Source organism: Methylophilus sp., from assembly GCF_052437885.1.
Lineage (GTDB): Bacteria > Pseudomonadota > Gammaproteobacteria > Burkholderiales > Methylophilaceae > Methylophilus.
This window is the reverse complement of the sequence record NZ_JBQVPB010000010.1, coordinates 57672-115342: the sequence shown is the minus strand read 5'-3', so window position 1 is coordinate 115342 and position 57671 is coordinate 57672. Positions and strand designations below refer to the sequence as shown.

The 57671-nt window shown below is 52.2% G+C and carries 48 protein-coding genes, 1 tRNA gene and 1 pseudogene (2 of these 50 cut by a window edge); 33 read left to right on the top strand and 17 right to left on the bottom strand.

Annotated features, from left to right (window positions below):
- Positions 1–180, top strand: partial view of a type II toxin-antitoxin system VapB family antitoxin gene (locus ACT6RZ_RS11345; protein WP_444702212.1) — the 3' portion only. The gene continues 15 nt to the left of window position 1, outside the view; 180 of the gene's 195 nt are visible here — the last part of the coding sequence; its start codon lies off the left edge, out of view; it ends in the stop codon at positions 178–180.
- Between the two features lie 112 nt (positions 181–292).
- On the opposite strand, the gene ACT6RZ_RS11340 is transcribed toward ACT6RZ_RS11345, so the two are convergent.
- The 5 genes from ACT6RZ_RS11340 to ACT6RZ_RS11320 all read right to left on the bottom strand — a co-directional run bounded on the left by ACT6RZ_RS11340 (position 293) and on the right by ACT6RZ_RS11320 (position 6642).
- Positions 293–1006, bottom strand: coding sequence for an SAM-dependent methyltransferase (locus ACT6RZ_RS11340; RefSeq protein WP_444702211.1), 714 nt, complete (start codon positions 1004–1006; stop codon positions 293–295).
- 117 nt (positions 1007–1123) lie between these two features.
- Positions 1124–2548 (bottom strand): DUF4139 domain-containing protein, encoded by a 1425-nt coding sequence (locus ACT6RZ_RS11335; protein WP_444702210.1) that lies wholly within the window; start codon positions 2546–2548, stop codon positions 1124–1126.
- 101 nt (positions 2549–2649) lie between these two features.
- The gene (locus ACT6RZ_RS11330) at positions 2650–3267 is read right to left on the bottom strand and encodes a Maf family nucleotide pyrophosphatase (RefSeq protein ID WP_444702209.1); all 618 of its coding nucleotides are present in this window, start codon (positions 3265–3267) and stop codon (positions 2650–2652) included.
- Between the two features lie 66 nt (positions 3268–3333).
- Complete coding sequence (oadA, locus tag ACT6RZ_RS11325; RefSeq protein ID WP_444702208.1) at positions 3334–5184, bottom strand: sodium-extruding oxaloacetate decarboxylase subunit alpha; 1851 nt, start codon at positions 5182–5184, stop codon at positions 3334–3336.
- Positions 5185–5223: 39 nt separating this feature from the next.
- On the bottom strand, positions 5224–6642 hold the full coding sequence (locus tag ACT6RZ_RS11320; RefSeq protein ID WP_444702207.1) for an acetyl-CoA carboxylase biotin carboxylase subunit: 1419 nt from the start codon (positions 6640–6642) through the stop codon (positions 5224–5226).
- A gap of 327 nt (positions 6643–6969) precedes the next feature.
- Between ACT6RZ_RS11320 and ACT6RZ_RS11315 the strand changes: the two genes are divergently transcribed.
- The 8 genes from ACT6RZ_RS11315 (at position 6970) to fabF (ending at position 13420) form a co-directional block, all read left to right on the top strand.
- A complete protein-coding gene (locus tag ACT6RZ_RS11315) occupies positions 6970–7482 on the top strand; it encodes a YceD family protein (RefSeq protein WP_444702206.1) in 513 nt (170 codons plus the stop codon).
- Between the two features lie 176 nt (positions 7483–7658).
- Positions 7659–7838, top strand: a complete 180-nt coding sequence (gene rpmF / locus ACT6RZ_RS11310) for a 50S ribosomal protein L32 (protein WP_018985326.1) — start codon at positions 7659–7661, stop codon at positions 7836–7838.
- Positions 7839–7966: 128 nt separating this feature from the next.
- A complete protein-coding gene (plsX, locus tag ACT6RZ_RS11305; RefSeq protein ID WP_444702205.1) occupies positions 7967–9019 on the top strand; it encodes a phosphate acyltransferase PlsX in 1053 nt (350 codons plus the stop codon).
- A 59-nt stretch (positions 9020–9078) separates the two neighbouring features.
- Positions 9079–10020, top strand: a complete 942-nt coding sequence (locus tag ACT6RZ_RS11300) for a beta-ketoacyl-ACP synthase III (protein WP_444702204.1) — start codon at positions 9079–9081, stop codon at positions 10018–10020.
- 63 nt (positions 10021–10083) lie between these two features.
- Positions 10084–11007, top strand: a complete 924-nt coding sequence (fabD, locus tag ACT6RZ_RS11295) for an ACP S-malonyltransferase (RefSeq protein ID WP_444702203.1) — start codon at positions 10084–10086, stop codon at positions 11005–11007.
- Positions 11008–11039: 32 nt separating this feature from the next.
- Positions 11040–11780 (top strand): 3-oxoacyl-ACP reductase FabG, encoded by a 741-nt coding sequence (fabG, locus tag ACT6RZ_RS11290; protein ID WP_444702202.1) that lies wholly within the window; start codon positions 11040–11042, stop codon positions 11778–11780.
- A 119-nt stretch (positions 11781–11899) separates the two neighbouring features.
- Positions 11900–12136, top strand: a complete 237-nt coding sequence (gene acpP / locus ACT6RZ_RS11285; protein ID WP_055825178.1) for an acyl carrier protein — start codon at positions 11900–11902, stop codon at positions 12134–12136.
- 51 nt (positions 12137–12187) lie between these two features.
- On the top strand, positions 12188–13420 hold the full coding sequence (gene fabF, locus ACT6RZ_RS11280; protein ID WP_444702201.1) for a beta-ketoacyl-ACP synthase II: 1233 nt from the start codon (positions 12188–12190) through the stop codon (positions 13418–13420).
- A gap of 103 nt (positions 13421–13523) precedes the next feature.
- On the opposite strand, the gene tpx (ACT6RZ_RS11275) is transcribed toward fabF, so the two are convergent.
- Entirely contained in the window at positions 13524–14024 is a 501-nt protein-coding gene (tpx, locus tag ACT6RZ_RS11275; RefSeq protein ID WP_444702200.1) for a thiol peroxidase, read from the bottom strand.
- 105 nt (positions 14025–14129) lie between these two features.
- Entirely contained in the window at positions 14130–14645 is a 516-nt protein-coding gene (gene tpx / locus ACT6RZ_RS11270) for a thiol peroxidase (protein WP_444702199.1), read from the bottom strand.
- A gap of 180 nt (positions 14646–14825) precedes the next feature.
- Here tpx (ACT6RZ_RS11270) and dnaE point away from each other — a divergent pair, with 180 nt between their 5' ends.
- The 7 genes from dnaE (at position 14826) to ACT6RZ_RS11235 (ending at position 26732) form a co-directional block, all read left to right on the top strand.
- Complete coding sequence (gene dnaE, locus ACT6RZ_RS11265) at positions 14826–18305, top strand: DNA polymerase III subunit alpha (protein ID WP_444702198.1); 3480 nt, start codon at positions 14826–14828, stop codon at positions 18303–18305.
- 23 nt (positions 18306–18328) lie between these two features.
- Positions 18329–19324: an acetyl-CoA carboxylase carboxyltransferase subunit alpha gene (locus ACT6RZ_RS11260; RefSeq protein ID WP_444702197.1), complete on the top strand. Its 996-nt coding sequence runs from the start codon at positions 18329–18331 to the stop codon at positions 19322–19324.
- Positions 19314–20783 (top strand): tRNA lysidine(34) synthetase TilS, encoded by a 1470-nt coding sequence (tilS, locus tag ACT6RZ_RS11255; RefSeq protein WP_444702196.1) that lies wholly within the window; start codon positions 19314–19316, stop codon positions 20781–20783. The genes ACT6RZ_RS11260 and tilS overlap by 11 nt, the downstream gene beginning before the upstream one ends.
- A gap of 197 nt (positions 20784–20980) precedes the next feature.
- Positions 20981–23443, top strand: coding sequence for a TonB-dependent receptor (locus ACT6RZ_RS11250; RefSeq protein ID WP_444702195.1), 2463 nt, complete (start codon positions 20981–20983; stop codon positions 23441–23443).
- 23 nt (positions 23444–23466) lie between these two features.
- Complete coding sequence (locus tag ACT6RZ_RS11245; protein ID WP_444702194.1) at positions 23467–24885, top strand: sigma-54-dependent transcriptional regulator; 1419 nt, start codon at positions 23467–23469, stop codon at positions 24883–24885.
- A gap of 213 nt (positions 24886–25098) precedes the next feature.
- Positions 25099–26295, top strand: coding sequence for a formate-dependent phosphoribosylglycinamide formyltransferase (purT, locus tag ACT6RZ_RS11240; protein ID WP_444702193.1), 1197 nt, complete (start codon positions 25099–25101; stop codon positions 26293–26295).
- Positions 26296–26303: 8 nt separating this feature from the next.
- Entirely contained in the window at positions 26304–26732 is a 429-nt protein-coding gene (locus ACT6RZ_RS11235; RefSeq protein WP_444702192.1) for a group II truncated hemoglobin, read from the top strand.
- Between the two features lie 68 nt (positions 26733–26800).
- Here ACT6RZ_RS11235 and ACT6RZ_RS11230 read toward each other — a convergent pair whose 3' ends face one another.
- Both ACT6RZ_RS11230 and ACT6RZ_RS11225 read right to left on the bottom strand, forming a co-directional pair.
- Positions 26801–28306 (bottom strand): DEAD/DEAH box helicase, encoded by a 1506-nt coding sequence (locus ACT6RZ_RS11230; protein ID WP_444702191.1) that lies wholly within the window; start codon positions 28304–28306, stop codon positions 26801–26803.
- Between the two features lie 9 nt (positions 28307–28315).
- Positions 28316–29962, bottom strand: coding sequence for a DEAD/DEAH box helicase (locus ACT6RZ_RS11225; protein ID WP_444702190.1), 1647 nt, complete (start codon positions 29960–29962; stop codon positions 28316–28318).
- Between the two features lie 402 nt (positions 29963–30364).
- On the opposite strand from ACT6RZ_RS11225, the gene typA reads away from it, so the two are divergent.
- From typA to ACT6RZ_RS11205, 4 genes are all read left to right on the top strand, one after another.
- Positions 30365–32170, top strand: a complete 1806-nt coding sequence (typA, locus tag ACT6RZ_RS11220; protein ID WP_444702189.1) for a translational GTPase TypA — start codon at positions 30365–30367, stop codon at positions 32168–32170.
- Positions 32171–32305: 135 nt separating this feature from the next.
- Positions 32306–33124: a polyphosphate kinase 2 family protein gene (locus tag ACT6RZ_RS11215; RefSeq protein ID WP_444702188.1), complete on the top strand. Its 819-nt coding sequence runs from the start codon at positions 32306–32308 to the stop codon at positions 33122–33124.
- 121 nt (positions 33125–33245) lie between these two features.
- Positions 33246–34547, top strand: coding sequence for a HAMP domain-containing sensor histidine kinase (locus ACT6RZ_RS11210; RefSeq protein WP_444702219.1), 1302 nt, complete (start codon positions 33246–33248; stop codon positions 34545–34547).
- A 33-nt stretch (positions 34548–34580) separates the two neighbouring features.
- Positions 34581–35213 carry a response regulator gene (locus tag ACT6RZ_RS11205; protein WP_442922428.1) on the top strand — a complete coding sequence of 211 codons (633 nt, stop codon included), beginning with the start codon at positions 34581–34583 and terminating at the stop codon, positions 35211–35213.
- Here ACT6RZ_RS11205 and ACT6RZ_RS11200 read toward each other — a convergent pair.
- Both ACT6RZ_RS11200 and ACT6RZ_RS11195 read right to left on the bottom strand, forming a co-directional pair.
- Positions 35210–36127 carry a DMT family transporter gene (locus ACT6RZ_RS11200; protein ID WP_444702187.1) on the bottom strand — a complete coding sequence of 306 codons (918 nt, stop codon included), beginning with the start codon at positions 36125–36127 and terminating at the stop codon, positions 35210–35212. The two genes, ACT6RZ_RS11205 and ACT6RZ_RS11200, sit on opposite strands and share 4 nt — an antisense overlap.
- Positions 36128–36146: 19 nt before the next feature.
- A complete protein-coding gene (locus ACT6RZ_RS11195) occupies positions 36147–37298 on the bottom strand; it encodes an aromatic ring-hydroxylating oxygenase subunit alpha (protein WP_444702186.1) in 1152 nt (383 codons plus the stop codon).
- 261 nt (positions 37299–37559) lie between these two features.
- On the opposite strand from ACT6RZ_RS11195, the gene tal reads away from it, so the two are divergent.
- The 3 genes from tal (at position 37560) to hxlB (ending at position 39964) form a co-directional block, all read left to right on the top strand.
- Positions 37560–38513 (top strand): transaldolase, encoded by a 954-nt coding sequence (tal, locus tag ACT6RZ_RS11190; protein ID WP_444702185.1) that lies wholly within the window; start codon positions 37560–37562, stop codon positions 38511–38513.
- A gap of 178 nt (positions 38514–38691) precedes the next feature.
- Positions 38692–39324, top strand: coding sequence for a 3-hexulose-6-phosphate synthase (hxlA, locus tag ACT6RZ_RS11185; RefSeq protein ID WP_444702184.1), 633 nt, complete (start codon positions 38692–38694; stop codon positions 39322–39324).
- 103 nt (positions 39325–39427) lie between these two features.
- Positions 39428–39964, top strand: coding sequence for a 6-phospho-3-hexuloisomerase (hxlB, locus tag ACT6RZ_RS11180; RefSeq protein ID WP_442586525.1), 537 nt, complete (start codon positions 39428–39430; stop codon positions 39962–39964).
- A 40-nt stretch (positions 39965–40004) separates the two neighbouring features.
- Here the strand turns inward: hxlB and ACT6RZ_RS11175 are convergent, their stop codons facing one another.
- Entirely contained in the window at positions 40005–40709 is a 705-nt protein-coding gene (locus ACT6RZ_RS11175) for a HisA/HisF-related TIM barrel protein (RefSeq protein ID WP_444702183.1), read from the bottom strand.
- Between ACT6RZ_RS11175 and ACT6RZ_RS11170 the strand changes: the two genes are divergently transcribed.
- Genes ACT6RZ_RS11170 through ACT6RZ_RS11155 form a run of 4 tightly spaced genes read left to right on the top strand, consistent with a single transcriptional unit; the run spans position 40704 to position 44960 of the window.
- Positions 40704–41771 (top strand): ATP-grasp domain-containing protein, encoded by a 1068-nt coding sequence (locus tag ACT6RZ_RS11170; RefSeq protein WP_444702182.1) that lies wholly within the window; start codon positions 40704–40706, stop codon positions 41769–41771. The genes ACT6RZ_RS11175 and ACT6RZ_RS11170 overlap by 6 nt on opposite strands.
- On the top strand, positions 41768–42862 hold the full coding sequence (locus ACT6RZ_RS11165) for a hydantoinase/oxoprolinase family protein (protein ID WP_444702181.1): 1095 nt from the start codon (positions 41768–41770) through the stop codon (positions 42860–42862). The genes ACT6RZ_RS11170 and ACT6RZ_RS11165 overlap by 4 nt, the downstream gene beginning before the upstream one ends.
- Positions 42853–44280 (top strand): aminodeoxychorismate synthase component I, encoded by a 1428-nt coding sequence (pabB, locus tag ACT6RZ_RS11160; protein ID WP_444702180.1) that lies wholly within the window; start codon positions 42853–42855, stop codon positions 44278–44280. Before ACT6RZ_RS11165 ends, pabB begins: the two co-directional genes overlap by 10 nt.
- A complete protein-coding gene (locus ACT6RZ_RS11155; RefSeq protein ID WP_444702179.1) occupies positions 44280–44960 on the top strand; it encodes an amino acid kinase family protein in 681 nt (226 codons plus the stop codon). The genes pabB and ACT6RZ_RS11155 overlap by 1 nt, the downstream gene beginning before the upstream one ends.
- Here the strand turns inward: ACT6RZ_RS11155 and ACT6RZ_RS11150 are convergent.
- The 4 genes from ACT6RZ_RS11150 to ACT6RZ_RS11135 all read right to left on the bottom strand — a co-directional run bounded on the left by ACT6RZ_RS11150 (position 44926) and on the right by ACT6RZ_RS11135 (position 50907).
- Positions 44926–48081 carry an efflux RND transporter permease subunit gene (locus ACT6RZ_RS11150; protein WP_444702178.1) on the bottom strand — a complete coding sequence of 1052 codons (3156 nt, stop codon included), beginning with the start codon at positions 48079–48081 and terminating at the stop codon, positions 44926–44928. The two genes, ACT6RZ_RS11155 and ACT6RZ_RS11150, sit on opposite strands and share 35 nt — an antisense overlap.
- A 36-nt stretch (positions 48082–48117) precedes the next feature.
- Positions 48118–49182, bottom strand: a complete 1065-nt coding sequence (locus ACT6RZ_RS11145; RefSeq protein ID WP_444702177.1) for an efflux RND transporter periplasmic adaptor subunit — start codon at positions 49180–49182, stop codon at positions 48118–48120.
- Positions 49179–50597 carry a TolC family protein gene (locus tag ACT6RZ_RS11140; RefSeq protein WP_444702176.1) on the bottom strand — a complete coding sequence of 473 codons (1419 nt, stop codon included), beginning with the start codon at positions 50595–50597 and terminating at the stop codon, positions 49179–49181. Before ACT6RZ_RS11140 ends, ACT6RZ_RS11145 begins: the two co-directional genes overlap by 4 nt.
- Before the next feature lie 73 nt (positions 50598–50670).
- Entirely contained in the window at positions 50671–50907 is a 237-nt protein-coding gene (locus tag ACT6RZ_RS11135; protein WP_379055874.1) for a hypothetical protein, read from the bottom strand.
- Positions 50908–51062: 155 nt separating this feature from the next.
- Between ACT6RZ_RS11135 and ACT6RZ_RS11130 the strand changes: the two genes are divergently transcribed.
- Together ACT6RZ_RS11130 and ACT6RZ_RS11125 are read left to right on the top strand one after the other, a co-directional pair.
- Positions 51063–51147: transfer RNA gene (locus ACT6RZ_RS11130), tRNA-Leu, on the top strand.
- A 192-nt stretch (positions 51148–51339) separates the two neighbouring features.
- On the top strand, positions 51340–51720 hold the full coding sequence (locus ACT6RZ_RS11125) for a RidA family protein (protein WP_444702175.1): 381 nt from the start codon (positions 51340–51342) through the stop codon (positions 51718–51720).
- A gap of 5 nt (positions 51721–51725) precedes the next feature.
- On the opposite strand, the gene ACT6RZ_RS11120 is transcribed toward ACT6RZ_RS11125, so the two are convergent.
- Entirely contained in the window at positions 51726–51887 is a 162-nt protein-coding gene (locus tag ACT6RZ_RS11120) for a hypothetical protein (RefSeq protein WP_444702174.1), read from the bottom strand.
- 125 nt (positions 51888–52012) lie between these two features.
- Here ACT6RZ_RS11120 and tig point away from each other — a divergent pair, with 125 nt between their 5' ends.
- The 4 genes and pseudogenes from tig to lon form a co-directional block, all read left to right on the top strand.
- Positions 52013–53320, top strand: a complete 1308-nt coding sequence (gene tig / locus ACT6RZ_RS11115) for a trigger factor (protein ID WP_444702173.1) — start codon at positions 52013–52015, stop codon at positions 53318–53320.
- 3 nt (positions 53321–53323) lie between these two features.
- Positions 53324–53968 (top strand): ATP-dependent Clp endopeptidase proteolytic subunit ClpP, encoded by a 645-nt coding sequence (gene clpP, locus ACT6RZ_RS11110; RefSeq protein WP_444702172.1) that lies wholly within the window; start codon positions 53324–53326, stop codon positions 53966–53968.
- Between the two features lie 32 nt (positions 53969–54000).
- Positions 54001–55290 carry an ATP-dependent Clp protease ATP-binding subunit ClpX gene (gene clpX / locus ACT6RZ_RS11105; protein WP_444702171.1) on the top strand — a complete coding sequence of 430 codons (1290 nt, stop codon included), beginning with the start codon at positions 54001–54003 and terminating at the stop codon, positions 55288–55290.
- 135 nt (positions 55291–55425) lie between these two features.
- A pseudogene (lon, locus tag ACT6RZ_RS11100) lies at positions 55426–57671 on the top strand (endopeptidase La); it runs 185 nt beyond the window's last position.

Genomic DNA, 57671 nt, shown 5'->3' with positions numbered 1-57671 from the left:
ACGATAGAAAATTCTCTGTATGAACAAGCACTTAAAGTCGCTGATCCTGCGATGGATAAGGCAGATTTATTCAGAGAAGCGATTAAAGTTTTTGTACAGGTTCAGGCAGCAAAGCGGTTGTCTGCATTAGGCGGTAGTGCACCCGAAATGATTGAGATACCGCGCCCGGCTGCAGATTAATCATCATGGATATCAGGGGCTACTGCGGTACGCCACCCTCAGATAACAGATTATCTGCGCTTTGGTGTGTGTTATGTGCCGACTCACACCAGCTAGCAAAGCGCTTTTCTGCTTAAGCCAGCAACAAGAATACAGTTGGTTTTTTATGCACATCTGGCAGCGGCGATTTTTTCCATTCGGCCACCGTCCTGGTCACAATCAATTCATCCTGTGCCGTGATATTACAGGCCACACATAGCCGTGTCTGTGCTTGCAGGTTGGCTACCAGGTCTTCCAGCATATGCTGGTTACGATAAGGTGTTTCTATAAACAACTGCGTTGCCTGCTGTTTTTTAGAATCAAACTCAATGCCTTTGATCGCTTTGATGCGTTCAGCCTTGTCGCTGGGCAAATAGCCCAGAAAAGTAAACCTCTGGCCATTCAGGCCGCTCGCCATTAAAGCCAGCAGCAAGCTGCTGGGGCCTATCAATGGCGCCACGCGTATGTTTTTCTGATGCGCCACCGCAGCCAGCGCGGCGCCGGGGTCGGCAATGCCCGGGCAGCCGGCTTCGCTCATCAGGCCTACATCCATGCCTTTTTGTAATGGTTGCAGCAATGCTGGTAAGTCTTTTGGCGCTGTGTCTTTAGTCAGCAGGGCGAATGTCAGTTCGCGTATCGCTACCGGGTGTCCGCTGGCGGCTAAAAACTGGCGGGCGGTTTTTTCGTTCTCGACAATAAAGTGGCGCAGGCTATGCATGCGTTGTACGACTTCGCCCGGCAGCACTTGTTGTGGTGTGGTGCCTTCTGCAAGAGGGACAGGAATAAAATATAAAGTGCCGGTAGCCATAGGGGTGTCTAGAGGATGCAAAAAACCGAATTATCCCATGCCAGGCATAAAAAAAGCATTCCGTTCAGGGAATGCTTTTTTAAACACCTCTATCGTCTAGTGATAGCTGATCAATGCCTAGTATTTCACCTGGACTCTGTATTTAAGGGTGACGTCACTCTCGGCCGGTATATTGATCTTCCATGTCGCCTCATGCGCTGAAGTTTTCTCGTGCGCTTGTGAGGCATTGAGAATCTTCCAGTCGCCGTTAATAGGCTCTTTCACGGTGACTGTGACCGCCTCTTTTTTGGCGTTATGCAGGGTGATGGCATAAGCGCTTTCATACAGCGCAGTCTGCTTCTCTTTGGTCAGGTTTTTAAAATCAGTTTGCACGCGGTCTGCGGTCACATCGAACGCATTGCCCAGTTTGAGGCGCACGCTATCGTTTTTAGCGGTGTGGTCTATCTGGTCTTCCCCGACAAACTGTGCGGTGCCATCGTTATCTTTTTTGTAAACGCGCATGGTGCCTTTGGGTAAAGGAATGCCAAGCTTGCTGCTTTCCTTGTTTTCAAACTCTACATAAACCTGAACCTTCTGCTTTTTTTCTGCGTCGCGGTACTGGCCCTGGTAGTAGTAATCAGCACCTGTTAACACCAGCTCTTTACGCGCCGGGATATGTTGCGCCGTCAGCAGGGCCACTTGTTTGGTCTGGTTCTCGGCGATGGTCGTTGCTCTGGGCAACGTATAGAGATGATATTCCAGCAAGCCTTGCTCGCTGGGCATAGGCGCATCGGCGAGCATGGCTTCTGAGCGCATCATCATGGTTTTGGGGCGTATCGCTTCGCGCACGCGATTGACATCACCTGCCACCAGTTGCACCCTGGCGTTAGGGTAAGAGGTGCCGCTGGTATTGTTGAGGGTGACCCAGCCGGAGAGGTCTATGCTGTCTTCTTTGCTGCTGAGTTCGGCCACATAATCGGCTTTCCAGTTCAGGCCGCCGGTCAGGTAGCTGAGCTCCAGGCTGGATTGTTCAACCCCTTTGTATTGCACTTGTGTGGTCAGGGTAGGACGGTCACGCAGTTGGCCGGGCACGTTAGGGTAGGCGATACGGCCAGGAAAGCCGGTTTCGATACGGTTGCCTATCTTAAGCACTATGCCGTTTTGTGCCGAGAGTACAGTCGCGCTTTCTTCAGTCTCGGCGCCGGTGGTCGGGTTGGTTTTGATTACGCTGACTTGCTGGCCGACAAATTTTTCTAACAGGGTTTGCGGGCTGAGCAGGTCAAAATCAAAGTTCTGTTCCAGTACCTGCAGGCTGGTATTCGGCAACAGGCTGCGCAGCAGCGCGGTTTCCGGCTTGATCTGGGCGCTGACATCACGGAATGACAAGGCGGATAAGCCACTGTTTAATTTGAGCTTACGGCTATCTTTCACCAGGGCCAGGTCTTCGTTGTAAATGGTGACGGCGACACCGGTTTGATCTGATTGCGGGCTGATGATGGCGGTTTCCGCGTGAGCGAGTGAAACACTGCCCAATGATAAAAGTAACAGGGAGCTGAGTCGCATGAATATCCTCTCGTTGTTGTGTGTGCTTGTATGCTTGAGACTGTGTTAACGCGACAGCCGTTCAAAAGTTAACAGACGCTTGCAGGCAAGCCTAGCATAGACTATCCGCGTGGCAGAGATAAGACATCGATACCAGCTTGCTGCAGCATATTGACCAGTGCGATCAGCGGTAAGCCTATCAATGCATTGGGGTCGTCACCACGCATATAATCCAGCAGGGCTATGCCCATGCCTTCAGATTTGGCACTGCCAGCGCAATCGTAAGGTTGTTCAAGCCGTAAATAGGTTTCTATCTGCAGCGGCGTGAGTATCTTGAATTTAACGTAATAAGGCACGATAGTCGATTGCATGTGCTGGCTGGCGCTGTCATACAGGCATAGCGCGCTATGAAAGACCACTTCTTTCCCGCTGAGCATGACTAGTTGTTTGACGGCGTTGGCGTGATTTCCCGGTTTGCCTATCTGCAGGCCATCTAGTGTGGCTACCTGGTCGCAGCCTATGATCAAAGCATTCGGCTCAGTCTCGGCCACTTTGCGCGCTTTGCTTTCAGCCAGCCGTAAAGCAGTCTGCGCCGGGCTTTCATTGACCAATGCCGTTTCGTCGATATCAGGCGAGATGCATGTAAATGGCAGGTGCAGTTTTTCCAGCACTTCCCGCCGGTAACGTGAGGATGACGCAAGAATGAGGGTTTGCGTAAGGTCGGACATCAGTGCAGACATAGGATAAAAAAATCCCCGGATAACGATCCAGGGATTTTAGCATTGCTGTTTACTGCTGAAGCAAGATTAATCCGGCTGAATCTCTATCAGTGTCTCGTCCGGCGTCACACTGTCACCTTTGGCGACGTGAATCGCGACCACAGTGCCGGCTTTGCTGGACTGTATCTCGTTTTCCATCTTCATCGCTTCTATCACCAGCACGCCATCACCGGCGTTGACTTTATCGCCAACGTTGACTTTGACCGTCACTATGGTGCCTGGCATGGCGGTAGTCACACAACCCGGGTGGGTAGGGCGCGGGCGACCGCTGGAAGCCACGGCTGCTGCTTTTTTCTTGCCACCGTTGGAGCTGCCGCCATCACTGATCTCCATTTCACTCAGTGTTTCAACAAACACTTCTTCAGAGATGCCATCCACCTTCACATAGTAAGGACGGCGCTCTTCGCCCGCATGGCCGCTACCAGTCAGTTTGATATGGTAGGTTTCACCGTGCAGCGTGATATTGAATTCATTCGGTGCGTAGCGCGCAGCCGCTGTTTGCTGGGTAACGGCTTCTTTGCTCAGCAATTGCTCTGGTTGCAGTGAGCCGGCATTGCGCTCTTGCAGGAAGGTCTGGCCGATATCCGGGAACATGGCATAGGTCAGCACATCTTTTTCGTTGTTGGCAAAGCGTTCGGCTTCACCTTGCAACTTGGTCATTTCAGGTTGCAAGAGGTCCGCAGGGCGGCAGGTGATCACTTCGGCGTCACCCACGGCTTTTTTACGCACTTCTGCATTGACTGCGGCGGGTGATTTGCCATATTGGCCCAGCAGGTAGTTTTTCACTTCATTGGTGATGGATTTGTAGCGGCCACCAGTGAGTACATTCAAGACTGCCTGTGTACCAACGATCTGCGAGGTCGGTGTCACCAATGGAGGGAAACCCAGGTCTTCACGCACACGCGGGATCTCAGCCAGCACTTCATCCATGCGGTTGAGCGCGCCTTGTTCTTTCAACTGGTTGGACAGGTTGGAGATCATGCCACCCGGAACCTGGTTCACCAGTACGCGGGTATCCACTCCGGTGAATTCGCTCTCGAACTGCCAGTATTTTTTGCGTACATCTTTAAAGTAGGCAGTGATTTCCTGCAGTTTGCCCAGATCGAGGCCGGTGTCGTACTCGGTGCCTTGCAAGGCAGCCACCAGGCTCTCTGTGGTCGGGTGGCTGGCACCTTCCGAGAAAGAGGAGTTACAGGTGTCTATGATATCGACACCGTTTTCAACGCTCTTCAGCATCACCATGCTGGCTAAACCAGAAGTGGCATGGCTATGCATATGAATAGGCAGGCTCACTGCGGCTTTCAGCTCCCTGACCAGTTCGCCAGCCAGAGTGGGGGTCAGTAAACCCGCCATGTCTTTCACGCCTATGCTGTCGCAGCCCAGCGCTTCCAGCTCTTTGGCCATGTTGACGAAGTAAGCCACGTCATGCACCGGGCTGGTGGTGAACGATAAAGTGCCGATCGCGTGTTTTTTCACCGATTTAACAGCTTCGATCGCTGTTTTCAGGTTGCGGATGTCATTCATCGCATCAAAAATGCGGAACACATCGACCCCGGTATCTGCCGCCTGTTTTACAAACGCGTGTACCACATCATCTGAATAGTGACGGTAGCCGAGCAGGTTCTGGCCGCGCAGCAACATATTGATAGGCGTGTTGGGCAAGGCCTTGCGCAGTTTGCTCAGGCGCTCCCATGGGTCTTCTTTCAGAAAGCGCACGCAGGCGTCAAAAGTGGCCCCGCCCCAGGCTTCAAGAGACCAGAAACCAATATCATCCAGCTTGCCGGCGATAGGCAGCATGTCATCGGTACGCATGCGCGTAGCAATCAGGGATTGGTGGCCATCTCTTAAAACGAGTTCGGTGACGTGTATTTTGCTCATAATCTTGTCGATCTAATTAATATACTGCGATACGGTTAATCAAATGCCTTCGTGGGCTGCAATTGCGGCTGCAATCGCTGCGGCCATCAGTTCTTTCGGTAATCCGACGTCATATTCAGTCAGCTCCGGGTGTTGTTCCACAAAGCTGGTGTTGAAGTTAGCCGAACGGAAATCCGGGTGTAACATGATCTGCTGGTAGTAAGGGATAGTGGTTTTGACGCCATATACCACCATGTCGTTCAGCGCACGGCGACCACGTTCGATCACGCCTTCCCAGTCCAGCGCCCATACGGTAAGTTTGGCGCACATGGAGTCGTAGTAGGGCGGGATCACATAACCGCTGTAGATCGCCGCATCCATACGCACGCCAGGCCCGCCTGGAGCGTAGTAACGGGTGATCTTGCCAAAGCTGGGCAGGAAGTCTTTTTGCGGATCTTCCGCATTGATACGGTATTCCATGGCAAAGCCACGGAAAGCGATCTCGCTTTGCTTGTATTGCAATGGCAGACCGGCGGCGACGCGGATCTGCTGCTGTACGATATCGACACCGGTGATGGTTTCAGTCACGGTATGTTCCACCTGCAAGCGGGTGTTCATTTCCATGAAGTAAAAATTATTGTCTGAATCAAGCAGGAACTCGACAGTACCGGCATTTTCATAGCCGACGGCTTTGGCTGCTTTCACACCCAGGCTGCCGATGTAATCGCGTTGTGCCTGCGACAACTGTGGTGAAGGCGCGATCTCGATCAGCTTCTGGTTACGGCGCTGGATAGAGCAATCGCGCTCGAACAGGTGGATCACATTGCCTTGCGAGTCAGCCAGAATCTGTACTTCAATATGGCGCGGATGCACCACACACTTTTCCAGGAACACTTCCGGCTTGCCGAAAGCCTTGCTGGCTTCGGAGATCACACGGTCATAATTGCTCAGCAAGTCTTTCTCGCTATCGCAACGGCGAATACCACGGCCACCGCCACCGTTAGTGGCTTTCAGCATGATAGGGTAGCCTATCTTCTTGGCCAGTGCGATCGCGGCATCCAGTGATTCCAGGTTGCCATCGCTACCTGGAACGCAGGGAATGCCCGCATCTATCATGGCGTTACGCGCTTGAATCTTGTCACCCATCTGGCGGATCACATGCGCTTCAGGGCCGATGAACTTGATACCGCGGCGGGCACAGACCTCTGCCAGTTGTGGGTTCTCAGAAAGAAAGCCATAACCAGGGTGCAGGGCGTCACAGCCAGCAGCGACGGCGATATTCACAATATTATGTGCATTCAGGTAACCTGCCACCGGGTCAGAACCGATGTTATAGGCCTCGTCAGCTTTTTTGACATGCAAGGCATGGCGATCGGCGTCGGAATAGATGGCGACAGATTTAATGCCCATTTCCGAACATGCGCGCACAATGCGTACCGCAATTTCACCGCGATTCGCGACTAAAATTTTCTTAAACACACATTACCCTTAAAGCAAGAAAAAAAGGACAGAGTTTTTATTAAGCACATTGTTTTATAAGACTTTTAAATGCCTGTATGCACAATGTTTTGGCTAGTTTGGTGGTGGTTGAATACTATCTTGACCGCCTGATAGGCTGGTCGATAATACAAACCGCACCATGGTTGTACCCTCGAAAAGAGCACTGCGTGAAGCGACGTTATTATAACAAAAAACTGCGGCTTATACAGTATGACGTAATCAGGGGCTATGGGTATGTATATAAGGATTCGTCAATGGCTGCATAGTTTGCTATATTAAATAGCAAGTGAACAGAAGGAGAGTTTTTTGTCGAATGCGCGTTATCTGGAATTAGCCAGGCAGCAAAAAAAGACGGAAGGGATGCTGGAGATCGCGGCATTGCCGCGTCTGCAGGAGGCTTTGTGCGAGCTGGGCGTCAGTGACACCCAGGCCTTGGCCGGGGTGTCGGTGGCTTATCAGTTGCAGGGTCTGCCTGCACGTTATTTTGGCGACACACAGCTGCCCATGCTGGGGTTGGCGGTGCAAACCGATCTGCCGCTGGTTTGTCAGCGATGTTTTGCCGCCATGCCGCAGGCCATCGATGTGCAATTTGAATTCGCCATCTGTGATGAACCGCCGGAAGCCTTGCTTGAAGACGAGGATGTGGATTGGCTGGAGTCTGACGCGGAATCGACGTTTGAATCGCTGGTGGAAGATGAGTTGCTGATGGCGTTGCCTATCGCGGTGATGCATGAACAAGCGTGTGCGCCTTTGCAGAAAACGGCGGGCGAGAAGCCCAACCCTTTTGCTGCGCTTAAAAACCTCAAGCTGGATAAATAAAGCCCTGCATGGCATTTCCCGGCCTGCATTTGCATAAAAAGCCAATGAAAAGCGACAGTTGCAGGATTTGTTTGCAGTTGTCTCTGGAATATTTTATAATGCTGGATTAGGTAGCAATTCTAGTTTTTAAACTGCCCATTGATAAATTGCGGCGGTTAATTTTGGAGTAATTTAAAATGGCAGTTCAGCAAAACAAAAAGACACCGTCCAAACGTGGTATGCACCGTTCCCACGATTTTTTGACAAACCCACCTTTGGCGATCGAGCCTACAACAGGTGAAGTGCACCTGCGTCATCACGTGAGCCCAAACGGTTTTTATCGTGGCCGTAAAGTGATGCCTGCAAAAGGCGAGTAATCGCTGGCACAAAGCTATAATGTTTCAAACTGCGCCGCGCACAAAATGCGCGGCGTTTGTGTATCTGGCGTATGCCTGCGCTTTTAGCGCAGTGCAGCACATGTGTTTAAGTGAACATGGGAAATAACATGACTACTGGTCAACACGGGCAATCTCAGGAAGTTGTCATTGCGATAGATGCCATGGGCGGAGATCACGGTCCACATGTGACTGTGCCTGCGGCTGTGCGTATTCTGAACGAAAATCCTTATCTCAATATTATTCTGGTCGGCTTGCAGGATGCCATCGAGGCCGAGCTGAAAGTGCTGCATGTGACGCCTAACCCGCGCCTGCGCGTGCACCATGCCAGCGAAGTGGTGCTGATGAACGAATCGCCGCAAAGCGCGATGAAGAATAAAAAAGATTCTTCTATGCGGGTGGCGATCAATATGGTGAAAACCGGTGAAGCGCAAGCCTGTGTCAGTGCAGGTAATACTGGCGCCCTGATGGCGACAGCACGATTTGTGCTCAAAACCTTGCCGGGGATAGATAGACCGGCGATCGCTTCTACCTTGCCTTCCGAGAACGGCAGTACTTTTATGCTGGACCTGGGCGCCAACGCCGATTGCACCGCCGAGCATCTGTATCAGTTCGCGATCATGGGCGCCATGGTGGTGAGTTGTGTCAACAATAAAGCTAATCCGACCATAGGCTTGCTCAATATCGGTTCCGAAGATATCAAGGGCAATGAAGTGGCAAAACAGGCCGCTGAACTATTGCGCGGCAGCCACCTTAATTTTTACGGCAACGTGGAAGGCGATGATATTTTCAAGGGCACCACTGATGTGGTGGTCTGCGACGGCTTTGTCGGCAATGTCTCGCTTAAAACCACTGAAGGTCTGGCGCACATGATGGGCAAGTTTCTGACCCAGGAATTCAAGCGTAACTGGCTGACCAAGTTGATGGCGCTGGGCGCTTTCCCGGTATTGAAAGCATTTAAAAAACGGGTAGACCCGCGCCTTTATAATGGCGCCAGCTTTCTCGGCTTGCGTGGTATCGTGGTGAAAAGCCATGGTGGTGCAGATAGCGTAGGTTTTTACCATGCGATACATGTTGCCATGGAAGAAGCGCAAAGCGGCGTTCTGAAGCGTATCCAGACCCAGCTCGAAATCGAGCATCTCGCCACGGCAGAAGACTCCTGATACGCTCGCAGCCATTGTTCTGTTAGGCGTTTTTTTCCATTTAAGGCATAATCGCACCCATGATTCACACACGTATTGCAGGGACGGGCAGCTATCTGCCGCCCACTATATTGACCAACGTTGATTTGGAAAAACTGGTCGATACCACTGACGAGTGGATATTTTCCCGCACCGGTATCAAGCAGCGCCATCGGGTCACCGATGAACTGACCAGTGACCTGGCGACCAAGGCAGCCCTCAATGCGATAGCAGCGGCAGGCATTCAGGCCGAGGACATCGATCTGATCATCGTGGCTACCACCACACCAGATAAAATCTTTCCCAGCGTCGCTACCATGGTGCAGCGCAAACTGGGCATCGCCGGCTGTCCGGCATTTGATGTACAGGCCGTCTGTAGCGGCTTTATCTATGCCTTGGCCACCGCCAACCACTTTATGCGCTCAGGACAGCATAAAAATGTGTTGGTGATCGGTGCCGATACTTTTACCCGCATCTGTGACTACACCGACCGCAGCAACTGTATCTTGTGGGGCGATGGCGCCGGCGCTGTCATTCTGCAAACCAGCGATCAGCCCGGTGTGCTGTCTACCCATATACATGCCGACGGCAATTACGAGAACCATTTGCACGTACCACGTAATCCGAATGGCCAGGATACTGTGGTGATGGAAGGCAATACGGTATTCAAGATCGCCGTCAATACGCTGGACCAGATCGTCGACGAAACCCTGCAGGCCAATGGTATGCAGAAATCCGATATCGACTGGCTGGTGCCGCACCAGGCCAATATCCGTATCCTGCAAGCGACCGCCAAAAAACTGGAGATGTCCATGGATAAAGTGATCGTCACCGTAGATACGCACGGCAACACCTCAGCTGCTTCAATCCCTTTGGCACTGGATACCGCCGTCAGGGATGGCCGCATCCAGCGCGGGCACATATTGCTGATGGAAGCATTTGGCGGCGGATTCACCTGGGGCTCTGCGCTCGTTAGGTTCTAAACAGGCACTTAAGCAGTGTCTGCACAAACTCAATACTTGATTAATTACTGATTTAAAACGCCTATGTCTACATTTGCTTTTTTCTTTCCTGGCCAGGGTTCACAGTCTGTGGGCATGATGCAGGGCCTTGAGTCCCACGCCATTGTCAAACAAACATTTGAAGAAGCTTCCAGCGTGCTGGGTGCGGATTTCTGGAAGATGGCCACTGAACCGAATGATGCGATCAACCTGACGCAGAATACCCAGCCTATCATGCTCACTGCCGGTATCGCTACCTGGCGCGTCTATCAAAGCCTGGGTGGCAAGCAGCCGTCAGCGATGGCAGGCCATAGCCTGGGTGAGTACACCGCACTGGTCGCTGCTGGCGCGCTGAGTTTTGCCGACGCATTGCCATTGGTTAAATTCCGTGCCGAAGTCATGCAACAGGCCGTGCCGGAAGGGCAAGGGGCGATGGCTGCTATCCTGGGCCTGGATGACGACACTGTACGTGCAGTCTGCAGCGAAGCGGCACAAGGCCAGGTGGTGCAGGCGGTCAACTTCAACTCTCCGGGCCAGGTGGTGATCGCCGGCGAAAAAGCGGCGGTCGAGCGCGGTATGGAACTGGCCAAGGCCAAAGGTGCCAAACGTGCACTGCCACTGCCGGTTAGCGTACCTTCGCATTGCGAGTTAATGAAACCAGCCGCAGAAAAATTACGTGATTATTTGCAGAATGTCACTGTGCAAGCGTCATCAGTGCCGGTGTTGCACAATGCCGATGTCGCCGCTTACAGTGACGCAGCCCAGATCAAGGATGCATTGGTACGCCAGCTTTATAGCCCGGTACGCTGGGTTGAAACAGTGCAGTTACTGGCGACGCAGCAGGTGTTGGTCAGTGCAGAGTGCGGGCCAGGCAAGGTGCTGGCTGGTCTGGCCAAGCGCATCGTGGCAGAAATGAGCTGTGTAGCGCTGATCAATGAAGAAGCCATACAAGCTTTTGTAAACCAATAATAATAAAATACGGTGTGAATAAAGGAGAGATGATGCTAAATCAACAAGTAGTGTTGGTCACTGGTGCCAGTCGCGGCATTGGTGCTGCCATCGCCCAGGAGCTGGGCAAACAGGGCGCTATCGTGATCGGTACCGCGACTTCTGCCAGCGGCGCAGATGCGATCACTACCTCGCTGAAAGCAGCGGGCGTGAATGGCGTGGGTATGGCGCTGGATGTGACCCAGCCCGAGCAGATAGAGCACTTGCTGAAGAAGATCGCAGAACTGTACGGTGATGTGACTGTTCTGGTGAATAATGCCGGTATCACCAAAGATACATTGCTGATGCGCATGAAGGATGAAGATTGGGATGCAGTATTGAGCACCAACCTGAAATCCGTGTTTCGCATGAGCCAGGCCGTGTTACGGCCCATGATGAAAGCCCGCCAGGGCCGCATCATCAATATTTCCAGCGTGGTGGGCCACATGGGCAACGCCGGTCAGACCAATTATGCCGCCGCCAAGGCTGGCATGACCGGCTTTACCAAGTCGCTGGCACAAGAGGTGGGTAGTCGTAACATCACCGTCAACTGTGTCGCACCTGGATTTATAGAAACCGACATGACGGCCGAACTCCCGGAAGACATCAAAACCAAAATGCTGGAACGCATTGCGGTCGGTCGCCTGGGTCAGGTATATGAGATTGCAGCCACGGTGGCTTTCCTGGCATCGCCAGCGGCGGCGTACATCACTGGCGAGACCATACATGTGAATGGTGGCATGTACAGCGCATAAGTTGAGAAGGCAAGTGAATTCGCCTGCTCATTTTAATAATAGTTTTTTGGTATTCTGGGCAAGATTTGCTAGAATATCGGTTTACTGAACACGACACTTATCAATAAGGGGTATTTTAGATGTCCGACATCGAACAACGCGTAAAGAAAATCGTTTGTGAACAATTAGGTGCAAACGAAGCTGACGTAAAAAACACTTCATCCTTCGTGGATGATCTGGGTGCAGATTCTCTGGACACGGTAGAATTGGTAATGGCTTTGGAAGAAGAATTCGATTGCGAAATCCCTGACGAAGAAGCCGAAAAAATTACAACAGTTCAGCAAGCGATTGACTACGTCAGCGCTAATCTCAAGTAATTCATTGACTTATTCTTTTAATCAGCCCTCGCAAGAGGGCTGATTTCTATTATGACCAAACGCAGAGTAGTAGTAACCGGCTTAGGCGTGGTGTCTCCAGTTGGGATTGGCTACCAGAACGCCTGGAACAATCTTATCGCTGGTCAATCAGGCATAACCCGAATCACCAAATTTGATCCCACCCCGTTCGCCTCGCAGATTGCAGGTGAAGTCAAAGGCTTTAACGCCGAAGACTTTATCCCCGCTAAAGATGCGCGGCGTATGGATACGTTTATCCAGTATGGCCTGGCAGCAGGTTTGGAAGCGTTCAGGGATTCCGGCCTCGAAGTGACTGAAGCCAATGCCGAACGCATTGGTGTCACGATAGGGTCAGGGATAGGTGGCCTGGGCTTGATTGAATCCACCAACGACAATTATGACGATGGCGGCCCACGCAAGATCTCGCCATTTTTCATTCCTGGCACCATCATCAATATGATTTCCGGCAACCTGTCTATCATGTTGGGCCTGAAAGGGCCGAATATCGCGATCGTCACCGCGTGTACCACCGGCACCCATAGCATAGGTGAAGCCGCGCGTATGATCGAGTATGGCGATGCCGATGTCATGGTCGCTGGCGGGTCTGAAGCAGCCATCACCGAGTTGAGCGTAGGCGGCTTTGCCTCTGCGCGCGCCTTGTCTGGCCGTAATGATGATCCTGAAACGGCAAGTCGTCCCTGGGATAAAGACCGTGACGGTTTTGTCATTGGCGAAGGCGCTGGCGTGTTAGTGCTGGAAGAGTACGAACATGCCAAGGCACGCGGCGCAAGGATTTATGCTGAAGTCTCAGGCTATGGTTTAAGCGCTGATGCGTACCATATGACGGCACCCAATATGGACGGCCCACGCCGTTCCATGGTCAATGCATTGAAAAATGCAGGGGTCAACCCTGACCAGGTGCAGTTTATGAACGCGCATGGGACTTCGACACCGCTGGGTGATGCGAATGAAACGAATGCCATCAAAGCTACTTTTGGTGACCATGCTTACAATTTGGTAGTCAACTCTACCAAATCGATGACTGGTCACTTGTTGGGTGGTGCAGGTGGTTTGGAGTCGGTGTTTACCGTGTTGTCCATCTATCACCAGGTTTCGCCACCGACCATCAATATATTCAATCAGGACCCGGAATGTGATCTGGATTACTGTGCCAACACCGCACGTGATCTGAACATCGAGTATGCCCTGAAGAATAACTTTGGTTTCGGTGGTACCAACGGTAGCTTGTTGTTCAAACGCGTTTAAGCTGCCGCCAGCAAACATAAAAAAGCCAGCTTACGCTGGCTTTTTTATTATTAGCAATCAGCGTGTTGACGCTGATGCTATCGCCGCTCAGGGCTGTTCGTGCTTACAGAACAGCCAGGGCTGCTTCGTAGTTAGGCTCGTTGGCGATTTCGCTGACCAGTTCGCTGTGCAGGACTTTATTGTTCTCATCCAGCACGACCACTGCGCGTGCAGTTAAACCAGCCAGGCTGCTGTCGGTGATGAATACACCGTAGGCATTGGCAAATTTTGCGGTGTCACGGAAAGTAGATAAGGTCACTACGTTTTCCAGGCCTTCAGCGCCGCAGAAACGGCTTTGCGCAAATGGCAGGTCGGCAGAGATACACAATACGGCGGTGTTGCTGGCCTTGCTGGCTTCTTTATTGAAAGTGCGTACAGAAGTCGCGCAGGTCGGGGTGTCTATGCTTGGGAAAATGTTCAGCACTTTACGTTTGCCAGCGTAGGCATCCAGCCCCACCAGCGTGCGTTTGGCATCCGCCAGTTGAAAGTCAGGCGCTGTATCACCGACTGCCAAGAATTTTCCGCCAACAGCGACCGGGTTACCTTTAAGCGTTACGCTTGCCATAGTGTTCTCCAAAACGGGTTAAGTAATAAAAGTAGCTACTGTAGCGCTTCGCGAGTTGGCAATCAACCTTATAAAAAATAAGTTAATCAGGCCGCCTGTGAGCTTTTAATGGCCTGTGAGTGACCTGAGCGCAGCCGCAAAGTCTGGTTCGCTGGTCAGGTCTTCGACTAGTTCCACATGTAAGACCTTGTCATTCTCGTCAGCCACCATCAGTGCGCGCGCCGGTAAACCGGCCAGTTTGCTGGACATGATCAGCACGCCATAATTTTTAAACATGTCGCGGCCACGCAGGGTGGAGAGGTTGGTGCTATGCAGCAATTGCTCGGTTTCAGAAAAGCGTGACATAGTGAACGGCAGGTCGGGGGATATATTCAGGATGGCGATATTGGGTAAGGTTTCAGCCAGTGCATCCAGCCGGCGTACGCTATCGGCGCTGGTCGGCGTATCAATGCCCGGGAAAAAATGCAGTATCTTGCGCTTGCCGTGAAAAGATTCCAGCGTGATATCTTCCAGCGAGTGATTCACCAGCTGGAAAAAAGGCAGCACTTCGCCCACGCGTGGTAAGTTGTCTTCCACGAGTATGGGTTCATCAAGCAGTGAAATGGCGTGGGACATAATCATGTGCGCTCAATTATCAATGAGCCTGACATCATAGTGCATATTGCCAGCCAGCTTAAGTGCTTTTTGCAACTGTTAAGCGCGCAGTTCGTCGCTTGATCGCACGGTCATTTTATCGCTGTCAACCAGATTATTTGCATGCGCAGGCATCACAAAAAAGAGGATGGCGGGTAAAATAACCCCATGGAAGCACCGCTCACTTCAACCCCATCGCCCGCATTTGTACACCTGCGTTGCCACAGTGAATATTCGATTGTGGATGGCACTGTACGCATAGGCGATTATGTCAAAGCCGCCAAGCAGGACGGCATGCCTGCGCTTGCATTGACTGACCTTGCCAACCTGTTTGGCGCGGTGAAGTTTTATAATTCAGCACGCGGCAAGGGCCTGAAACCTATCCTGGGTTGTGATGTATGGGTGGAGAATACCTTGCAGCGGGATCAGCCGCAGCGCATGTTGCTACTGGTGCAGAACGCGCAGGGTTATCGCCATTTATGCGAGCTACTGAGTCGTGCCTACCTCGAAAACCAGTACCGTGAACGCGCCGAGATCAAAGCTGAATGGTTGCAGGAGAAAAACGCAGGCCTGTTGATGCTGTCCGGCTTTCTGGCTGGCGATATCGGTCAGGCCTTGCAAGCAGGTAACCAGACACAGGCGCTGCAAGCTGCGCGGCAGTGGGCACAGATATTTCAGGGCCGCTATTACCTGGAGGTGCAGCGTGTACACGAGCCCGGCACCCAGGAGTCGCGCGCCCAGGAGCAATGCATACAGCAGACCGTGCTGATCGCACAGCAACTGGACCTGCCACTGGTGGCCACGCATCCGATACAGTTTCAGACGCCAGATGATTTTATGGCGCATGAAGCACGTACCTGTATCGCTGAAGGCTATGTGCTGGCAGACAAGCGCCGGCCTAAACGTTTTCTGGCGTCGCAATATGTGAAGACACAGGCCGAGATGCAGGCCTTGTTTGCTGATATGCCTATCGCCTTGCAGAATGCGGTCGAGATCGCCAGGCGCTGCAACCTGGCACTCACGCTGGGCAAGAACTACCTGCCGGATTTTCCTACGCCCAATGGGGAAAGCCTGGACGCTTTCCTGATCGACCAATCCAAACTAGGCCTGGAAAAGCGGCTCTCTTACCTGTACCCGGATGAGGACAGGCGCGAACAGAAGCGACCCGAATATGAAGCGCGGCTGCAATTCGAGTGCGGCATCATTATCCAGATGGGCTTTCCTGGCTATTTCCTGATCGTGGCCGACTTTATCAACTGGGCCAAGAATAATGGCGTGCCGGTAGGGCCGGGCAGGGGTTCTGGTGCCGGGTCACTGGTCGCTTACAGCCTGGGCATTACTGACCTGGACCCACTCAAGTACAACTTGCTGTTTGAGCGCTTTCTTAATCCTGAGCGGGTATCCATGCCCGACTTCGATATTGACTTCTGCCAGGAAGGCCGTGATCGCGTCATCGATTACGTGAAGAATAAATATGGGCTGGCATCGGTATCACAGATCGCCACCTTCGGTACCATGGCGGCCAAAGCGGTGATCCGCGATGTAGGCCGCGTGCTCGACTTACCCTTCAACTTTGTGGATGGCATCGCCAAGCTGATCCCGTTAGAGCTGGGGATCACGCTGGAGTCAGCGCTGGAAAAAGAACCCCAGTTGCAGGAGCGCCGTGAAAAAGAAGAAGAAGTCTCGGAATTGCTTTCCCTGGCACTGCGGCTGGAAGGCCTGGTGCGTAACATCGGTATGCACGCGGGCGGCGTTCTGATCGCCCCGGGCAAGATCTCGGATTTTTCACCTATCTATTGCCAGCCCAATGGCGACAGCCTGGTCAGCCAGTATGACAAGGATGACGTGGAAGCGGTAGGCCTGGTCAAGTTTGACTTTTTGGGTTTGCGTACGCTGACCATCCTCAATATGGCGCTGGAAAACGCCAATGCGCAACGTGCGCAGGAAGAGTTGCCGCCGCTCAGTTTCGAGACCATACCGCTGGATGACAAACGCAGCTATCACCTGCTGAAAACCGCCAATACCACTGCGGTGTTCCAGCTGGAATCGCGCGGCATGAAGGACATGCTCAAACAGGCCAAGCCAGACCTGTTTGAAGATATTATCGCCCTGGTGGCGCTGTACCGTCCGGGCCCTATGGACCTGATCCCTGACTTTTGCCGACGCAAGCACGGTACGCAGCGCGTGGAATACCCGCATGCGTCTACCGAGTCCATCCTAAAAGAAACCTACGGTATCGCCGTCTACCAGGAGCAGGTGATGCAGATCGCGCAGGTAGTGGCCGGCTTTAGCCTGGGTGGCGCCGACCTGCTGCGCCGCGCCATGGGTAAGAAAAAGCCGGAAGAAATGGTGATCCAGCGTGAAATATTCAACGAAGGTGCGCTGAAGAATGGCCTGACCCTGCAGCAATCGAATGACCTGTTTGACTTGCTGGAAAAATTTGCCGGCTATGGTTTTAACAAATCGCACGCCGCGGCGTATGCCCTGGTGGCATATCACACCGCTTACCTGAAAGCGCATTATCCTGCTGCTTTCCTGGCGGCCACCATGTCGGCCGATATGAACAACACCGATAACGTGCACACGTTTTTTGATGATTGCAGCGGCAACCATGTCGATGTATTGCCACCCGATGTCAACGCCAGTATCTTCCAGTTCAGGCCCATGAGCTCGCAGCAGATCTTATATGGCCTGGGCGCCATTAAAGGCACCGGCGGGGCGGCGATAGACCTGATAGTCGCGGCACGAGAGGCTGAGGGGCCTTTCAAGGATATCTTTGATTTTTGCCAGCGCCTGGATCTACGCAAAGTGAACCGGCGCGTGATGGAATCACTGATACGCGCCGGCGCTTTTGACAAGCTGGAGCAAAACCGTGCCGCCTTGCTGGCCGGCCTGGATGGTGCCATCAGCGCCGCCGAGCAACGGGCTGCGCATGCCGGGCAGGATTGCCTGTTTGGCGGGGTGGTCGAGACGCAGCATCAACTGCCGGCCGTGATCGCCTGGAGCCCTGAACAGGCATTGCAGGAAGAAAAGTCAGCGCTGGGTTTCTACCTTAGCGGCCACCCTTACCTGAGTTACAAAGCGCAGTTGGGGCCGTTCATTAAAGGCAACCTCGGTGAGCTGGCTCCGCAGAATGAACCTAAATTACTGGCAGGTGTGGTCATGGGGGTGCGTGTGCGTATGACCCAGCGCGGCAAGATGGCCATCGTCACCCTTGATGATGCAGTGGGGCGTACCGATGTGGTAGTGGGTTCTGAGTTGCTGATGCAACACGCGCAGTGGATCAAGGAAGACCAGTTGTTGATCGTAGAAGGCCGTATTTCAAATGACGAGTTTTCCGGCGGTATCCGCGTCAGCGCCAGAAAACTCTACGACCTGGCCGCCGTGCGTAACCGCTTTGCGCAGATGTTGACGCTGAGCTGCAACGGGCAATCTGACCTGCAGCGATTGATGACGGTATTAACGCCTTATCGCTACGCCAATGAAGAGCAGAAGCGCTGCCCGATCAAGGTCGATTACCATAATCAGGCGGCGCAGGTCAGCCTGATGCTGGGCGAAGACTGGCAAGTGGTATTGCATGATGACCTGCTGCTGAATTTACAGGGCTGGTTATCAAAAGAAAATGTCAAAATCCTTTATAATGCCTGAACTTTTTAACTAAAGAATTCATAATGAGTGCCAAACGTTTAACGCCTAGTAAACTGACTTATCTTGATTTCGAGCAAGCTATTGCCGGACTTGAAAAGCGTATTGAGGCTCTGCAGTCATCTCATGACGAGCATGATTCACTGGATATCTCCAAAGAGCTGGATCTATTACAAAAGAAGAACAGCAAACTGCTGCAAGACACCTACCAGAGCTTGACTGCCTGGCAAATCTCACAGGTCGCACGTCACCCCCAGCGGCCTTACACCATGGATTACATCAACGCCCTGTTTACGGATTTCCAGGAACTGCATGGCGATCGCGCCTTTGCCGATGACCCGGCTATCGTAGGCGGCATCGCGCGTTTCAAAGGCATCCCGGTCATGGTCATGGGCCATCAGAAAGGCCGCGATATCAAAGAGCGCCAGTACCGTAACTTTGGTATGCCGCGCCCGGAAGGCTACCGCAAGGCCCTGCGTTTGTTCCGTCTGGCAGAAAAATTCAATCTGCCTATCATCACGCTGATCGATACGCCCGGGGCTTACCCAGGCATAGGCGCTGAAGAGCGTGGCCAGTCTGAGGCGATCGCCCGCAACCTGTATGTGATGGCTGAATTAAAGACACCTATCATAGGTATCGTTATCGGTGAGGGTGGTTCAGGCGGTGCGCTGGCATTAGGCGTGGTCGATCACTTGAACATGCTGCAATACTCCACTTATTCCGTCATCTCGCCAGAAGGCTGTGCTTCTATCTTGTGGAAGAGTGCCAGCAAGGCGTCTGACGCAGCAGAAACCCTGGGTATCACGGCAGACCGCCTGAAATCATTGGGCCTGATCGATACCATCATCAGCGAGCCATTGGGTGGCGCGCACCGCAATTACGAAGAAGTCATGGAGCGCATAGGCCAGACCATTGCCCTGCAGCTGAAATCATTGCAATCCAAAAAAATACCGCAACTGCTGGAAACACGCTATCAGCGCCTGATGAGTTACGGTAAATTTAAAGCGACTAGTGACAAATAACACCGTATTTGCTACGCAGTTAGAGAAGGGCATCGCCTCTTTTTTGGCTGCGCAAAAGCCGCAAGCGGTACCTGTACATCTGCTACTGGCCTTAAGTGGTGGTGTCGATTCCATTGTGCTGTTACATGCGTTGTCACAGTTTTCCTCGCGCCTGCCATATACGCTATCCGCCATGCATATCCATCATGGCCTGAGCCCGCATGCTGATGAATGGCTGAGCCTGTGCGAACGGGTGTGCCATGCGCAGGGCATCGCTTTCTATTCCGCTAAAGTCCATGTCAATCTGCAAAGCGGCCAGGGCATAGAAGCCACGGCGCGCGAGGCGCGTTATCAGGCGCTGGAGCATATGCGCCAGCAACTTGGTGCGCAGGCGATCGTCACCGCACACCATATGCAGGATCAAAGCGAGACCTTACTGTTGCAGCTCATGCGCGGCTCCGGGGTGAAAGGGCTCTCTGCCATGGGCGACTGGGATGCCGAGCGCAAGCTGTTCAGGCCGCTGTTGCAGGCAAGCAAAACGGATATCCTGCAGCAGGCAAACAGCTTGCAATACCAGTGGGTAGAAGACGAAAGCAACACCGATATCAGTTACGACCGCAATTTTATGCGGCAGACGGTGATGCCTGTCATGCGCGAGCGCTACCCGCAATTAGATAGCGCCCTGGCACGCAGCGCCAGCCATATGGCTGAAGCACAATCGCTGCTTGATATGCTTGCCGGCCAGGATATCGCCGCCTGCGATGTACGCGAAGAATGGCTGGGGCAATCGGTGGATATCCAGCGTTTGCGCCAGCTGGGTGATGCGCGTGCAAAAAACATGCTGCGCTACTGGTTTCAGCAGCTCGATTTGCGCATGCCCAATACCGAGCAGTTGCAAAACTACTGGCAGCAACTGTCTACAGTAAAACCGCATCGCTACCTGCATCTGCCTTTACAAGGGCAGGCAGTAAAACGCCAGGCTTACCTGCATCATTACCAGCAACGTTTGTATTGTGTAGGCAAGCCGGCCGCGCTGCCAAAAACGCCATTGGTCTGGCAGGGTGGTAAAAGTCAGATCTGGGGCGACTGGCAAGTGCAGTTCAAGGTCAGCAAAGGCCGCGGCATCGCCCTGGCTCGCCTGGGGGTGCACCCTGCAGCCATTACCTTGCACAAGCGTTATGGGCAAAGCGTCAGCTTATCCGAAGGCCTGGAACTCATGTTGTTTGCCAGAGCCGGCGGTGAAAGCCTGCAGCCAGATGCAAAACGCCCGCGTCGCGAGTTAAAAGTCATTTTTCAGATGTTGGCCATCCCACCCTGGCAACGTGCATTTTACCCGGTGGTGAATGTCATCTCCTCACAGCCGTCACACAGCCAGACCCTGGTTTCGCTTGCTGATCTCGCCATAGACGCCGCCTGGCGCCCCGGCCGTAATGCTTACGGTCTGGAAATTTCTTTACAGCCACTCTCCAGTCAAGCATAAATTGGTTGCCAACAACCAATAACAACCATAAAATTGGTTGTAGATAGCCAATTTAATGGTTGTTATACACCAGTCCTTTTTTACGGTATTGATTTTAATAGTCTTTTTCTGCACTGCAATTGCGGAACATTAATTGCATCTGGGAATAAGCTTTTAAAAAAGTTAAAAATCAATATTCTCGGGAAAAGGATACCTTTATGAATAAAACTACTGTCAAGCCGTTATTGCTTGCCATAGTGTCTGCTTATGCAGCACAAACCGCCATAGTAAAGGCAGATGAATCATTGAATATTCAAAAAGTTGAAGTGTTCAGTGCGACGCCACTTAAAGGCATCGGTTTGCCCCTGCACAAGGTGCCGGCCAATGTCCAGATAGCTAACCCTGCGGCCATCAACAACCAGGTCGGCGTGTCTATTGCCGATTACATGAACAATAATATGCAGGGCGTGACGGTGACCGAGTTGGGCGGTAACCCATGGCAGCCAGAAATCAATTTCAGGGGCTATTCTGCTTCATCATTATTAGGCAACCCGCAGGGTTTATCCACCTACGTTGATGGCGTGCGCGTCAACGAGCCATTTGGTGATGTGACCTCATGGGACAAGATCCCGAACTTCGCTATTGGCGACATGCAACTGATTCCCGGTTCCAACCCTTTATACGGTTTGAACACCTTGGGTGGTGCCATTGCAGTGCAAACCAAAAATGGCCGCGATCATCAGGGCGCTGCGCTTGAGTATGAGGCTGGCTCCTGGGGTCGCCAACGTGCACTGGCTGAATACGGCGGTGTATCCAAAGATGGTTCAGTTGATTACCTGATAGGTTTTCAGCACACCACTGAAGACGGTTGGAGAAAATACTCGCCGTCACACGTGAACCAGTTGTTTGCCAAAACCGGCTGGCAAAATGAAACAACCAAGCTGGAATTGACCTATATCGGTGCCGACAACAAGTTGATCGGTAACGGTTTAACACCTGAATTTCTGTTGAGTGGTGACCGTGACCAGATCCATACCCGCCCGGATGCGACCAACAATTACTCGCACTTCCTGGCATTGAATGCCAGCCATTGGTTAAGCAATGACACGATGTTGTCAGGTAACGTTTATTACAAAAAGTCTAACCGCAGGACAAAAAATGGTGATGGCTATGAAGGTGAAATGGAAATTGGGGATACATTGGCAGGTTACCCAGGTATCACCTGTGATCCAGGTTCACCAGACGACTGTGAGTTAATTGGTTCTGTCATGAATCGTACGCATACCAGTCAGAATACTTATGGCGCAACTGGGCAAGCCACATTCAATCAGGATTTTATGGGCAAAGAAAACCAGTTTGTAGTTGGTGCTGGTTATGACTACAGCTTGATTCGTTTCAGACAATCTGAGCAAATCAATGTTGGCGATTTTGAGGGTGATGTGTTGAATGGCGGTGCGCCATTCACTGAGAGCGACCCGGTATTCGACGACACCCGTGCCCCTGTGCTTGAAGGTGATGGAGCATTGGGTCAACGTCAGACTGTAGGCCTGACTGGCAAGCAATACACCGCGCGTTTATTCGCAACTGATACTTTGTCTATAAATGAGTTCTGGCATTTGAACGCCGGTGCCAGCTGGAACTTCACCCGCGTAGACAATACCGATACATTGCGTGGCCCAGCCTCTGCTGCCAACAACTTTAACAGTCTGACGGCCAAAGACAGCTACACAAGGTTGAATCCAACCGTAGGCCTGACTTACACACCGATCAAGGCACTCACTGTCTACACCTCCTACAGCGAATCTAGCCGCGCACCAACCGCCATCGAGCTGGGTTGTTCCAACCCGGCATCCCCTTGCTTGCTGCCAGCGGCACTGGCTGATGACCCACCTTTGAATCAGGTGGTTGCAAAGACTTATGAGTTTGGTGGTCGTGGTCAGGTGACTGATAACGTATTCTGGAATGCAGGTGTTTATCATGCGACCAACCATGATGATATCCAGTTTACTGCAGCTAACACGCAAAGCGGTGCCGGTTACTTCAAGAACATCGGTAGAACCAAGCGCCAGGGCATAGACATGGGCATCAATGGTTTCATTGATAACTTTAAATGGGGCGCTTCTTACAGCTTCGTGCACGCGACCTATGACACCGATGTCGAGTTTGTGAATGGTTCTAACTCTTCTGGCGAGACCAACGGCGGCATCTACACTGCGCGTTCTGGCGACAGGATCCCTGCCATTCCACAGCATCAGCTGAAACTGCGTGCGCAATATGCGGTTACACCAAGCTGGAATGTGGGTACCAATGTGATCGGCTATTCTGACCAGTTCGTCTATGGCAATGAGAATAACAGCCATAGATCCAATGACGCGATTTGCGCCAACGGTGACGATTGCGCAACCGGCAAAGGCAAGCTCGGCGGTTACTTTATTGTGAACCTGGATAGCCAGTATAACTTTGGCAATGGCTGGAAGTTGTTTGCCAAAGCGAACAATATTTTTGACAAGGAATATAACCTTGCCGGTCGTCTGGCTGAGAGTCTGTTTGATGCCGGTGGTAACTTTGGCACAGAAAGCAAAGTCCTGAGCCTGTTGCCGGGTGCACCACGTGCCGGCTGGATAGGCCTGCGTTATGAGTTTAAACCTAAACAATCTTTGGCTAGCTACGACAAAGACTAACAATAATAATTGAAGGAGGACGCGTGCTCTCACAAATTTCATCATCTATAGATAAACCGATTCGTTTAGTCAGCAGAAAGAAAATCTTGCTGGTCGAAGATGAGGTGCTGTTTGCCAGGGCGGTAGTCAAGCGCTTGCAGAAAGCCGGTTTTGAGTGCGAGCACGCTGAATCCCTGCATGATGCCAGGTTGCTGGTCAAACAGTTTGAGCCGGATATGGTGCTGCTTGATATGCGCCTGCCGGATGGCAACGGTATCGATCTGTTGCCTGAATTCGTCGCTAAAAACATCAATATCATCGTCATGACCGCTTATGGGGATGTCACTGATGCGGTGAACGCCATCAAACTGGGCGCCATCGATTACCTGAAAAAACCCATCGATCTCGAAGAGTTATTGCTGATCATTCAAAAGAATGAAAAAACAAGCGATTTACAGACCAGCCTCGATTACTCGCGGCAGCGGGATACGCTAGCCAATGAATCCGTACAGCTGATAGGCGAGAGTGCCGCCATGCAGAGCGTGCGCCAGCAGATCACACGTATCGCACAGCTGAGCGCGCTCAGTGACGCCGTGCAGCCTACTGTTTTGATCACAGGTGAGACTGGTACTGGTAAAGATGTGGTTGCACGTTATCTGCATGCCAGTTGTGTCAATCACGACAAACCGTTCGTGCATGTGGATTGTGCTTCACTGCCGGCAGAGCTGATTGAAAGTGAGCTGTTCGGTAATGAGAAGGGCGCTTTCACCAATGCGGTGAGCTCACGCCCTGGCCTGATAGAGTCTGCCGAAGATGGTACGCTGTTTCTGGATGAGATCGGCGAGTTGCCTTTAGGCCTGCAGGCCAAGCTGCTCAATGTGCTGGAAAGACGCATGGTCCGCCGCCTGGGTTCTACCAAGGAAAGGCCGGTACATGCACGTATCATTGCCGCTACCAACCGTGATTTATACCAGATGTCCAACGAAGGCCGTTTTCGTTCAGACCTGTATTACCGCCTGAATGTCATCACCATGCAGATGCCGCCATTGCGTGACCGTAGCCAGGATGTGATGCTGCTAGCCAATTATTTCCGGCAGATGACGGAAAAACGCTATGCCTTACCGCATCATGAATTCAGCCCTAGCGCGCTGATTGCCATACAGCAATACCGCTGGCCGGGAAACGTCAGGGAGATGCGTCACCAGATCAGCCGTGCGGTACTCATGTGTACCCAGCCTGTCATTTCAGAGCATGATCTGGGCCTGCCACAGGTAGGTCATTTGCCCGCTGGCCCGGCTGCTGCTGCGAACGAGGCGCAATTGACACTGGATGGTGCTGAAAAGGCCATGCTGTTAAGCGCGCTGGAGCAGGCGCGCAATAATGTGTCTAAAGCGGCACGTATCCTGGGCATCACCCGCATGACCATGCGTTACCGTATGGATAAGCACGGCATCGCAGTTTGATCAGGGTGCATGCAATAGCCTATCGCTAGTAAAAGCCTATCACTAGTCGAATGCATCAATGCATGATGTTAAAAAGACCTCGCAACTGCGGGGTCTTTTATTTTTAAGTGATCAGCTTTGTCGGCAGCGTTTGTGCATGATTTAAATCAAGCTTGAGCAGCCGTCATACAAATCGCACATGGTAGAATTGCACTTTTACATCGGAGTGCAGCAATGATAGGGACCCCATTAAGCGCAAACGCGACCAAAGTCATGCTGTTAGGCAGCGGTGAACTCGGTAAAGAGGTGATCATTGCCTTGCAGCGTTTAGGGGTAGAAGTGATTGCTGTCGACCGCTATAAGAACGCGCCCGGCCACCAGGTCGCCCACCATGCGCATGTGATCGATATGACAGATGCTGATGCCTTGAAAGCCTTGGTTGATCAGGTCAGGCCGCATTTCATCGTGCCCGAGATCGAGGCACTGAATACCCAGGCACTGGCTGAGATCGAGGCTGCGGGCGTCACCGTAGTACCTAGCGTGCGCGCGGTACAGCTGACCATGAACCGTGAGGGCATACGTCGCCTGGCGGCTGAAGAATTAGGTCTGCCGACATCGCCTTACGCATTCGCGCGTTCCGAGGCCGAATTGCAGGCCGCTATCGATGCTGGCATCGGCTATCCATGTTTTATCAAACCCACCATGTCTTCTTCCGGCAAAGGGCAATCGCGTATCACCCAGGCCAGCGAAGTGAAAACCGCCTGGGAATATGCCGCCAGCGGCGGCCGTGTCAACCAGGGCGTCGTCATTGTAGAAGGCCAGATTGATTTCGATTATGAGATCACCTTGCTGACAGTGCGTGCTAAAAATGCACAAGGTCAATTAGAAACCTATTTCTGTGCGCCTATCGGCCATGTGCAGCAGCAGGGCGATTATGTAGAGAGCTGGCAGCCACAAGCCATGCAGCCGAAAGCGCTGGAAAACGCGCAGCAAGTCGCCAGAAAAGTGACAGAAGCATTGGGCGGCCAGGGTCTGTTCGGTGTCGAGTTGTTTGTTAAGGGCGAGCAGGTATGGTTCTCCGAAGTCAGCCCGCGCCCGCATGATACCGGCATGGTCACCATGTGTACCCAGCGCCTGAATGAGTTTGAATTGCATGCCCGGGCTATCCTGGGCTTGCCGGTGGATGTCAGTCAGCGCGATGCAGGCGCCAGTGCCGTGATTTATGGCGGTGCCGATGCGGCCAGCCTGGAATACCATGGACTGGAAGCAGCACTGGCAGTGCCAGACAGCGAGATCCGCCTGTTTGGCAAACCAGAATCTTTCACCCGTCGCCGCATGGGTGTCGCCCTGGCGACCGCAGACAGCACTGAGCTGGCGCGTGAACGTGCTAAACAGGCAGCAGCGCTGGTAACACCCAAGATCGCAGGATAAGCTAAGCCATGGCACTGACTGATATTCAAGAGCCAAACGCGGCAAAACAATCATTGTTTGAGTGGCTGGGCGGCGCGGAGAAGGGCACCGAGAGTATCCGCCTGCTGGTAGAGACTTTTTACGACATCATGGACAGCGATCCCAAAGCAACAGGATTGCGTGCCTTGCACCAGCCGGATCTGACCGAAACCCGTGAAAAGCTGTTTATGTTTCTGATGGGCTGGACGGGTGGCCCGCAGCTGTATATCGAACGTTATGGTCACCCGCGTTTACGTGCGCGTCATTTGCCGTTTACCATTGGTGAATCCGAACGTGATCAATGGATGTACTGCATGATCAAGGCCATGCACCAGTGCCAGTTTGAGGAAAGCCTGATACGGCATATGGCTAACCAGTTGTACGGCGTGGCTGATTTTATGCGTAACCGTGAAGGTTAAGCAGAGATAGGGAAAGCAGGCATAGCTTACGTAGCAAATAAAAAGCCCCGTTTTCACGGGGCTTTTTATTATGACTGAGAACTTTCGACTTCAACTTCGGCTACCGCTGCTTGCTCTACACCCTCTTTGTGACGGGTTTTAGCAGGGGATTGCCGTTTATTTTCTGCCGCACGCCCTTTGGCTTTAGGCGTTGCCTTGAAGCCAAAACCACCTAGCAATGCCGCCACCACTTTACGTTTAGCTGCCGATGGTTTAGTCACAGGCGCCACTATCGATTTGGTCGGCTCAACAAAGCCGCTGGACTGATAGGGTTGATAGAACCAGGCGTCATCCGCACTTTTAGATTTAGATGAACGTTGGCCAGGCGCACGTGGACTTGAAGTAGAGCGACTGGCTGTGCCCGAGTGCTGGCTAGGCGCACTGCTGGTCACCGCATTCTCTTTAGGAATCTGCTTTTTAATCAGCTTTTCGATTTCATCAAAGTATTTGGTTTCCTCTTCATCTATCAATGAAATGGCAATGCCTTTGGCGCCAGCGCGGCCGGTACGGCCGATGCGGTGCACATAGTCTTCAGGCGCAGTTGAGATCTCGTAATTGATGACTAAAGGCAGGTCAGTGATATCCAGGCCACGGGCTGCCACATCGGTGGCGACCAGGGCATGAATGCTACCGGCTTTGAAAGCATCCAGCGCTTCAATACGCTCTTTCTGTGATTTGTCACCGTGGATAGCACTACACGGGATGCCATCACGTTCCAGGACGCGTGCCAGTTTACTGGCAGACAGTTTAGTCTTGGTGAATATGATCACTTGCTGGCTGTCATACTGTTTCAGCAATTGCACCAGAAAACGTGGCTTTTTATCTGTATTTACCAGATAGGCTTTTTGTTCCACATTGTCATTGGTGGCATTGCTGCGGGCCACTTCTATCAATGTAGGCTGGTTCAAAAACGCATCGGCCAGCTTTTTGATCTCATCCGAAAAGGTGGCCGAGAACATCAGGTTCTGGCGCTGTTTGGGTAATAAAGCCAAGATGCGCTTGAGGTCAGGCATAAAGCCCATATCCAGCATGCGGTCGGCTTCATCCAGCACCAGGAACTGCACCTGGCTTAAAGAAAGCGTTTTTTGCTCTACATGGTCCAGCAGGCGGCCAGGCGTGGCAACCAAAATTTCAACACCGGTTTTTAAGATCGGTGTCTGCGTCTTGATATCCACACCGCCATACACCACCAGGCTGCGCAGCGAGGTGTGCTTGGCGTAAGTTTTGATGTTGTCATACACCTGGATCGCCAGCTCGCGCGTAGGTGCCAGCACCAGCGCCCGGATCGGGTGTTTCGCCGGAGAGGTGCTGGTACTTGCGTGAGGCAGCAATGTATGCAGAATCGGTAGCGAGAACGCTGCCGTTTTTCCTGTGCCAGTTTGTGCACCTGCCATCAAGTCTTTGCGCTCTAGCGCCAGCGGGATGGCTTTGGCCTGTATGGGCGTTGGTGTCGTATAGCCGGATTCTTCAATGGCTTTTAACAACGGCTCGGCGAGGCCTAATGCACGAAAATCTACAGTAATTTGTTCTGACATAGTGTGGGCTTATGCAAATGAACGAGGGCGTTTGATACCACCGGCTTCACCAAATGGCTTGCCACCAGTGCGTGGTTTATTCGCGCCACGGTTGCCATTGCCACCATTAGGGTTACCAAAACGCTCTTGCGGTTTTGCTGATGGGTTACCAGCTGAAGAACGCGGGCGACGTTGACCAAATTCTTCTGTCAATGCGCGGGCAAACTGAAAGTCGGTGTCTTTAGTGTAGCTTTTGCTGTTGCCGTTGACTTCGCGGTCTGACTTTTGCTCGCTGGCGCCGGTCGCTGCGCGTGGTTCACGCGGCTTTTGCGGCTGGCCTTCGCGCATCACGCGGTCACCAAAAGAACTGTTTTCGCGGTTGCCACGGAACTCGCGGCTGTCACGGCTACCTTCACGGCTGTCGCTACGGCCATCACGGCTGTTACCACGGAAACCACCTTTGTTTTGTGGACGGCCATTGCTGCTGCCATGGCGTTTACCGCCGTTACCGCGCTTGTCACCGCCGTCATCCATGCGCACTGCACGTTTAGGCTCAAAGCCGGCAATCACCGCAGGCTGGAATTTATGACCAGTGTATTGCTCGATCTTGCGCAACAGGTGTCTATCAGTGTTGGAAGCAAAAGAGATCGCAATGCCTGAGTTGTTGGCACGGCCGGTACGACCGATACGGTGTACATAATCTTCAGCGAATTTTGGCAGGTCATAGTTGATCACATGCGTGATGCCATGCACGTCGATACCACGCGCTGCTACGTCAGTTGCAACCAGGACTTTAACATCGCCATGACGCAGCTTGGTCAGGGTGCGGTTACGTGCGCCTTGTGTCATATCACCGTGCAGGGCCGCGGTGCTGTGGCCAGCGGCATACAGATCTTCAGCCAGCAGGTCGGCGTGACGTTTGGTGCTGGTGAAAATAATCGCCTGATTCACGTCCGGGGCGATCAGCAGATGCTCCAGCAGTTTGTTTTTGTGGTTCATGTCGTCGACAAAGTGCAGACGTTGTTCGATATTAGCGTGTTGCTCTTTTTGACCAGCGACCTGAATGGTCAGCGGATTGTTAAGGAAACGCTTACCGATATCCATGATGCCATCTAAGGTGGCAGAGAACAGCAGTGTCTGACGTTCTGCAGGCAGGGCAGCGCAGATCTTCTCGACATCAGGCATAAAGCCCATGTCCAGCATGCGGTCAGCTTCGTCCAGCACCAGCATCTGCAAGCGGCTCAGGTCAATACGACCACGCTCAAGGTGATCGATAAAACGGCCAGGTGTAGCAACCAGGATGTCCAGTGGTTGTGACAGCAGTTTGTTTTGTAATGGGTAAGGCATGCCACCCACAATACTTACGCAACGTGCGCGCAGAAATTTACCGTATTTACGGGCGGCTTCGTTCACCTGGGCTGCCAGTTCGCGGGTCGGGGTCAGCACCAGGATACGTGGGCCACGGCTACGTACTGGATGTTGTGTGGCCAACAAGTTTAATGCTGGTAATGTAAAAGCGGCTGTTTTGCCGGTGCCGGTCTGGGCTGAGGCCATGATGTCACGGCCTTGCAGTGCTTCTGGGATAGACTGCGACTGGATAGGGGTTGGGTTCTCATAGCCTGCATCGGTTAATGCACGCAAAATGGATGGGTCTAGATTTAAATCTGCAAAAGACAAGGATGTCCCTTTCGTATAACAATTAAAAAGGGCGCAAGTAAAGCAAATTAAAGCAAAGCAAAGAAGCAAAGCTGACCAATGACAGCACACACAATCATTCAGTGTGCTAACTCATTAAAGTAAGCCAAAGCAAATATGGAGATGAATCGCTTTTACCGGCGCTAGGCATAGCCACTAACCGATAAAAGAAGAGGTTGTCATAAAAACAACTTCTAAAGATGATAGCCTCAAAAGTTCACGAGCTTATCGATGGGTCAGGGCGATGAATTTAAAACAGTCGGGCATCAATTTCAGCCCAGTGCGTTTTAAGTTGAGCGCAGTATAGCCATTTTATTTTAAAAGTCAAATATTTAACGTGATTTATGCTAAAATCGCGCCCTTTCCAAACAGATGGCAGTTCACATGGCACGCAACCTCAGAAATATCGCAATTATCGCCCACGTTGACCACGGTAAAACCACCATGGTCGATAAGTTACTACAACAGTCAGGTACCTTTGCCACCCACCAGGCGGTCGCTGAGCGTGTGATGGATAGTAATGATATTGAAAAAGAGCGTGGCATTACGATTCTGGCAAAAAACACCGCCTTAACTTATGAAGGCACACACATTAACATCGTCGATACACCGGGCCACGCCGACTTTGGTGGTGAAGTAGAACGTGTATTAGGCATGGTAGATGGCGTATTGTTGCTGGTAGATGCCGTGGACGGCCCTATGCCGCAAACGCGCTTTGTGACCAAGAAAGCCCTGGCGCTTGGCTTGAAGCCTATCGTGGTCATTAACAAGGTCGACCGTCCAAGTGCGCGTCCTGACTGGGTGATCAATCATACCTTTGATTTGTTTGCCAACCTTGGCGCAACGGATGAGCAGCTGGATTTCCCGGTGGTATACGCGTCGGCATTAAATGGCTTTGCCACGCTAGACATGAATGCACCTTCAGATAACATGAAAGCGTTGTTTGATACCATTTTAAGTCATGTTGAACCACCAAAAGGTGACAGTAATGCACCTTTGCAATTACAGATCTCAGCCTTGGATTACTCTACTTATACGGGTCGTCTGGGGGTTGGTCGTGTCACCAATGGCCGTATCAAACCAGGTCAAGTGGTCGCGGTGATGCGCGAGGACGAACAAGTAGCGCAAGGCCGTATCAATCAGGTGCTGGGTTTTAAAGGCCTGGAGCGCGTGCCGGTTGAAGAGGCAGAAGCGGGTGACATTGTCATTATTTCTGGCATTGAAGAAATCGGTATTGGCTTTACCATCTGTGACCGTGAGAAACCAGTTGGTTTGCCGCACCTGGGTGTAGATGAACCGACACTGACCATGGACTTTATGGTGAACACTTCACCATTGGCGGGTACAGAAGGTAAATTCATCACTTCACGCCAGATCCGTGACCGTTTAACTAAAGAGTTGCTGGTAAACGTCGCTTTGCGTGTGGAAGACACTGAAGATACCGATGTATTCCGCGTGTCTGGTCGTGGTGAATTGCACCTGACCATTCTGCTGGAAAACATGCGCCGCGAAGGCTTTGAGATCGCTGTGGGTAAACCGCGCGTGGTTTATAAAGAAGTGAACGGTGAAAAGTGTGAGCCATACGAGATCCTGACTGTGGACCTGGAAGATGAGAACCAGGGCGCGGTGATGGAAGAACTGGGCCGTCGCCGCGGTGAAATGAGCAATATGGAGTCCGACGGTAATGGCCGTACGCGCCTGGAATATCGTATTCCTGCGCGTGGCCTGATCGGTTTCCAGGGCGAATTCCTGACACTGACACGCGGTACTGGCTTGATGGCGCATATTTTTGATGAATACGCACCTGTAAAAGCAGATATGCCTGGCCGTCGTAATGGTGTGCTGATCTCAGCCGAACAAGGCGAGGCGGTTGCTTATGCTTTATGGAAACTGCAAGACCGCGGCAAGATGTTCTCCAGCCCGGGTGACCGTTTGTACGAAGGCATGATCATCGGTATTCATAGCCGCGAAAATGATCTGGTGGTCAACCCTATCAAAGGCAAGCAGTTAACCAACGTGCGCGCTTCTGGTACCGATGAAGCGGTGCGTCTGGTACCACCTATCTCTATCAGCCTGGAAAGCGCTGTGGAGTTTATTGATGATGACGAATTGGTCGAGATCACACCAAAAACCATTCGTCTGCGCAAACGCTTCCTGTTAGAGCACGAGCGTAAGCGGTCTTCCAAGTAATACGTGATTAAAAGCCCTCATACGAGGGCTTTTTTTTCATCCAGCCAGCTAGGCTTTTGCTGGCTGGATGATGCCTGGCTGAATAAACTGCGATACACTGGTTTATATTCTCTAACAGTGAAGTTGGTATAGTGCATGGATAAATTCAGTTTAGGCGATTATCGCGTCAACCCGAAAAAGTTTTCACTCAAGCAGATCAAGCCGGACGATAAATCAGCGCGGTCTGGCGATAAAGCAGAAGATGCTGCCATATTGATGCAACTGACTGAGGCGATCAATGAGCGGCAAGACATCCTGCATGCACAGGCTGAGCATAAAGTGTTATTGATCCTGCAAGGCATGGATACCAGCGGCAAGGACGGTACCGTCAAGCAGGTATTCAGTGCCTGTGACCCTTTGGGTATCCGGCTGGCGAGCTTTAAGGCACCGAGTGAGGATGAGCTGGCACATGATTATTTGTGGCGTGTACACGCACAGGTGCCACGTAAAGGCGAGCTGGTTATTTTTAACCGCAGTCATTACGAAGATGTGCTGATCGTCAAAGTGCATGACTGGATAGACGAAGCCGAGGCCAAGCGCCGTTACCAGCAGATCAATGATTTTGAGCGCATGCTGAGCGAGTCGGGCACCACTATCATCAAGTGTTTTTTGCATATCTCGAAACAAGAGCAGCAAGAGCGCCTGCAGGAGCGCCTGGACGAGCCGGCCAAGCACTGGAAGTTTAACCCCAAGGATCTGGACGAGCGCGCGCTGTGGGACAAATACATGCAGGCATACGAACGTGTTTTGCAGGAGACATCGACCGAGTATGCGCCCTGGCATGTGATTCCGGCAGACTCAAAAACCAATCGTAACCTGTTGATCTCGCGCATTTTATTGCAGGCGCTTGAGCGCTTGCCGCTGGCTTACCCCGAGAAACCCAAGGCCTGGAACAAGCTGGTTATAGAGGATTAAGGCCAGGCATCAATTTAATGATTTTACGCTGTCAAAAAACAAGCTATCACGGTTAAATAGCCCCACTTATGTTTGCGTTCAAGAAATGAGTTTACGCTTTCGATTAAATCTTCTGGTCACCATGCTGTCGCTGGCATTCTTGCTGGCAGCAGGCATAGTGCTGGTCAGGGATACCCGCGATAGCATACGTGAGCGCGTGGAAGCGGCCATGCGCGTCACCGTGCAATTGCTGGATACCGTGATCGTCAGCTCGGCCATGAACCCCAGTCTGGGGCCTACCCATTACGTGTTGCAGGATTTTCTCAAGTCTTTAGGCTATGTGCGCAGCAGTCGCATCGAGCTTTATGATTATTCCAATACGCCTTTATATATTTCGCCGCAGTCGACTTTTAAATCTGAGATAGAACCGCCCAAATGGTTCGTCAAACTGGTTTCACCTAAAGTAGAAACCGTGACGCGCCGGGTGCGTTATGGCATTTTGATCATCAGCTCTAGCGCCGAAGGCTCTGTGCGAGAAGCCTGGTCGGGTTTTTTGCAACTGATAGTGATGGGCACCGGCTTTTTCGTGTTATTGAATCTGCTGGTCTACGGCCTGTTGAGCCATGCCTTGCGGCCGGTACATCAAATCTTGCGCGCCATTAACCAGATAGAGCAGGGCGACCTGGCGACGCGTTTGCCCAAATTCTCATTGCCGGAATTCGACCGCATAGGCGCCAGCCTCAATCAGATGGCCCTGTCACTGGATGCCGAGCGGCAGCTGGAACAGAACCGGCAATTGACCCAGCTGATACAGCAACATATTGAAGACGAGCGCCGCAGCCTGGCGCGCGAGCTGCACGATGAGCTGGGCCAGTATGTGACGGCGATTAAAACCTTTGCCGTGGCTATCGTCAACAAAACCAGGGATAAAACCCCGGATATCGCTGCCAATGCACAAACCATAGTGGCTGCCGCCAACCATATTTACGATGGCATGCACAATATCATCCGCCAGTTACGGCCTGCCGCCATGGATAATATGGGGCTGGTAGAGACCTTGCGTGATATGGTGGCTGGCTACCAGGCACAGCATGCCGACCTGAACATCCAGCTGCAGGTGTCCGGCCAGTTTGAGCCTATGGGCGAGAACGTCAATATCAATCTTTACCGTATCGTGCAGGAAGCGATCAACAACGCCATTAAACATGCCCATGCACTATCCATCAATGTGCATATCGCGTCAGCGCCAGATGGGCTGCAGTTGACGATAGCGGATGACGGCGTCGGCATGCAGCTGGATCTGGTGGATCAGACCCGGCATTTTGGCTTGCTCGGTATGCGCGAGCGTGTGCAAGCCTTGCAAGGGCAGTTTAAAATTGTTTCAGAGCCCGGCGCGGGCCGCGGGACAACGCTGGATATTCGATTACCACTACAGGCGGCTTGACACAACAGCCTTAAAACAAGAGGGAAGCAACGTATGATTAGCGTGATGCTGGTTGATGACCATGCAGTCGTCAGAATGGGGTTTAAAATGCTGCTCGAGTCCGATCAGGATATCAAGGTCATTGCCGAGGCCGAGAGCGGGGAGGCAGCCATTCGTGCCTATGTAGAGCATCATCCGCAAGTGGTGGTGATGGATATCACCATGCCTGGCATAGGCGGCATGGAAGCCATAGAACGTATTCTCGCCAAAGACAATCATGCGCGCATACTGGTGCTGTCAGCGCATGAAGACTCCGTGCATCCCAAACGCGTGCTGAACGCAGGCGCGATGGGCTATGTGACCAAGCGCAGTGCGGCCGAAGAGTTGATCAAGGCGATACGCAGTGTGGCCAATGGTAAAAAATATATTGAAGCCAGCGTGGCGCAGCAAATGGCGATTCAGCAGTTGTCGGGCGAGCAGAACCCGGTCGATGTGTTGAGCGAGCGCGAGTTTGAAGTATTCATGTCGCTGGCGCGCGGAAAATCGACCAATGAGATCGCCGAAACGCTGTTTCTGAGCCCGCGCACGGTAGGCACGCATTTATACAATATCAAGCAGAAATTAAACGCGCAGAACTCGGCAGAAATAGCGCTGATCGCCATGCGCTGTGGCCTGCTGGAACCTTAATCTGATTGTTTTGGACTGCTGGCGCGGGAACTGACCATCCCGCTCAGCATGATCAGCAGCATGCCCAGGTACTCCATCCAGGAAAGATGTTCGCCCCACCAGAATACGCCTATCAAGGTCGCGAATACCACCGTGCTGTAAGCCAGGCTGGCGACTGTCAAAGTGCGGCCTGTGCGATAGGCGCGCGTCATCGCCAGTTGGCTGATGGTGGCTGACACCCCCAGCCCGAGCAAAAACGGTAAGTCTTGCCAGTGCAGCGGCGTAATGTCTGTGTTCAGCATCAGGGCGCCACTGGCGACAGAGCATACCAGCGTGAAATAAAATACCGTGCGCCAATCCGGCTCGCCACTCGCCCCTAACTGTTTCACATGCACATAAGCCAGCGCCGCACCCAGGCCGGAAAGCAGGCCTACGCTGGCAGCGATCCACAAGTCAGGCTCCCATCTTGGCTGTAGCAAAAGCGTCACCCCGATAAATCCGCCGATCACGCATAGATTCAAAGTGCCTTGCTGCCAGCGCGACAACGGTTTCTCGGCCTTCAGTAACCACGGCGACAATAAGGCCAGAAACATGGGCGATGTATAGTTGAGGGTGATAGCGGTTGCCAGCGGTAAATTGGCGATGGCATAAAAAAACAGCAGCAGGGCGATAAAGCCGGTAAAGGCACGGCCCATCTGTTTGCCCAGCATGGGGCTTTTGAGTGGTTTGCCTTGCCAGCAGACCATGGCGGCAATGGTGATAAAGCCGAATATCGATCGGTAAAACACCAGTTCTGTACTGCTGAAGCGTGCGGCGCCGGTTTTGACGAAAGCGCCCATCACGGCAAAGCCCAGGCCGGCGACCAGCATCCACAGGCTGCCGAGTTGCCAATGTCTGGGGTGCGACCAGCGCCTGGGGTGAAATGATCTGAGCAAGATAGAGTGACGTCTGGCGCTAGCGCACAGCGTGCGCCGCGAGGTGCGGTTCCAGTTGTGAACGATACCAGCGGTGGAAATGCTCCAGCCCGGTTTCCATAGGGTGCTGGTAAGGGCCACGTTCATCCTTGCCTGTCAGGTAGAGCGCTTTGCGGCCTTGCTGCATGCGCTGGCAGATCTCGTTATCTTCAATGGCGGTCTCAAAATAGGCGGCCTGTTGCGCTTTAACGTATTCGCGCTCAAACAGGGCGATATCTTCCGGGTAATAAAATTCCACCACGTTCTTGCAGGAGTCCACGCCAGTCGGGATGATATGCGAGACCACCAGTACATTGGGATACCATTCGATCATCAGCAACGGGTAAAGCACGAACCAGATCGCGCCATACTTGGGTTGCTCGCCTTGCTGATAATCAGTGACCGCCTGCTGCCAGGCTTTGTAAGCAGAAGACAGGCTGTATTCGGGCAAAGGTTTGTAGCCTACCGTTTGTACGCTGTAATGCTCGCCGAATTCCCAGTTCAACTCGCCACAATCAACAAACTGGTTCAGGCCCGGGTGGAAAGGGCCCACGTGATAATCTTCCAGATAGACTTCAATAAAGGTCTTCCAGTTGAAATCATAGTGGTCAACGATAGCCTGGTCGAAATGGTAATTGGTGAAATCGAAGTCCTGCTTGCATCCCAACTGTTGCAAGGTGTCGGCGATAGACAATGGAAGTGCTTTGCCTGTGCCGGAAGACGCCTGGAAAAGCAGGCCTTGCCAGTCTATCAGCGCCTGTTTTTCCAGGTGCAGACACGGGTTTTGTTCAAAGTGGGGCGCACCAAGCAGCTGGCCGTTCAAGTCATAGGTCCAGCGATGCAGCGGGCAGACGATATGCTGGGTATTGCCGTGGCCATTGAGCATGGCGGCTTGCCGGTGGCGGCAGATATTGCTGACCAGCTGGTGCTCGCCATGGTTATTCACCAGCGCCATGGCATTGTGCTTCCAGTCCAGCACACGAAAATCGCCTGCATTCGGCGTCATGCGCGCATGCCCTACGTATTGGGGCTGCAGCGAGAACAAGTGCGCCTGCTCTAATGCATAAATTTCCGGATTGAGGTACCAGTCAACAGGTAATTGTGCGAAGCGAGTCTTGTTTTGTTCTTTATTTAAAGAGGTGACAGAACCCATATTTCAAACTGTTTGAACACTTGCAAAAAACAGTAATTGTGCCCGAAAAGGGGCTGGATGAAAAGCCGACACAGCTGCAATAACAGTGTATGCCGCCAGGTATGCCTTGGTTTTGATCAGGCCCATACACTGCTTGCGAGCGGCATGCACAAAGCCAGTAATTGAAACAGCCCTTAACTAACTCAATTAAATTCAGTTATAATATTAGAGGTTTCTATGTATAACTATACGTAACGATAATTGCATTTTAGGAGCAAACGAATGGCAAATTTATTAGATCAGTTGAAAGCAATCACCACTATTGTGGCTGACACGGGTGATGTTGAAGCGATTAAAAGCGTTAAACCGGTAGACGCAACTACCAACCCATCCCTGGTATTGAAGGCGAGTCAGATTCCTGAGTACGCACCTCTGATCGAGACAGCGATTGCCTATGCAAAAGCACAAGGCGGTTCAAAAGAGCAACAGATCGAAAACGCAGCCGACAAACTGGCAGTGCTGATCGGTGCTGAAATCACTAAAGTGGTTCCTGGCCGTATCTCTACAGAAGTTGATGCACGTTTGTCTTTCAACATCGAGGCGATGATCGCCAAAGGTCGCAAACTGATCAAATTGTACGAAGACTCAGGCATCTCCAAAGAGCGCGTACTGATCAAACTGGCTTCAACCTGGGAAGGCATCAAAGCCGGTGAGCAGCTGGAAAAAGAAGGCATCCAGTGTAACCTGACATTGTTATTCGGTTTTGGCCAGGCACGTGCTTGTGCTGAAGCAGGCGTGTTCCTGATCTCTCCATTCGTGGGCCGTATCCTTGACTGGTACAAAGCGAAAAACCCATCTACAGAGTACACACAGGAAACTGACCCAGGTGTGGTTTCTGTACGCGCTATCTACCAGTATTACAAAGAGCACGGTTACAAAACAGTGGTAATGGGTGCTTCTTTCCGTAACACTGGCGAACTGATCGCTCTGGCCGGTTGCGACCGCCTGACTGTTTCTCCTAACCTGCTGCAAGACCTGGCAGCGACAGAAGGTACTTTGGTTCAAGTGCTGAAAGATGGCGGCAAAACTAAAGAAGCGCCAGCTAAACTGACTGAAGAACAGTTCCGTTTTGAATTGAACCAGGACCCGATGGCGACTGAGAAACTGGCTGAAGGTATCCGCGGTTTCGTGGCTGACCAGAACAAACTGGAAACAGCATTAGCCGCAAAACTGTAATATCTGTGTGAGATGATGAGAGAACGGGCAGGGACCTGCCCGTTTTTGATTTTATATTCAGGCATAATTTGGCCTGTTACATTGACTTATTTTGGCTGCCAGCTTACTATTAGCGACCAGCTTGAATTGGTAGTACGCTAGAAATAGCATTTAGAAACTTAAATATTTGGAGAAAAACATGGCATTAACTCAAATGGCATTAGACTCATTGGATTTTGACGCAACTATCGCTTTGGCAGAAAAAGTTGCTCCGCACGTTGACATTCTGGAAATCGGTACACCATGCATCAAGCACAACGGTATCAAATTGCTGGAAACTCTGCGCGCTAAATTCCCAAACAACAAAATCCTGGTTGACTTGAAAACTATGGATGCTGGTGAGTACGAGTCTGAGCCATTCTACAAAGCTGGTGCTGACATCGCTGTTGTATTGGGCGTAGCTGACATCGGTACAATCAAAGGCGTAATCAAAGCTGCAAACAAATACGGCAAAAAAGCTCAAGTTGACCTGATCAGCGTTGAAGACAAAGTTGCTAAAACTAAAGAAGTTGTTGCTGCTGGTGCTCACATCATCGGTATCCACACTGGTTTGGATCAGCAAGCTGCTGGCCAAACTCCTTTCGCTGACTTGGCAGCGATCGCAGGTTTGAACCTGGGTGTTGACATCTCTGTTGCTGGTGGCGTTAAAGCTGCTACAGCTGGTCAAGTACGTGACGCTGGCGCGACTATCATCGTTGCTGGTGCTGCTATCTACGGCGCTGCTGATCCAGCTGCTTCTGCTGCTGAAATCACTGCTATCGCTCACGCTTAATTTTTTAAGTATCAATAAGTAATTATTGATCAGCGATAATAAAACCCGACCCAGTAATGAGTCGGGTTTTTTATTTGATATTTTGAATACACAGGACGAAAACATGGATCATCAACAGTTTATTTTAGACAATTTAAAACGTATTTTAGACGTGACTGACAAGTCAAAAGCGGCTGAATTACTGAAGTTGGTAAGCGAAGCAGGCTCAACATTCATTGGTGGCGCAGGTCGCTCACTGTTGGTCTCGCGCTTCTTTGCAATGCGTTTGGTGCATTCTGGTTACAGCGTGTTCATGATAGGCGAAGTAGTGACTCCTGCCATCAAAAAAGGTGACTTGCTGATCCTGGTTTCAGGTTCCGGCGGTACAGCCACCTTGTTGCCATTTGTGAAAAAAGCCAAAGAAGTGGGCGCAAAATTAGTGGTCATTTCCATGAAGAAAACATCTGCGATGGCAGACGTAGCTGACCTGGTTGTTCAAGTAGGTCAGGACGACAGTTTCCCACTGGTAAAAGGCATGCCTATGGGCGGTCAATTCGAATTGTCTACCCTGGTGTTCCTGGAAGGCGCTATTTCCGAGCTGATTCACGCCAAAGGTCTGACTGAAGAAGGTATGCGCGCATTGCACGCAAACCTGGAATAAGCTTTATTCCACTTAAAAACCGGCTGCATGGCCGGTTTTTTTATGGCTGCAGGCTGTGTAGGTCAGCCGCTGTGATGTTTTTCTGATGCAGGGCGCTGGCAATCAATACGCCGTCAGCACCTGTTTGTGCCAGCGCCTGAATATCCGCCATGTGCCTGACACCACCCGCTGCATATAACGATGCCCCTGTTTTTTGTTTTAAACTTTGCAGCCGGTGCAGGTCTGGGCCCAGATTCGCGCCTACTTTGGGCAAGCTCATGACTATGCTTGGCTGCGACCATAGTGCGTGGTCCGTTTGCAGGCATTCCGGGCCATGAAAGCCATCCTGGAAGTAGTCCAGCGATAACACGCTGTTTGCCGCCATCTCACGCAGTTGTTGATAGGTCTGCAGGTCTGGTAGCGACTCGCTGGCGAGGATAGGCCGGATCGCATCATCCAGCCACGGTGTAAGCGCGGCCGTACTGGTGAGGCCGGCATCTACCCACCAGGTGATGTGCGGGAACGCCAGTATCGCTTCGGCGATATGGGCACGGTGGTTGACTAAAGTGCTGTCGCCGGTGATCGCATTTAAATCGGCGATATACACACAGTCAAATGGATAAACTTGTAAAATAGCAGTCACCACATCGAGCAGGGCATGGCTTTCCGTCAGTTGTGATTGTATCGCACGGTAAGATTGGCGTTGCCCCTGTATGGCCTGCACTACCTGGCCATGCATCAAATCGATGACGGGAATAATATGCAAAATAAATCTCGTTTGAAAATCTGGGTTTGTGAATATGTCAGTGCCGGTGGCCTGGCGTCTGTCGATCTGCCTGCCAGCCTGTTACAGGAGGGCCTGCTGATGCGCGACGCCTTGCTGGCTGACTTGTCTCGATCGGATGTCGATTGTATCACCAGCCATGACGCGCGGGTGACAGCGCCTGCTGCTGCAGTCAGCACAGGCATACAAGCTGGTGACGATGTATACGCCATTTGGCGTGCACAGTTGGCGGCCGCTGACATAGATGCGTGCTGGGTGATCGCGCCGGAAACGGATGGCATACTAGAGCGCATGTGCGAACTGGTTGCTGAAAGCGGCAAGCGCTGGATAGGGTGTAGCCAAACAGCGATCAGGCAAACCAGTTCTAAATCATTGATGGCCGACCTATGTGCCCAGGCCGGCATCTCTACCATTCCTCATTGCTATCTGCATGCTGCCATGCCATTGCCAGCCCTTTCATGGTATGGGCAAGCAGCCTCTGGCTGGGTGGTGAAACCAGATGACGGGGCAGGCTGCGAGTTTACCTATTACTTTAAAAATGATTTTGAACTGATTGAATTTAATAATAAAATAAAATCAGATTCTGCTATCCCTTATGACAAGTTATTACTGCAGCCTTATCTGCCAGGTCAGCCTTTGAGTATGTCTGTGATCGCGAGTAGCCAGCAGGTGACAGTCGTTGCCGGGCATCAGCAATGGCTGAAGCTGGAGGCTGGCCAGTTTAGTTTTCACGGCGCAGGGGTGAATCAGGCCGCGCGGCATTTACCGCTGATGCAGGCCATGGCAGAAAACATACAGCGTGCGATTCCCGGACTGACGGGTTATTGGGGCGCTGACTTGATACTGGACGCGGATGATTTGCTGACCCTGGTTGAAATCAACCCGCGATTGACCACCCCTTATATAGGATTATGCAAAGTGTTAGAACGGAATCCGGCCAGGATGATATTAGATGCAGTATTGAATAACTGTTTAACCACACTGGTGGCGACGTCAGCAGTGGCGGTGAGCTTGCCATCGCTGACTGAAAGCCCGGCGCAATGACCAGGGCAGTGATAGGCTGGGATATAGGCGGTGCACATGTCAAAGCGGTGTGGCTGGATAGCGCAGGGCGTATCGTGCAAGTATCGCAACATGCCTGCGCTTTGTGGAAAGGCTTGCACCTGCTGGAAGCGAGCTTGCGATCTATCCTGCAATCATGGTCGCTGGCGCCAGAAGACTGTATGCATGCCGTGACTATGACCGGCGAGCTGGTCGATCTGTTTGAGAATAGGGCACAGGGTGTACGCGAGATCGCAGCGACGGTTAAAAAGCACCTGCCACAGGCGGTGTTTTATATGGCTGGTCCTGATCAGGCCGCCTCGTTCACCGCGACCGTCCACGGGTTTGAGTTCTCTGTCGCCTCCATGAACTGGCATGCTTCGGCATCATGTCTAGCCGAGACCAGTAATGGGATGGCCGAAACCAGTGATGGACCGTCCGAAGCCAGTGCTGCTGGCAGCATGCTGATCGTTGATATAGGCAGTACGACCAGTGATATCACGCTGTGTCATGCCAAACAGTTGATAGACAATGGCTGGACCGACGCCGAGCGCATGGCCAGGCATGGCCTGCTGTATTCAGGCGTGGTACGCACGCCATTAATGGCATTTGGCCCTTATATCGAGTGGCAGCAACAAGCACGCCATCTTGCCGCTGAGTATTTTGCGACCACGGCAGATGTTTACCGGGTGCTGGATGAATTAGATTCTGCGCATGACCTGGCAGATACCGCCGACGGGCAGGACCGTTCTGTGGCCGCCAGTATGCGCCGTCTGGCGCGTATGCTGGGCCATGATCTCGAAGATGCTGCGAGCAGCGACTGGCAATCGCTGGCACTGGCGTTCAAACATCAGCAGCTGGCTAGTCTCTTGCATGCTATCCTGTCGTGCATAGCACATTCAGATCTGCATCCGCAAAGCCTGACCGGCCTGGGCGCGGGCAGTTTTCTGCTACCTGCCATCGCGCAGCAGCTGAATCTGACTTACATACCGGCAAGCACCTGGATGACGGCTGACGATCCCACATTAAAAGACCACGCACAGGTATGTTTTCCTGCTTATGCGGTGGCGAGGTTATGGCAAGCATGGCATTGATACGACTCGATCTACCTTACGCCGAAGGCGCCTATTGGCTGGCACAGGTCAGGCATCTGCCCTGGCCTATGCTGCTTGAGAGTGGGCGTGTGGACACGGCAGAACAACAGTCTTCTGTGGATGAAGAAGTCAGCCTGGGTGCCAGGTTCGATATCATTGTCGCTGACCCGGTCGCCAAGATCATCCATCGCCGGCCTGATACCGAAGTGCATACTGCTGACGGTGTAGCTCGGGGTGAAGAAGACCCTTTTGCCGTGATCAAGCGCTGGTGTCAGCCGCACCAGGTGGCACGGGTGGCCGATGTGCCTTTTGCCGGTGGCGCGCTGGGCTATTATGCCTATGATCTGGGGCGCACTATAGAGCCCATGCCAGAGCTGGCCGCGCAGGATATGCCTCTGCCAGAGTTGCTGGTAGGCATATATGACTGGGCCATCATCGTCGATCATCATTTGCGGCGTTGCCAATTGCTGTCACATTGCCGATTTAGCGACATCACTGCCTTGCACATGCTGCATCAGGGGCTACTGCAAGAACGGCAGGATACCGTGGTACAGCCATTCGCCGTCACTGGCGATATTACGCACAATATGGATAAATCCTATTACGCGCAGGCATTCCAGAAAGTAAAAGACTATATCCGTGCCGGCGATTGTTACCAGATCAACCTGGCCCAGCGGCTGGCGGTGAAGGTGAGCGGCGATGCCTGGCAAGCCTATGACCAGTTCAGGCAACTGAGCAAAGCGCCATTTATGGCCTATCTGCAGGTGGATGATGGCCAGGGTCTGCCATTTGAAGTACTTTCCATGTCGCCAGAGCGGTTTCTGCAAGTGACCGAGCATAAGGTGGAGACGCGCCCGATCAAAGGTACGCGCCCCAGGCATGCTGATGCAGAACGGGACAGGCAAGAGGCTGAGGCCTTGTTAAACAGCCTGAAGGACAGGGCCGAGAACCTGATGATAGTCGATCTGCTGCGTAACGATATCGGCAAGGTCTGCGAGATAGGCTCGGTCAAGGTCGATGCCTTGTTCCGCTTGCAGCGTTTCACTAATGTGCATCATCTGGTGAGTATAGTGCGTGGTGTGCTGGCAGATGGTTATCATGCGCTGGACCTGTTGCGCGGCTGTTTTCCCGGTGGCTCCATCACTGGTGCCCCCAAGCTGCGGGCCATGCAGATCATTGAAGAGCTGGAGCCTCACCGACGCGGCATTTATTGTGGCAGTATAGGTTATATCGGTTTTGATGGCAGTATGGATACCAATATCGCTATCCGTACCGCAGTGATCTGCCGGCAGAACATGACTTTTTTTGCCGGTGGCGGCGTGGTGGCGGATTCAGATTGTGACAAGGAATATCAGGAAACATTAGATAAAGCTTCCCAGTTTTTAAAACTGGTTGCACAATTCAAAACAGCATCTTAATGTCCGGGGAAAATACCATGTGGGTGATCAAGCTGGGAGGTAGCGTGACGCACCATGACAGCCTGCTCAAATGGCTGCAACTGGTAGTCCGCTGGGGGGATGGCAAAGTGATCATAGTACCCGGCGGCGGCGTGTATGCCGATGCGGTACGCGAATTCCAGCAGATACGACTACGCTTGCCCTCCGGGCATCTCAGCGATGTGCATGCACATGCACTCGCCATTTATGCCATGGACCAGATGGCGCGCAGCCTGGTCGCCATGCAGCCTGAACTGACACTGGTACGAAATCCGCTGGAGATCGCCGAGCGCGGCTGGCAGCACCGCGGCCTGGTGTGGCTACCTAGCGAGATGGCCCTTAACCCTGAATTGTGGGCGGGGACGGCACTGCCGGAGAGCTGGGAGACCACTTCTGACAGTTTAGCCGCCTGGCTGGCCTGCCAGCTTGAAGCCAGTCATCTGCTACTGGTGAAGTCTGATGATAGCCTATTGCAACAACAGCCCAGTTATGAACTGGCTGCATTGCAGGAGCAGGGCATAGTCGATGCAGGATTATCCAGTATATTGCCACAGGCGACATTTCAGACCTGGGTCATGCATCAAAGCCATGTAGACCTGTTTGCATCAGGCCTTGATACGCTGACACTTAGTGGGCGACTGACTCAGCCTCATCAAAAGTAGCCGATTTTTCAAAGCGGCCAAAATGCAGCATGATGGTCGGCAAGATCAGCAGGTTGAGTATGGTGGAAGAGATCAATCCACCGACAATAATCGTTGCCATAGGCCCTTCGATCTCGCGTCCAGGCTCGCCGCTGCCTATCGCCAGTGGTAACAGGCCCAGAGCCGTCACCAGCGCCGTCATCAGCACCGAAGGCAGACGTTCAGAAGCGCCGCGTATGCAGGTGTCCAGGTTCCAGACACAGCCTTCCTTATCCACCAGATGCTGGAAATGCGACACCATCATGATGGAGTTGCGCAAAGTGATGCCAAATAGCGTCACAAAGCCCACCAGCGTGCCTAGCGAGATCCAGCCGCCAGCAAAAAAAGTGGCCACCACGCCGCCTATCAGGGCGAAGGGCAGGTTGGCAAAGGTCAGTAACAAGTTACGCAAGCTGCCAAAAGCAATATAAAGCATCAGGAAGATAGCCGCCCCGGCCACCAGCGAGTGTATGATCAGGTCACGGCGTGATTCGGCGTTGGCCTCGGCTTCGCCGGAAAACTCCATATAGTTGCCGGTGTGCAAGGTGAGCTTCTGGCGTAAGGTTTTTTGTATGTCGCTCATGACCAGTGCCTGGTCGCGCCCGGCCAGATTGGCGGTGATGGTCTGTATGCGCTTGGCGCCCGAGTGCAATATCTTGGAGCGGCCACCTTCCTGCGCGATATACGCCACATCCGACAGTTTCAGCATCTGGCCTTCAGGGTTGAAGATAGGGATATTGCGCATGTCGGCGATATCATCGCGGTTGCTATCGTTGAGCAGTACGCTGACGCCTATGGAACGGTTGCCCATAAACACATGGTTGACCGGCACACCTTCATAGCTGGCTTTGACCGTATCCAGCACATCCACAGGTTGCAGCCCCCACAATGAAAGTTTTTCCTGCTTGAGACGGATGGCGATCTCCGGGGTCTCCGGCGGCGATTGCACCATGATATCCCTGACGCCGCGTATGCTACCCAGCAGCTGGGCGACTTTTTGCGCATCGCGGTCCAGCGCGTCCAGGTCATGGCCGTAAATATTCACCACCAGGCCAGCGGCATAGCCGGAAATGGTTTCTTCTATGCGCTCGCTCAAAAAGGTGTTGATGGCAAAGTTGGCCCCGACAAAGCCTAGCTCCACTTTGCCATCATCGTCGTCATCTTCAGCCTCTCCGGCCAGCTCCTCGCGTATGCTGCGGTAGATGCGCTCCTGTTCCGCGCCGGAAACAGTGCCGGTCTCTACTTCAAACTCGCTGTAGTGCGTGCCAAAGGTATCTGCGGCGTTGGGTGCACGGCCTACCCATTGCGCGACGCTTTTCACACCGGGGATATCCAGCAGCACTTTAGTCACCTGATTACCCAGCTTGAGCGATTGCGCTTCGGAAGTACCCGGTACCGTGGTCATATGCAGTATGTAATGGCCTTCATGCAACACCGGGATAAACTGGCTCCTGAACAAGGGCAGTAATACCAGGCCCAGCGCAATACAGACAAAGCTGGTCACCAGGATCAGCTGGTAGCGGTGTTCGATATGGTGCAGCAGTTTCTCGTATCTTTGTTTTAACCAGCGCAGCAGGGGAGATTCCTGGTTATCCAGTCGCGCTTTGCCTAATAGCGCATAGCAAAGCGCCGGCGTCAGTGTCAGTGCCACCACCAGTGACGCCAGAATGGCTGAGATATAGGCATAGGCCAGCGGTGCGAACAGTTTACCGGCTACGCCGGACAGGGTGATCAACGGTAAAAACACCAGCGCCACAATGATAGTGGCATAGAACACCGAGCCTCGTACTTCCATAGAGGCCAGGAAAACCACTTGCCGGATAGGTAAAGGCTGCGCCAGTTGCCGGTTCTCGCGCAGGCGTCGAAAAATATTCTCGGTATCGATGATGGCATCATCCACCACTTCGCCCAGGGCAATGGCTAGGCCGCCCAGCACCATGATGTTGAGCCCCACGCCATACTGATGCAACACGACGATGGCAGACAGCAGCGAAAGCGGGATAGCGGTGGCTGAGATCACTGCCGTGCGCACATTGAACAGAAACACGAATAACACGGCGATGACCAGCACCGAGCCTATCAGGATGTCGGAACGCAGGCTGCTGATCGCGGTCTCGATAAAGTTGGCGGGGCGGAACAGGCCTTCATGCAGCGTCACTTGCTGGCTGGTCAGGCTGGGCTTGATATCGGCCAGCTTTTTTTCCAGTAACTGGGTCAAGGCATAAGTGTTGGCGCCCAGCTGGCCTTGTACCGAAAGATAAACCGCAGGCTTGCCATTCACCGCCGCAGCGCTGATGGAGGGCGCAGCACCTTCGACCACCTCGGCCACATCGCGTATGCGTATGGTGCGCCCCAGTTTGCGTATCAGCGTGATATTGCCTAATTGCTGCGGCGTGGTGGTCTGCCCCTGGCTATTGAGTATGATGCGCTGGTTATCATTCTGGATATAGCCTGCACCGCGCACGCCGGTACCACGGCTGGCCGCAGCCACCACATCCTGGATATTCAACTGGTACAGCATCAGTTTGCGCGGATCTATCTTGATCTGGAACTGGCGGACTTCACCGCCAAAGACGTTGATATCCGCCACACCAGGGATAGCCATCAGATGCGGGGTCAGATGCCAGTCTACCAGTGTGCGCAACTGCATCATGCTCAGTTTGTCTGAGGTGACGCCCAGGCCCAGCACTGTGCTGGCCGAGGAGGTGAGCGGGGTGATATTCGGGATGATGCCTGGCGGTAACTGGTTACCCAGCATATTCAGGTGTTCGGCAATGATTTGCCGGTTGCGGTAAATATCCGACTTGTCCTGGAAAATAACCGTGATCACAGACAGCCCGGGGATGGACTGGGAACGCAGGCTTTTAATGCCTATGGCGCCGGCGATGATATTTTCAATCGGCTGGGTGACCAGTTTCTCGACCAGGCTGGCTGAAAGGCCGGGTGATTCGGTCTGGATGACGATCTGTGTAGGTGCGAATTCGGGGAAGACATTGAGGTCGCTTTGCGTCAGGCTGTAAGTGCCATACACCAGCACCAGCAGCGCCAGCCCGATAATGACGCCGTAAAAACGGATCGCGAATCTGACCAGTGCGGCCATCATGTCGGTGATGCTTTCACAAAGCTGATCAAATGCGGTTTAGTCGTCATTCTCATTTTTGATCTGGAATTTAAACTCTTCCGAGAGCAGCAGTTGCGCGCCATGCGTGACCACCTCAGTGCCCGCGCGCAGGTTATTGTCAAACCAGCCATCATCCAGCTCTACATCTGACGCCACCGGCTTGCGCAAGAAAGTATCCGCTTGGGTTTTGACATAGAGCCAGGCCATGCCGCCATGCCAGACGATCGCCTGGTTGGGCACGACCACCCCCTTGAGCATGGCCGACGACGATTGCGCAGGCACGACGTTGACGCGCATGCCTACGCGCAGAAAATCGGCAGGGGCGCTATAGAAATAGGTTTTGCCTATATTGCTGATATCGGTCTGTATCGATTGCGAAACATAGTCGGCGCGTATAGGTTTGACTTCATCCTGGATAGGCGAGATGAAAATGGTGGAATTCGCTTCCGGCTCTTTGAAATTCAGCGGGAAACTGACTTGCACCAATACTTTCTTTTGCATGAGCAAGTCATGCAGCGGGCCGGATGACGGCTGCTGGGTGATCAGTGTCGCCAGTGGTTTGCCCCATTGCGCGACTATGGTATCTGTCAGCGCTTTCAGCTGTGCCTGGGTGGATCTGATCTGCGTCTGGTCATTGATAACCAGGGCTTGCGCCTCTTGCACAGCTTTATCCGAGACGTTCTTATCGTCCTCATTCAACTGTTTGTAACGCTGATATTGCAGTTGATGGTTAGGCAGTATGCTTTGTGCGATGGCGAGCTGGGTGTTCAGCTGCTGATACTGGCTGTTGTAATCCACCAGTGTCTGTATAGAGACCACAGAGCCGAGCACCTTGATATTGCCATGGTAATCATAACCTTGCAGAGCCTGCACGCTGATACCGCTGTTCTGCTGGGTCGCCAGGTTGAGTTTTACAACCTGCAGGCCGTTTTGCTCGACCACATGCACCGGTCCCTGTATCTCTTCTTCGTCATCATCCTGCATGGTTTCATATTCATCGCGGCCGACCAGCACCACCACCCAGATCAGGACGATGATGCATGCAATCTGAGCGCCTATGATCCAGAGTGCTTTTTTATTCATTTGACTGGCACCTCTTGTGCTTGAATGGCAAACGTTGCCGTTTGTTGTGACAGCAATAATGGCTTCTGCATCACGTTTTCGATCTCCTGCAAGGCTCGCAGCACATTTGCCTGCTGGGTCACCAGCCGTTGCTGGGCCGCATAAAACTGGATCTCGGTCTGCAGATATTCAGTTTTATCGATCAGGCCCTGGTGCCACTGGTTCTCGAGCTGCTGCTTGCGTTGCGATTGCTGGGCATATTCTTGCGTCATGCTGATCAGCAGATTGGCGGCATCGCGGTATTTTAAATAGCTTTGCTCGGATAACTGAATTATATGATGCTGTAGGGCATAAAAGCGCGTGGCTTCATTCTGGCGCACCTGCTCGGCATGTGCCCACAGGTCTGAGGATTTATTCAGCAGATTGAGCATGCCGCCTATGCCCAGCGCCCATATCCTGTCGCCATATTCATAGAGTATGCCAGGGCTGAGCGTGATATCCGGGTAACGTTTGGCCATCTCCAGCCTTAACTGTGACTCGGCCCTGGCATATTGTGCCAGGCCGCGCTGTATATCCATGCGGTTGGTCAGCGCATAATGCTGTATGGTCTTCGCGTCCTGGTAGGCTTGCGGCTGCTCGAACCTGGCTTTAAGTATCTGCGATATATTCACTGCCGCAATATTGAGGGCGACATTGTTCTGGTCAGTCAGCCCGGCATCATGCATGATCTTTTGCTCGGTCTGCCTGATCTGCAGAGTCAGTTGCTGTAACTGCCAGGCTGATTGATCATGCTGCAAGCGTATAGGCAACACATCGGATTTGCCGGCGACCCCGATATCCAGCCTTTTCTGGTAAGCACTTAACAGGCTGGCCTGCGATTTCTGCAGTTTGGCCAGGCTGGCCTGCAAGGCCTGCTGTTCTGCCAGCAGGATCAGGTCCAGGCTCAGTTGCTGCCTGAGCATCCACGCTGTTTCCGAGACCAGTATCTTGGCGATGTCTGCCTGGTAGCTGGCGATATCTATATTGATCTGGCGTTTGTTGGCGGTGATGACAGGAATATTAACCTGCAGCCCATACGCCCAGGGGCTGATGTCGCCATTGGCCTGGTTACTTCTATCTAATTGACCATTCAAACCGATCTGCGGGCGCAGGCCGGCACTGGTGATTCCCGCCAGTGCGACCGCGTAATCTGACTTGGCCACCTTCAGGCTGGGGTGAAAGTAGAGCGCTGAGAGTGTGAGACTGTCTATATCCCAGGCGGTGATCGGCCAGGCAGTCTGAGGGTATTGTGTCTGTACAAACTGCCTGAAACCTTCTTGCGTGGGCTTGGCCTGCTGTATGGTATCTATGTTCTGCTGTTGCTGGATGGGCTTGGCCTGATATGCGATGCCGCAAGCAGCTAGCAGTAGGGGGCAAAGACAGGCAAGGTAGCGCATGACGTCAACAGTATAGACAGGCGACGCGTGGTCGTGCGATGGAATGACTCAACGCCGGAAACTTATTCAACACTTATTCAACAATAGTCGCGTTGACGGCATCCAACGCATCTTGCAACAGGTCTTCAGGTAACTGGTTGATGCTGGTCGCCAGCAAGTCAGCGGCTTCAACGGTACGGATAGGCAGGTCGGCCGAATTCAATTCCGCGATCAATCCTGCTGCCACGCCCGCAATTTTAAGCAGCACTTCGCGCTCTTTCATTAAAAGCTCAAGTTCTGCTCTGAGCATGTTTTCTTCGGCTGAATACATATCCTGTCCTGACACTCACTAAATTACGAAATCAATTCCGCATCTTGCAGTTGAATGCCCGGCTTGTCAATGTGATGTCAGGCAGATTGTGAGCACAGCCTGAATGCGCTATAATGGCGAAGTTGGTCCTGCACGCAAATGCAGTGACTAGATTTGCGAAAGTGGCGGAATTGGTAGACGCACTGGATTTAGGTTCCAGCGCCGCGAGGCGTGAGAGTTCGAGTCTCTCCTTTCGCACCATACACTTAAACCATACATTTTGTATGGACATTTAAAGCCATACAAAATGTATGGTGCGAATTTTAAAATCCAAAGTTTTAAAATTAACTATTTAAAGTGTATTACGATCAATGAGGCTTCCTTTACAGGAGGCCTTTATTGTTTGGGCAAGCCCTTATCAGGTGAACTGACTTAGACAGGATGGAATAAATCATGAAAATCGTACAAACCCCACAGGCACCCGCAGCGATCGGCCCCTATGCGCAAGGCGTTATCGTCGGTAATATGCTGTATACCTCAGGCCAGATCGCATTGCGCCCTGATGGCAGTCTGAATGATGGCGATGTCGTCGCGCAAACCCAGCAGGTGCTGGCTAATCTGCAAGCGATCATCGAGGCAGCAGGTGGTAATTTGCACCAGGTGGTCAAAACGACAGTGTTTTTGAAGAACCTGGATGATTTTGTGGCGATGAACCAGGTGTACGGCGAGGCTTTTGGCACGCACACACCGGCACGCTCTACAGTGCAGGTCGCCAAGTTGCCTCGTGATGTACTGGTTGAGATCGAAGCGATCGTCGCGCTGGGCGAGATTTAAGGTTTTTAAACCTGGGTTTTCAAAACCTGATTCGCTGTTTGACGCGTAGCTTGTTTTATCCGCATTAAACAGGCAACATCCCATCTGTCATAGGCTTCACGGCCGTGCGCTGTTTTGAAGTTTATTTCAATTGCGACTTGTGTTATATTTTTATGCTCTTTTTTCATGATTTGATCACTTTGTAAAGCTTATAGAGTATGGTCAGGTTATGCTAAACATTCAGTGAGGTGCGCCAGGGCGCGCCCATTCACATAACCCATCGTTATCAAACGATTTTTACAGGAAGTGCAGCATGGCAGCAGTATCTGTTGAAACAGTCAGCAACTTGGAACGTCGCATGACAATTAAAGTCCCTTTAGCTCCGCTGGAAGGGCAAATCAGGCAACGTTTGCAACAAATTTCGCGCACCGCCAAATTTTCAGGTTTCCGCCCGGGCAAAGCGCCTGTGGGTCTGGTGAACCAGCACTATGGTAATCAAGTGCGTGACGAGATCTATTCCAAAGCGGTAGAAACCAGTTTTGGTGACGCTGTTGAACAAAACAAGCTGCGTGTCGCGGGCTTTCCTAACATTGAGCATCTGCCATTCCAGGAAGCGGCTCAAGAACTGGAATATGTCGCCACTTTCGAGATCTTCCCCGAAGTCGCTATCGGCGATCTGAGCAAGGTGAAGATCGAGCGTCCGGCACTGGAAGTGACAGACGCTGATGTTGAAAAGACACTGGACGTATTGGTGAAGCAGCGCGTGAGCTATGAGCCAGTCAAGCGTGCATCGAAAAAAGCCGACCGTATCAATATCACACTGACCGCTTCTATCGATGGCCAGCAGGTTGAAAGCACGGGCGACCGTGGCATAGACCTGGTGATCGGTGAGCCTGGCCGCGTGGCTGAGTTTGATGATGCCTTGATCGGCGGCAAAACCGGCACTGAGAAGAGTTTTGATATCACTTATCCTGCAGACCACAATCCTGCCCAGCTGGCTGGAAAAACAGTGACTTATGCAGTGAAATTCATTTCTGTCTCGCAACCGGTGTATCCGGCGGTAGACGCAGAGTTCGCCAAGAACCTGGGTGTTGAAGATGGTAATCTGGACACCATGAAGTCAGAGATCAAGCAGAGCCTGGAACAGGAAGTCGCCAAACGCATCACGGCGCGCCTGAAAGAGGGCGTGTTTGAGGCGCTGGTGAACGAAAGCACTTTCGAGCTGCCAAAAGCGATAGTAGCGGCAGAGACCAATCGCCTGATGCAAACGGCGGCGCAAAACCTGCGTGAGCGCGGTGTAGACCCGCAAACCGTGCCTATGGAGCCTTCAGTGTTTGAAGCCCAAGCGCAACGCAATGCCAAATTGCGCCTGATCCTGACTGAAGTGGTGAATGCCAACGATCTGCAAGCCAATGCAGACCAGGTACGTGCCATGGTGGATACCTTTGCGCTGAGCTTTGAGAAGCCTGCAGAGCTGGTCAGCTGGTACTATGCCGACGTAAAACGTCTGGATGAGCCAGCAGCATTGGCGACAGAAGAAAATGTAGTGGCCTGGGTGCTTGAAAAAGCCAAAGTCACTAACAAGAAAATTAAATTTGATGAATTGATGATGGGTGCTTAAACCATGAATTATATGAACGCAAGCGAAGGCATGATGCAGGAAAGAATGGAGCCGCAAGGACTAGGGTATATCCCTATGGTCATTGAGCAAAGTGGTAGAGGTGAGCGTTCATATGACATCTACTCACGCCTGCTCAAAGAGCGCGTTATTTTTCTGGTAGGGCCGGTCAACGATATGACCGCCAACCTGGTGGTTGCACAGTTGCTGTTCCTGGAAGCAGAAAATCCAGACAAAGACATTTCTCTGTATATCAACTCGCCAGGTGGTTCGGTAACGGCAGGTATGTCTATTTATGACACCATGCAGTTCATCAAGCCGGATGTGAGCACTTTGTGCATAGGCCAGGCCGCGAGTATGGGTGCCTTCCTGCTGACCGCAGGTGCAAAAGGCAAGCGCTTCTGCCTGCCTAACTCACGTGTCATGATCCACCAGCCTCTGGGCGGTTTCCAGGGCCAGGCGTCTGATATCGCGATTCATGCCAAAGAGATCCTGTATTTGAAAGACAAGTTGAACGGCATCATGGCACACCACACCGGTCAACCGGTTGACCGTATCGCCAGCGATACAGACCGTGACAACTTTATGAGTGCTGATGCTGCCAAGGAATACGGATTGGTAGATCAGGTAATTGCCGCACGCGCTGTTTAACTCAGTGAAAAGCGACCAGTAAGGGAATAAATATGGCCAATAAGTCAGATAGCGAAAAGCTTTTGTATTGCTCGTTTTGTGGCAAGAGTCAGCATGAAGTCAAAAAGCTGATTGCAGGCCCGTCCGTATTTATTTGCGATGAATGCGTTGATTTATGTAATGACATCATTCGTGAAGAAATCCAGAGCCTGAACGAGATCAAATCAGCAGATAAGAAACTGCCGACTCCGCAGGAGATTTGTTCCATCCTTGATCAATACGTCATTGGTCAGGTACGTGCGAAAAAGAACCTGGCGGTGGCGGTGTATAACCACTACAAGCGTTTAGGCTACAACCCGCTTTCCGAGGGTAGCCAGGCACCTAAAGACGATGTTGAAGTGCAAAAAAGCAATATTTTACTGATAGGCCCGACCGGCTCAGGTAAAACATTGCTGGCACAAACACTGGCGCGCCTGCTGGATGTGCCATTTGTGATGGCAGATGCCACCACCTTGACAGAAGCTGGTTATGTCGGTGAAGACGTTGAGAACATCATGCAGAAATTGCTGCAAAAATGCGATTACGACGTTGAAAAAGCACAGCGTGGCATTGTTTACATCGATGAAGTCGACAAGATCTCACGTAAGTCTGACAACCCATCCATCACCCGCGATGTATCGGGCGAGGGCGTACAGCAGGCTTTGCTCAAGCTGATCGAAGGCACGATTGCTTCTGTGCCTCCGCAAGGTGGCCGCAAGCACCCGAACCAGGAGTTCGTACAGCTGGATACCACCAATATCCTGTTTATTTGCGGTGGTGCTTTTGATGGCCTGGAAAAAGTGATCCGCCATCGCTCTGAAAAAGGCGGTATCGGTTTCGGTGCCGAAGTGAAGAGCAAGGAAGATATCCGCGCTGTAGGCGAAGTATTGCGTGATGTTGAGCCAGAGGACCTGATCAAATTCGGTCTTATCCCGGAGTTTATCGGTCGTTTGCCAGTCGTCGCAACGCTGGAATCACTGGATGAGGCGGCTTTGATGACTATCCTGGTCGAGCCAAGAAATGCGCTGACCAAGCAATACATGAAGTTATTCAAGATGGAAGGCGTAGAGCTGGAGTTTGAAGAGTCAGCCCTGCTTTTGATCGCCAAGAAAGCCCTGGAAAGAAAAACCGGTGCGCGTGGCCTGCGTTCTATCCTTGAGCACTCATTGCTTGATCTGATGTATGAATTGCCATCGCTGAAAGACTTGTCCAAAGTCATTGTTGATGCGGGTGCGATCGAGCACACCTCTGAGCCTATCCTGATTTACCAGGATGCCCAAAAGCGCGTCGAAAACGCGAGTTAAATCATGCTTGCAATAGCCTTCGGGCTATTGCAAGATACCATCTATGACTCTTGAGAGTCTGTTCTCTTGAATTTTCAAAGTACGTTCCCATCTAAATGCAAAGGCACATGCCTTTGACACTTATTGAAAGAAGCTATGACTGAACACACTTTGTTTGACGCTGAAACTCCGGAAGAAACCGCCTTGATCCCGCTATTACCATTGCGCGATGTGGTGGTATACCCGCATTTAGTCATTCCGCTGTTTGTAGGCCGCACCAAGTCGGTCAAAGCCCTGGAACGTGCTTCAGAAGGCGACAAGAAGATATTGCTGGTTGCCCAGAAGTCTGCCAATAAAGATGACCCTGTTGCAGAAGACCTGTATGAGATCGGTACTTTAGCCACGGTATTGCAAATGCTGAAACTGCCGGATGGCACGGTCAAAGTGCTGGTAGAAGGCTTGCATAGAGTGCGGGTGACTGATTTTACTGAAACTGATGAATGCTTTATGGCATTGGGTGAAGAGGTCGAACAAACCGACCAGAACGACAAAGAGGCCGAAGCCTTGATGCGTACCGTCATGACCCAGTTTGACCAATACGTCAAACTGAACAAAAAGATCCCGCCTGAGATTTTAACCTCACTGGCAACCATTAATGAGCCAGGCCGGCTGGCGGACACCATTTCTGCGCACCTGACACTCAAGCTGGAAGAAAAGCAGAAAGTGCTGGAGATGCTCAGCGTGATTGAGCGCCTGGAACACCTGTTATACCTGATGGAATCCGAGATCGATATCCTGCAGGTTGAAAAACGTATCCGTGGCCGGGTAAAACGGCAGATGGAGAAGAGCCAGCGCGAGTATTACCTGAATGAGCAAGTCAAAGCCATCCAGAAAGAGCTGGGCGAGCAGGACGAAAATGCCGAGATGGAAGAGCTTGAGCAGCGCATTAAAAATGCCGCCATGCCTAAGGAAGCGCTCGCCAAAGTCACCGCCGAATTCAAAAAACTCAAATTGATGTCGCCTATGTCGGCAGAAGCTTCAGTGGTGCGTAATTACATAGACACTTTGCTCAATCTGCCATGGAAGAAAAAAACCAAGATCAGCAAAGATCTGAAAGCCGCTGAAGATATCCTTGATGCAGACCACTACGGCCTGGACAAGGTGAAAGAACGTATCGTCGAGTATCTGGCGGTACAGCAGCGTGTCGGCAAGCTGAAAGCACCTATTTTGTGCCTGGTGGGCCCTCCTGGCGTCGGTAAGACCTCGCTGGGTCAAAGTATCGCCAAAGCGGTCAATCGCAAATTTGTGCGCATGGCTTTGGGTGGCGTACGTGACGAAGCAGAGATCCGCGGTCACCGTAGGACTTATATCGGCTCCATGCCAGGCAAAGTGCTGCAAAGCATGACCAAGGTCGGTGTGAAGAACCCGCTGTTCCTGCTGGATGAAGTCGATAAAATGGGCCAGGACATGCGCGGAGACCCATCTTCTGCCTTGCTGGAAGTGCTGGACCCAGAACAGAACCACACTTTTGCTGATCACTATGTCGAGGTCGACTATGACTTGAGCGATGTCATGTTCGTGGCTACCGCTAACAGCATGAATATTCCCGAGCCATTACTGGACCGTATGGAGATCATTCGTCTGGCTGGTTATACCGAAGACGAAAAGATCAATATCGCCCAGCGCTACCTGTTGCCCAAGCAGTTAAAGGCACATGCGTTGAAAACCACGGATATTTCAGTGGCAGAAAGCGTGCTGCGCGATATCGTGCGTTATTACACGCGTGAAGCGGGTGTGCGCCGTCTGGAGCAGGAGATCGCCAAGATCTGCCGTAAAGCGGTTAAAGAGCAGTTGCTGGCCAAAGGCAAGACCAGAACAGTCAAAAAGATCAACATCAACAGCAAGAACCTTGAACAATACCTGGGCGTCAGACGTTATGACTTCGGTGTGGCAGCCAAAGAGAATCAGGTAGGGCAGGTGACTGGCCTGGACCTCTGTGGGCGGTGAATTGCTGACCATTGAAGCGGTGACGCTGCTGGGTAAGGGTAAAACCATCACCACCGGTAAATTGGGCGATGTGATGCAGGAATCTGTTTCCGCTGCCATGAGTGTGGTCCGCAGCCGTGCCGAAGGTTTAGGCATCAGCCCTGATTTTTACGAGAAAAAAGACATCCATATCCACTTGCCAGAAGGCGCTACGCCCAAAGATGGCCCAAGTGCAGGTATCGCCCTCACCACAGCACTGGTTTCAGTCCTGACAGGCATTCCTGCGCGTGCAGATGTGGCGATGACAGGTGAGATCACCCTGCGTGGTGAAGTGTTACCGATAGGCGGCTTGAAAGAAAAACTGCTGGCGGCCCATCGCGGTGGCATTAAAACCGTATTGATCCCATCTGCCAATG

Excerpts from the sequence above, each read along its gene's own strand:
- fabF (WP_444702201.1), top strand. The coding sequence starts at position 12,188 with ATGACCAAACGCAGAGTAGTAGTAACCGGCTTAGGCGTGGTGTCTCCA.
- clpP (WP_444702172.1), top strand. The coding sequence starts at position 53,324 with ATGAATTATATGAACGCAAGCGAAGGCATGATGCAGGAAAGAATGGAG.
- ACT6RZ_RS11170 (WP_444702182.1), top strand. The coding sequence starts at position 40,704 with ATGCAAAATAAATCTCGTTTGAAAATCTGGGTTTGTGAATATGTCAGT.
- acpP (WP_055825178.1), top strand. The coding sequence starts at position 11,900 with ATGTCCGACATCGAACAACGCGTAAAGAAAATCGTTTGTGAACAATTA.
- ACT6RZ_RS11155 (WP_444702179.1), top strand. The coding sequence starts at position 44,280 with ATGTCCGGGGAAAATACCATGTGGGTGATCAAGCTGGGAGGTAGCGTG.
- tpx (WP_444702199.1), bottom strand. The coding sequence starts at position 14,645 with ATGATTATGTCCCACGCCATTTCACTGCTTGATGAACCCATACTCGTG.
- plsX (WP_444702205.1), top strand. The coding sequence starts at position 7,967 with ATGACTACTGGTCAACACGGGCAATCTCAGGAAGTTGTCATTGCGATA.
- fabG (WP_444702202.1), top strand. The coding sequence starts at position 11,040 with ATGCTAAATCAACAAGTAGTGTTGGTCACTGGTGCCAGTCGCGGCATT.
- rpmF (WP_018985326.1), top strand. The coding sequence starts at position 7,659 with ATGGCAGTTCAGCAAAACAAAAAGACACCGTCCAAACGTGGTATGCAC.
- dnaE (WP_444702198.1), top strand. The coding sequence starts at position 14,826 with ATGGAAGCACCGCTCACTTCAACCCCATCGCCCGCATTTGTACACCTG.
- ACT6RZ_RS11235 (WP_444702192.1), top strand. The coding sequence starts at position 26,304 with ATGGCACTGACTGATATTCAAGAGCCAAACGCGGCAAAACAATCATTG.
- tpx (WP_444702200.1), bottom strand. The coding sequence starts at position 14,024 with ATGGCAAGCGTAACGCTTAAAGGTAACCCGGTCGCTGTTGGCGGAAAA.
- ACT6RZ_RS11340 (WP_444702211.1), bottom strand. The coding sequence starts at position 1,006 with ATGGCTACCGGCACTTTATATTTTATTCCTGTCCCTCTTGCAGAAGGC.
- ACT6RZ_RS11260 (WP_444702197.1), top strand. The coding sequence starts at position 18,329 with ATGAGTGCCAAACGTTTAACGCCTAGTAAACTGACTTATCTTGATTTC.
- ACT6RZ_RS11140 (WP_444702176.1), bottom strand. The coding sequence starts at position 50,597 with ATGCGCTACCTTGCCTGTCTTTGCCCCCTACTGCTAGCTGCTTGCGGC.
- ACT6RZ_RS11165 (WP_444702181.1), top strand. The coding sequence starts at position 41,768 with ATGACCAGGGCAGTGATAGGCTGGGATATAGGCGGTGCACATGTCAAA.
- purT (WP_444702193.1), top strand. The coding sequence starts at position 25,099 with ATGATAGGGACCCCATTAAGCGCAAACGCGACCAAAGTCATGCTGTTA.
- ACT6RZ_RS11195 (WP_444702186.1), bottom strand. The coding sequence starts at position 37,298 with ATGGGTTCTGTCACCTCTTTAAATAAAGAACAAAACAAGACTCGCTTC.
- typA (WP_444702189.1), top strand. The coding sequence starts at position 30,365 with ATGGCACGCAACCTCAGAAATATCGCAATTATCGCCCACGTTGACCAC.
- ACT6RZ_RS11145 (WP_444702177.1), bottom strand. The coding sequence starts at position 49,182 with ATGAATAAAAAAGCACTCTGGATCATAGGCGCTCAGATTGCATGCATC.
- pabB (WP_444702180.1), top strand. The coding sequence starts at position 42,853 with ATGGCATTGATACGACTCGATCTACCTTACGCCGAAGGCGCCTATTGG.
- clpX (WP_444702171.1), top strand. The coding sequence starts at position 54,001 with ATGGCCAATAAGTCAGATAGCGAAAAGCTTTTGTATTGCTCGTTTTGT.
- ACT6RZ_RS11335 (WP_444702210.1), bottom strand. The coding sequence starts at position 2,548 with ATGCGACTCAGCTCCCTGTTACTTTTATCATTGGGCAGTGTTTCACTC.
- tig (WP_444702173.1), top strand. The coding sequence starts at position 52,013 with ATGGCAGCAGTATCTGTTGAAACAGTCAGCAACTTGGAACGTCGCATG.
- ACT6RZ_RS11120 (WP_444702174.1), bottom strand. The coding sequence starts at position 51,887 with ATGAAAAAAGAGCATAAAAATATAACACAAGTCGCAATTGAAATAAAC.
- oadA (WP_444702208.1), bottom strand. The coding sequence starts at position 5,184 with ATGAGCAAAATACACGTCACCGAACTCGTTTTAAGAGATGGCCACCAA.
- ACT6RZ_RS11215 (WP_444702188.1), top strand. The coding sequence starts at position 32,306 with ATGGATAAATTCAGTTTAGGCGATTATCGCGTCAACCCGAAAAAGTTT.
- ACT6RZ_RS11210 (WP_444702219.1), top strand. The coding sequence starts at position 33,246 with ATGCTGTCGCTGGCATTCTTGCTGGCAGCAGGCATAGTGCTGGTCAGG.
- ACT6RZ_RS11230 (WP_444702191.1), bottom strand. The coding sequence starts at position 28,306 with ATGTCAGAACAAATTACTGTAGATTTTCGTGCATTAGGCCTCGCCGAG.
- ACT6RZ_RS11250 (WP_444702195.1), top strand. The coding sequence starts at position 20,981 with ATGAATAAAACTACTGTCAAGCCGTTATTGCTTGCCATAGTGTCTGCT.
- hxlB (WP_442586525.1), top strand. The coding sequence starts at position 39,428 with ATGGATCATCAACAGTTTATTTTAGACAATTTAAAACGTATTTTAGAC.
- ACT6RZ_RS11205 (WP_442922428.1), top strand. The coding sequence starts at position 34,581 with ATGATTAGCGTGATGCTGGTTGATGACCATGCAGTCGTCAGAATGGGG.
- ACT6RZ_RS11150 (WP_444702178.1), bottom strand. The coding sequence starts at position 48,081 with ATGATGGCCGCACTGGTCAGATTCGCGATCCGTTTTTACGGCGTCATT.
- fabD (WP_444702203.1), top strand. The coding sequence starts at position 10,084 with ATGTCTACATTTGCTTTTTTCTTTCCTGGCCAGGGTTCACAGTCTGTG.
- ACT6RZ_RS11125 (WP_444702175.1), top strand. The coding sequence starts at position 51,340 with ATGAAAATCGTACAAACCCCACAGGCACCCGCAGCGATCGGCCCCTAT.
- ACT6RZ_RS11330 (WP_444702209.1), bottom strand. The coding sequence starts at position 3,267 with ATGTCTGCACTGATGTCCGACCTTACGCAAACCCTCATTCTTGCGTCA.
- hxlA (WP_444702184.1), top strand. The coding sequence starts at position 38,692 with ATGGCATTAACTCAAATGGCATTAGACTCATTGGATTTTGACGCAACT.
- ACT6RZ_RS11300 (WP_444702204.1), top strand. The coding sequence starts at position 9,079 with ATGATTCACACACGTATTGCAGGGACGGGCAGCTATCTGCCGCCCACT.
- ACT6RZ_RS11135 (WP_379055874.1), bottom strand. The coding sequence starts at position 50,907 with ATGTATTCAGCCGAAGAAAACATGCTCAGAGCAGAACTTGAGCTTTTA.
- tal (WP_444702185.1), top strand. The coding sequence starts at position 37,560 with ATGGCAAATTTATTAGATCAGTTGAAAGCAATCACCACTATTGTGGCT.